Here is a 55,278-nt window from a genome sequence, read left to right as displayed (position 1 = left end):
CAGCTGACGTCCGCCATGATTCGAAACCACAATGCCATCAGCACCGAACCGTACCGCATCCCGTGCATCTTCCGGGTCGAGAATGCCCTTGATCACCATCGGCCCTTCCCAGAACTCGCGAATCCACTCCAGATCGCGCCACGAGATAGAGGGATCAAAATTGTTTGCCAGCCAGCCGATATAGTCTTCCAGCCCGGTCGGCTTGCCCAGATAAGTGGAGATGTTCCCCAGATCGTGAGGACGCCCCTGCAGCCCGACATCCAGCGCCCATTGCGGATGTGTCACCGCCTGCCAGTAGCGCCGCAGCGCCGCGTGCTGGCCGCTCATTCCGGAATGCGCGTCGCGGTAACGTGCGCCCGGCGTCGGCATATCGACGGTAAATACCAGCGTCGTGCAACCGGCGGCTTTGGCGCGCTCCAGCGCATTACGCATGAAACCGCGGTCACGCAGCACGTAAAGCTGAAACCACATTGGCCGCGAGATCTGTGGGGCCACCTCTTCGATTGGGCAGACCGAAACCGTCGACAGAGTAAAGGGAATGCCTTTGCGATCGGCTGCACGCGCTGCCTGCACCTCACCGCGGCGGGCATACATGCCGCACAGACCAACCGGTGCCAGCGCGACCGGCATTGACAGCGTTTCGTTGAAGAGTCGGGTTTCCAGACTCAGCGCCGACATGTTCTTCAGAATACGCTGGCGCAGCGCCACATCAGAAAGGTCCTCCACGTTGCGACGTAAAGTGTGCTCGGCGTAGGCGCCACCATCCAGATAGTGAAACAGGAACGGGGGCAGAATGCGTTGCGCGGCAGCGCGATAGTCACTGGCAGCGGAAATAATCATCAGTCAGATTCCTCTGGGTTTCGTGTATCGTTATCGGGCAGGCGGGTGATGCGCGCCTGGCGCGCTTCATCTTCATGCAGATTTTTCAGGGTGGCGTGGACAAATCCCAGATGCTGCATCGCCGCCTGGCGGGCCGCTTCAGCATCGCCCGCGAGGATCGCTTCAAGCAGTGCCTGATGCTGTTCCGTCAGGCGGGCAAAAATCGCAGGCTGGGTATACATGCGCTGACGGCTCTGCATCACCGACGACTGCAGCAGTTCAAAAAAGCCCCGCATGGTCTGCAGCAGCACTACGTTGTGCGACGCCTCGGCAATCGCCAGATGGAAACGGACATCCGCCTGGGCCGCGAGGTCAGGATCGTCACTCTCTTTCAGCTTCAGCGTGGCATCAAACGCGTACTGCAGCTTCTCTTTATCGGCGTCAGTAGCGCGCAGTGCCGCATGCCAGGCGGTGCTGGCTTCGATGGCGTGGCGCGCCTCCAGAATGTCATAGCGGTAGTCGGGATCGTCGTGCAGCAGCTGACGAATCGGCTCGACGATACGCTGTTCCGACCAGGGCGCCAGCTGCTGACGGATCCAGGTGCCGCCGCCGCGGCGGCTGACCAGCATTCCGCTGCTGATCAGCTGCTGTATCGCTTCCCGCAGCGAAGAGCGCGCCACCCCCAGCTCGGCAGAGAGCTGCCGCTCGGCGGGCAGGCGCATGCCCGGTTCAAGCTGATGTTCGGTAATGTAAGCGCGCAGGCGCTTTACCAGGGTGTCGGCTCCGGTCATGGGATCATCCAAGGGAAGACATAGGCCTGCAGCGTGGTAATGACCCCAACCATGCAGGTGAAAATCAGACTGTGTTTCACGGTGAAGCGGAACAGGTCCGACTCCTTACCCACCAGCCCGACCGCCGCACAGGCGATGGCGATGGACTGCGGCGAGATCATCTTCCCGGTCACGCCACCGGTGGTGTTGGCCGCCACCAGCAGCACATCGTGCACCCCGATCTGCTGCGCGGTGGTGGCCTGCAGCGCGGCGAACAGCGCATTTGATGAGGTGTCCGAGCCGGTCAGGAAGACGCCCAGCCAGCCCAGGAATGGCGAGAAGAAGGTAAAGGCGTGGCCGGTATGTGCCAGCGCCAGTGCCAGCGTGGCCGACAGGCCGGAGTAGTTAGAGATAAACGCAAAGGCCAGCACCATGCCAATGGAGTAGATAGGCAGCGCCAGCTCTTTCAGCGTCTCCCCGAAGGTCTGCAGGGCCGCCCTGGGCTTCATGCGCAGGAAGATCATCGCCATGACCGCCGCAATCAGGATGGCAGTGCCGGTGGCGGAAACCAGATCCAGTTTATAGATCGCCGGATAGGGGGTGGCGCTGCTGACGACGGGTGGCATCCGCGCGACCAGCTCATTCAGCATCGGCACCGGCACCGCCAGCACCCAGTCATAAAGCGCGCCACCTTTGGCAAACAGCGCCTTAAAGGGTGGAATGCTCCAGAGCGTGACGGTGGCGGTCAGAAACAGGAACGGCATCCAGGCGCGGATCACCTCTCCTGGCCGGTACTTCTTTACCGGCTGCAGGGCCGCATCCGGCTTCGCCCCGGCGTCTGCGAAGCGAAAAATGCGCACCGGCTTCCAGACCCGCAGGAACAGCGTCAACGAAATCAGCGAGGCGAGCGACGAGATAATGTCAGGCAGTTCCGGGCCGAGGAAGTTAGAGCTGAGGAACTGGGCGATAGCGAAGGAGCCGCCGGCGACCATCACCGCAGGCCAGGTCTCTTTCACGCCGCGCCAGCCATCCATAATTGCCATAATCCAGAACAGCACAATCAGGGTCAGCAGCGGCAGCTGCCGTCCGGCCATCTGGCCGATGGCAAAACTGTCCAGTCCGGTGACCTGTCCCGCCACAATAATCGGGATGCCCATCGCGCCAAAGGCGACCGGCGCGGTGTTCACAATCAGGCAGAGACCGGCGGCGTAAAGTGGATTAAAACCGAGCCCCACCAGCAGCGCGGCGGTAATCGCTACTGGCGCACCAAAGCCTGCGGCTCCTTCCAGAAAGGCACCAAACGAGAAGCCGACAATCAGCATCTGCAGACGCTGATCGGGGGTAATCGACAGGATAGAGGCGCGGATAATATCGAACTGGCCGGTTTTCACTGAGATCTTGTAGACGAAGACCGCCGCGATAATTATCCAGGCAATCGGCCACAGCCCATAGAGAAAGCCATACACGACGGCGGCCAGCGCCTGTGCCGCAGGCATCTGATAGAGAAACAACGCCACCAGCAGCGCCAGCACCACAGTCGTGGTGGCGGCCAGGTAGCCTTTCATTTTGAGTTTAATCAGCGCAAAGAAGAAAAAGAGAATCGGGATCAGCGCGATCAGGCTTGAGAGCCAGATATTACCCAGCGGATCGTAGTTTTGTTGCCAGATCTGCATGCCATTATCTCCAGAGGAAAAGAGGTCACGTGGAACGCAGCAGCAGACGCTGCGTGCCCTGGCTCCGGCAGATTGGTCAGACCAAACAGCATCTCCGGAACCTATGGCAACAGATAGTTAATGTAATGTTAAACCTTAGCAACAGAAGTCGCGTCTATTTTCTGGTTGTGTGAACCAGAGAAAAATATCGTCGTGATTGGTCCGACCAAAATCAGCGATTCACCTCCGGAAAGGCGGGCTGATAGCTGTGTGGATGGAATCGCAGATTCAGCGCAATCAGCAGCAGTGTCACCACCGCCTGCAGCAACCAGATGCTGGAGAAGGCGCCGGTGAGCGCATGAAGCTGTCCGGCAATAAAGGGCATGCTGCCCGCGATAATAAACCCGACACCCTGCATAAACGCCACCAGCCGCGCGCCCGCCTGCGGCTGTTCCAGATGATCCAGCGCCAGGACCAGGGCCAGCGGAAACGCGCCGCCCAATCCGAAACCTGCCACACCCGCCCAGAGCCAGGGCGCAAGCTGCGGTGCAAACAGAAAGCCCAGCATCCCACCGAATTGCATCGCCAGCGTGAGCAGCAGCAGCGGACGGCGATCGCGTCCGCGTACCAGCAGGGGCAGCAGCAACGCGCCGCTGACCTGACAGCCAATCATCATGCCGAGCAAAGATCCGCCCGCCTGGGCGCTCCAGCCGAGCTGATGGTAAAAATCGGGTAGCCAGGCCACGCAGATAGCATAGCCGCCATTGACCAGACCAAAGCTCAGCGCCAGCGTCCAGGCCCGGGTTTTTCGCCACAGTTTTGGCAACGTCGCGGCCTCTGTCCGGGTAACCGGCGCAGAAGGGATGAACAGCCAGAGCAGGATCGCCAGCATCACCGGCACCGCCCAGCTGCTCAGCGCACCCTGCCAGCCAAGCTGGCCATTCAGCCACGGAGAGATGGCCGCCCCTATGCCGCCGCCGCCCATGAGCGCAGCGGCCCAGAGTCCGGTGATACTGGCACTGCGACGGTCAAAACGCTGGCGAATCAATCCTGGCATCGCCATCTGTACGATGCCTATTCCTGCCCCACCCGGCACGGTGCTCAGTACCAGCCCGCGCCCGTCACCCACTAACCCACGACTGAACAGCGCCAGCAGCAGCAGTACTAACCCGCCCGATAGCAGTTTACGCACGCTGATGTGCTGCATCAGCGGCGCGCTGACCAGCGCCACCACGCCCATCATCATCATCGGCAGCGCAGGCAGCAGCGAGGCCGCCAGGGGTGACAGGCCGATGCTCTGCCGCAGCTGATCCAGCAGCGGACTGACCGAAGTCATCAGTGGTCGCATATTCAGGCCGGCCAGCACCAGCGCCGCCAGTAGTAAATTTTTCTCTCTGTTCATCTGAAGTCCACACCGTTTAACCTTGCCAGCCTGACAGCAGCCGCTACTATCTGGAAATGAAATATTACTCTGCCAGGTAGTGGAAAAATGAATCGTCAGCCTATGTTTACGCCACAGCAGCTGCTCAGCTTTGTAGCGGTGTGTGAAACTGCCAGTTTTACCCGCGCGGCCGATCGGGTCCATCTCTCTCAATCCACCGTCAGCCAGCAGGTGCGACGCCTGGAGGAGATGGTCGGTAAAGCACTGCTGGTGCGCTCCTCGCATCAGGTGCAACTGACCGAAGAGGGCGAGAAGCTGCTGGGCTATGCCCGCCGGATTATTGCCCTGAATGGTGAGGCACATGACGTGCTGAGTGACCAGTGGCGCGACGGTGTCCTGCGCCTGGGCGTGCCGGAGGATTTCGCCGCGCCGACCGCTGACCTGCTGGCGAACTTCAGCCGCGCTCATCCGCAGCTGCGACTGGATGTCATGAGCGGAATGAATGTGGAACTGCGCCGCGTCTGGCAGCGGGAAGAGCTGGACATCATGCTGATCAAGCAGCCCTACGGTGAGCGGCCGCTGGCGTCGCGTCCCGAGCCGCTGCTGTGGCTTGATAGCGCAGCCTGGCCCTGCTTTGAGCAGACGCCGGTGCCGCTGGTGCTGTTTCCGCAGCAGGGGCTCTACCGCGATGAGGTCTGTCAGACACTCGACGCCCTGGGACGCAGCTGGCGCATTGGCTACAGCAGTGCCAGTCTGGCTGCGCTGGCTGCGGCCAGTGCGCAGGGGCTGGGCCTGACCTTACTGCCCGCCAGCTGTCGTCTGCCGCAGCATCGGGTGCTGGGTAGTGAACAGGGACTGCCGGTTATCGACACTTTCGAACTCGCCCTCTTCTGCCGTCATCCCCAGGATCCGCTGCAGCGCGAGCTGGCAGAGTCGCTGGCGGCGTTCGGGCAGCTGCGCTGGCAGTGAAAGATCGAATAGCCGTCAGTGAAAAATAGCGCAGCAGAGTTAATCCGCTTTTGTCAGATTAAAACCTTATTCACTCTGCAGGAGCCTCTGATGCCAATGACCTCTTCACGCAGCCGCCGCGATTTTATTGGACAAAGCGTTCGCTGGACCGCCGCTGGCGGCGTGCTGGCAGCCGGTCTCGGCCAGGCCGCCACCGCCTCCTCGTCGCCCGCCACCAGGTCCGATCGACCTGCCGTTCTGCCCCGTCAGGACCACTATCTGCTGCGCAACGTGCGGCTGGAGGAGGGCTTTATCCGCGAGGATGATGAGATTGTGGCGACCCGGACCGGGCTTTACGACATCAGCGTGCACAATGGCAACATTGACCAGCTGACTGCCGCAGGCCAGGGCAATCGTTCGCTGCCCGCCTGGGATGCGCAGAATGCGCTGCTGCTGCCGGCAACCCGGGATATGCACATCCATCTGGATAAGACGTTCTATGGCGGTCCGTGGCAGGCGCCGCGTCCGCGTCAGGGCAAAACAATTATGGATATGATCGCACGCGAACAGGTGCTGATCCCGCAACTGCTGCCCCATTCTCAGGCGCGCGCCGAAGCCCTGATCGCCCTGCTGCACGCCAAAGGAACCACCCGCGCCCGCAGCCATTGCAACATCGACCCGGTCAGCGGCCTGCAGAGCCTGGAACATCTGCAGGCTGCCCTGGCGCGCCACCCCGATTTTCCCTGCGAGATTGTGGCGTTTCCACAGCACGGTCTGCTGCACTCTCAGGTCGACGGGCTGATGCGCGAGGCGATGCAGCATGGTGTCGGGTATGTCGGCGGGCTGGACCCGACTAACGTCGACGGCGCAATGGAGAAGTCGCTGGATGCGATGTTTCAGATTGCGCTCGACTACCAGCGCGGCGTCGACATCCATCTGCATGAAACCTCTGCGGCGGGCGTGGCGGCGATTCACTACATGATTGATACCGTCGCGAAAAATCCGCAGCTGAAAGGCAGAGTCACACTGAGCCACGGTTTTGCTCTGGCGACCCTGGAGGGCGCTGCGCTGGATAAGATGATTGAGGGGCTGGCGGAGCAGCAGTTTAGCGTCGCCTCAACGCTGCCCATCGGCAGACTCACGATGCCGATTCCGCAACTGCAGGCGGCCGGGGTGAAGGTGATGACCGGCACCGACAGCGTAATCGACCACTGGTCGCCTTTTGGTACCGGCAGCATGCTGGAAAAGGCGAATCTTTATGCCCAGCTCTATCGCGGATCGGATGAATTCTCGCTGTCGCGGGCGCTGGCCATCGCAACCGACGACGTGCTGCCGCTGTCGGCGCAGGGAGAAAGGCAGTGGCCCGTGCCGGGTGATGAGGCGAGCATGATGCTGGTCTCTGCCAGCTGTTCAGCCGAAGCCGTGGCGCGCATTTCGCCGGTCGTCGCGACCTTCTCGCGGGGTAAACCAGTCTTTGCGCTGACCCCGGCCTGAGACGCCGCAAACGGCCACTGCCCGTAACGTGAGGGGAGCCGCCACCTGTCTCACAGCGGCAATCCCGCCCTTTGCTCCGGCCCTGCTCCAACGGCTCCGCCACCTGCCCCACAGCGGCAATCTCACACCAGACTCCGGACCTGCCGCAACCCAGCACAACGTTTCCGCCGCCAGAAACAGCAGAGCCTCCCGACAGGAGGCTCTGCATTTACCTGAGCGCGACGCGGATTACGCGCTTTTGGCCCATTTATCTTTCGACATCAATTCCATTGCCAGCGCATATAAGCGACGATCTTCCTGATCACAGGGCTCATCTTCCGCGTAACAGCCGATCATGGAGGCGATCTTATCCGCAGATAAACTTTCTCCATGAACATGCAATGTCAGTACGGCGCGGCCTACTATTTTAAGCACATTCTCATGTGGTCCCTGGATGCTATTACTCAATGAAAATACCCTCTACCGGTCGTTGTACCAGGAATATGGCGCGCTAAATATAAAGCAATTAGCTCAGGAATTTTATCGGCACCAGCAGTGATATTTTTTAATGATTAATTCTATTACTGGAGGTCAGGTTGGGGATTTATCTGATTTACAATAAAATAAATATTCAAAAACGGCGACTTATAAAGCAATAAATGGCCTTAAATCAGATCGGATGTTAGTCTGCTCTCCTTCCCTCGCTGCAATTGATAAAAATAAACCACCTTTTTTCTGTAAAGTTCAGTCAATTCTTACTCCAGAAGCTGATGATAGTTTCACCACTCTTACCATCGACGTTCCCGTTGCCGTCAGGCGTGCTTTCTGCCAGACTTGCGGCGCAATAATGCCCGATACTTTCAGCCTCAGAGGCCGCGCCCGTGACCGCTTTTTCTACCCTCAATTCGCTTCCCGACAGCCAGCTCAATAACCTGCGCGAGATGGGCTATACCAGCATGACGCCCGTGCAGGCGGCTACGCTGCCTGCCATCCTGCAGGGACGCGACGTGCGCGCGCAGGCGAAAACCGGCAGCGGTAAAACGGCTGCCTTTGGTATTGGTCTGCTGCACCATATCGACAGTACCCGCTTTCATACTCAGGCACTGATTCTCTGTCCGACCCGTGAACTGGCAGATCAGGTGGGCAATGTGCTGCGCCAGCTGGCACGTTACATTGGCAACATCAAGATTCTGACCCTCTGTGGCGGACAGCCGATGAGCGCGCAGCGTGATTCGCTGGTCCATCCGCCGCATATTGTGGTCGGCACGCCAGGTCGCATCCTCGACCATCTTCATCGTGAAAACCTTAAGCTGGATCAGCTCAACACCCTGGTGCTGGATGAGGCGGATCGCATGCTTGAAATGGGTTTCCTGAATGACATGGAAACGATCATCAAAGCGACCCCTGACTCGCGCCAGACACTCCTCTTCTCTGCCACCTGGCCCGACGCGATATCAACTATCAGCACCCGTTTCCAGCGTGAGGCGCTGAGCGTGGTCACGGAAGATGTCAGCGAACTGCCTCACATCGACCAGCAATTTTTTGAAGCCAGCCACAATGAAAAGCTGGGGCTGCTCATCGCCCTGCTGGGCGACCAGCAACCCGCTTCCTGCGTTGTCTTCTGTAACACTAAACGTGAATGTGACGACGTTGCCGCCGCGCTTAATGCGCGCGATATCAGTGCCCTGCCACTGCATGGTGATCTGGAGCAGCGCGATCGCGAACGTGTCCTGATCCGCTTCGCTAACGGCAGCGGTCGCGTGCTGGTGGCGACCGATGTTGCCGCGCGCGGGCTCGACATCAAATCCCTGGCGATGGTCGTCAACTATCAGCTCGCCTGGGACCCGGAAGTTCACCTGCACCGCATTGGCCGTACGGCTCGCGCGGGCGAGCATGGCGTTGCGGTCAGCCTGGTCGCCGCTGACGAAATGGCACGCGCGCATGCGCTGGAAGATTTCCTGCAGCAGAAGCTGCCGTGGGTATCAGCCAGCACGCTGAAAAAGGGCAGCAACACGCCACTGCCTGCCGCAATGATGACGCTCTGTATTGATGGTGGCCGCAAAGCCAAGATTCGTCCGGGGGATATTCTGGGTGCGCTGACAGGTGAAGCCGGTTTTCGCGCTGAGCAGATAGGGAAAATCGTGCTGACGCCCACTCACGCCTATGTGGCGATTGAGGCAAACCAGGCCAAAGCGGCGCTGGTGAAGCTCAAACAGGGCAAAATCAAAGGCAAAACCTGCCGGGCGGTTCTGCTGAAGGATTAAGAAAAACGGGCGAGGATTCTCCTCGCCCGTTCGGTTATGGCTCGTCGATCTGCGTCACATGCAGCGTGGTGTTATTACCTTTTCCATGCACCTTGCCGCTCACGCGTACTTTATCTTCGGCGGTGTACGTTTTGCCCCCAAAGGTCTTTTTCGCAGCAATGATCGGCACTGTTCCGGTGTTGTCACGGAACTGATACCGTTCGCCCTGCTCTTTCTTCACGATATACCCTTCCAGCGTTACATAGCCACCCTGACGGAAATCGCGGATCTGATTGATGTGCGTCTGCCCGGTATCTTCTGAACCTTTATAGCCTGCATCCTCCTTGTGCTGCGGAGGTGGCGTCTCACCGGCTTTGAATCCACCCTCTTCGGCCATGACTCCTGCACTCATCATCACCAGCAATGACGCTAAAATCACTTTTTTCATTTCACACTCCTTTATTGAAAGGTGTCCATGCTGAACCTTCAGCATTAAGCCTGGCACAATAATGGGCGTCCGTTTTATTTCACCCTCTTCTTCTCACTTTTTTCCGTTTGCTGCCGATAACCTGTTCACACCCTATTTCACCAGCTGCGTTAATGCAGAGGCAACCATGGATAATTTTCAGAAAGAGATCGATGAAAGAGCGAATCTCGCATTATCAAACAAGTTTGAACTGCTGCTGTTTCGCTTAGGTTCCGATCAGCTGAAAGGCAAGTCGGAACTCTTTGGCATTAACGTCTTTAAACTGCGTGAAATCGTTCCAATGCCCGCCATCACCAAAGCGGCAGGGATGCGCTCGCCGCTGCTGGGTATGGCGAGCATCCGGGGTCAGTTTATCCCGGTCATCGACCTGCCTGCTGTGGCAGGTTGTGTCCCGGAAACCGGCCTTAACCTGCTGCTGGTGACCGAATATGCGCGTAACACGCAGGCGTTTGCGGTGGAGTCGGTTGAGAACATCGTGCGTCTCGACTGGAGCCAGGTTCACACTGCGGAAGCCGGTATCGGCGGTCGCAACATCACCAGCATCGCCTGTCTGGACAGTGATAAGCAGAGCAACGAGCTGGCAATGGTGCTGGATGTTGAGCAGATCCTGTATGACATTATTCCGTCCGTGCGTGGCGTAGAACCTGAAGCGGCCCGGCCACGCGCCTTCCCCTATCGCCCGGGTGCGGTGGCCATCGTGGCGGAAGACTCTAAAGTGGCGCGTCAGCTGCTGGAACAGGGCCTGAAAAGCATGGGCATTCCGGCCCTGATGTTTAATACCGGTCTGGAAGCCTGGGAAAAAATCAAACTGATGAATCAGGAAGCACAGGCCGCCGGCGAATCGATTCGCGATAAAATTGCGCTGGTGCTGACCGATCTGGAGATGCCGGAGATGGACGGCTTCACGCTGACCCGCAACATCAAGCGCGATCAAACGCTTAAAACGCTGCCCGTCGTCATTCACTCTTCTCTTTCTGGCAGCGCCAATGAAGACCACGTACGCAAAGTCGGTGCCGACGGCTATGTGGCGAAGTTTGAGTTAAATGAGCTGTCAGATGTCATTTTCAACGTTCTTGACGCAACACGCCAGGCCTGAGGCGGGCCTCTCTGAAAGCCCGTGACGCTTTTATCATTCGCCAGCGGAAGCGCTGGCCTGACCAGGAATCCACTATGCACATCGAAACGCTAACTGATACACCGTCCCGTCAGAACGTGCTGCGCGGTCGTCTGCGCCAGCTGGCCTGGATTACGGCGATTGCCCTGAGTCTGGTTTTCTGGGTAGGCCTCTATTTCTTAATTTTCTGAACCCATTCAGGTTTGTCAGGATCGGGCTGTCAGCACTAATGCTGACAGCCCTTTTTTTTGCCCCTCTGATTTGCCTTTAGGCTGTCAGATAACCTTTTCTGATGTTCTATTTCGCTATTTTATTTACGCACCGTTATTACTTAAAAATTATTAAAGGTACAACTGCACGCTCCGATAACTGTATGCGCGAGATCACCTTTTTGCCTGCGGCGGTGACGACTGACATCACCAGGGCACTGCGCACAACAGCATGCGTGCTGATTGTCGCTAACAAATTGATTAATAATAAAGCGGGGATGAGAATATGTTCAGCATCAGGAATATGAAGGTAGGAATGCGGCTCGCTGCAGCCTTCGGTATTATTGTGACGTTACTGATAGTGATTGGCGTGACATCGATCACCAGGATTAACAACATTAATACGGCAATCGCATCGATCGTTGACGATCGTTATGTAAAAGTGCGACTGGCATTTGATGTGCGCGATGGCGTCAACGATCAGATCAAATACCTGCGCGGCATCGTGATCGACACCACACGTCCGGAAATGAACGTAAAGCGTTATGGTCAGCTGGATGAAGCTACGCAGCGTACCAATGCGGCGATGAAAAAGATCGAAGATATTCAGGTCACGCCAATCGGCAAGAAAAAGATCGCTAACCTGCTGGCATCATCTCTGGCTTTTGAGAAAGTAAAAGCAGAGCTGATTACGCTGGTTAAGGCAGGCGATTTTGATGCGGCCAGCGTCTATGTGCTGAAATCAATGACTGCCACTCAGAATAAGTTTCTTCAGGATGCGGTAAATTTCGCTAACTCCCAGGATTCGCAGCTGCGTAGTGAAGGTCAGGGTATTGTGGAAAATGGCCAGTCAGCCATTTTTATCACGCTGCTCTTCTCCGGTCTGGCAATTCTGGCCTCTGTTCTGCTCGGCTATCTGCTGACCCGCTCGATTGTCCGTCCGCTGGTAACTGCTGTTGATGTCGCGGAGCGCGTTGCGGCAGGCGATCTCAGTTCGCAGATCAAAATTACCTCACGCGATGAAACCGGCGTGCTGATGCAGGCGCTACAGCGGATGAACGACAATCTGCTATCAATTGTGACCGAAGTGCGCACCGGCTCCGATACTATCGCCGTCGCATCGAATCAGATTTCCAGCGGTAACCTTGATCTCTCGACACGCACCGAACAGCAGGCCAGTTCGCTGGAAGAAACTGCCTCAGCAATGGAGCAGATGACCTCCACGGTGAAACATAACGCCGATAACGCACGTGAAGCCAACCAGCTGGTTTCCACCACGTCGACTGTCGCACGAGAAGGCGGGGTCGTCATGGAGCAGGTGATTGAAAAAATGGAAGCGATTGCCCTCTCCTCACGGAAAATTGTCGATATCATCAGCGTTATCGACTCTATCGCTTTCCAGACAAACATTCTCTCCCTGAACGCGGCAGTCGAAGCCGCACGCGCAGGCGAACAGGGTCGCGGCTTTGCGGTGGTCGCCAGTGAAGTGCGTAATCTGGCCCAGCGTTCGGCCTCTGCGGCAAAAGAGATCAAAGTGCTGATTGAAGATTCTGTCGCGAAGGTTGATGAAGGCAGCAAACTGGTGACCCATGCAGGTTCGACCATCGGCGACGTGGTGAACAGCGTGCAGAGCGTGGCAAATATCATGAGCGAGATCACTATCGCCAGCAGCGAACAGAGCAGCGGCATCAATGAAATTAACCAGGCGATTACGCAGATGGAAGCGGTGACACAACAGAACGCCGCGCTGGTTCAGGAAGCCTCCGCGGCTTCGCAGGCGTTACAGGACCAGGCTGAGCGCATGGCACAGGCTATGAGTGTGTTCAATACCGGCAAGCTCTCACTGCAATCCGCACAGCTTTAAGGGCATAACGGCCTGCTGCGGCAGGCCGGTTTCCTGATGATGCTGACATAGCGGCGTGACAGTAGCGGAGACAGGCGGCTTTAACGCGAAAGCGAAACCAGCCAGCAGGCGTGCCGTTGAGGTTTGAGGTTTGAGGTTTGAGGTTTGAGGTTTGAGGTTTGAGGTTTGAGGTTTGAGAATAATAACGGCAGAGACAAAAAAGGCTGCCAGAGGCAGCCTTTCATTACTGTAAATGCAACAACGCTATAAAACTCACAAGCCGTTATCAGAGTGCGCGAATCGCGCCCTGAGTTGCAATCCTCGTTGCGTTCACCTGAACAACAACAGATTTGCAGAAAATGCATTTCGCTCCATGCGGGTTGGCTCTTGTCACATCAAAATGTGATGTACGAAACTGTGAGCCATTACAGTGAGGACACTTAAAAGTAATTTTCAGTCCTTAGAGACCAACAACGTTCGCAGCAGCTGGGCCTTTGGCGCCATTTTCTACTGTGAATTCAACTTGCTGACCTTCGTCTAATGAACGGAAATCGGTGCCCTGGATTGCAGAGAAGTGTACGAATACATCTTTGCTGCCGTCCTGAGGAGAGATGAAACCGAAGCCTTTCTCTGCGTTAAACCATTTAACGGTACCGCGAATTTTGTTAGACATGCTTAAATCCTTAATTATCGAGCCTTCCGGCGTAATGGCCTGAGAACAGAGTTTAATCAGAACGTAAGAGAAGACTCAAAAAGAAGGGATGTCTCGCGACAAACTTAGAGATGAGAACTGCTTTGGTTACTTAGCTTTGATAGTGTCTGTTAATCAAACCGACGATTCATTAAGCCACACTTCGCCTGGCGACGCAACCCGCATTTAAAATTAAACCCAGTCCTGTCTGAACGCGTTGCTGGCACTGATTCTGCTCCTGCTCTATCGGCTGTGCGGCGGCACAGGCAAAACGTTTACCGAGAGGCTGCGTCATTCAGCTCCCGAACAGGATGATTCGCTCTCCGGCCTTATTGAAAAGAACAGGGTTGAGTCCGGTCAGCATCGACCAATCGTCTCGCTGATCCTGATGGGAACGGGTCTTCTGGTTCTTCTCTATTCTGGCAGGTAAATCAGGGTGACAGATGACGCCGGATAGCCTCTGCCCGACTATGCTCTTCAGCCTCAGGATTTCAGCCGCTATGCCGACATCTCCCTGCGTCGCCCAATCCGGGAATACGCGCCCGGCAGTCAGTTGCTGATACGCCAGACCTGACGGTTTCCGGATAAAATCCCCCGCATAATGTAGCATTACCGCACTCACGGACACCGGTTTCTTGCCAGGATGGCCTCCCTGAATCTTTTTTCATGATATCCCCTTACTCATCGCGCTGTGTCTGCTGCACCGGGCAGAACAGGATGAGCGTTGAGGTCGCCTGTCAGCTCAGACACGCCCGGTCAGATCAAAAAAAGGGCGAGGCCGGGGCCTCGCCCAAAAGATGCCGATCATCAATCGTAGTAAGGGACCTTGCGGTCAACGCCGTTGATATTGATCAGCACAAAACCGGTCGGCGCGGTTTTATTGGTCGGTGTACCCGCTGCGGTGGCCAGCGTGACAACCCCTTTTTCATTCGCACCGACACCTGCCAGCCCGTTGTGCATGCCGAAGCGTGCAGCCGGTTTCAGGTTACTGAGTTTAGTGACGTCCGTGACCACCGACATGTCAGCCTGGAACAGCGAGCAGGAACCGGTATCGAAGCGCGTCGGACCGGTGGTTTTCAGGTTGAACATGGTTTCGCCGCTGTTGGCTTTCAGCTTGACCCACACAACGGCATAGGTGGTGCCTACCCGGCCATAGCGGATATCCAGCACGGAAGGCTGCCCCATGTGGTAAGCATCGGCCCAGACTGTCTCCAGTCGCTGCAGGTTGATCAGGGTTTTACCGGTGCCGGGCACATTGACCGGTGAACCGGCGGTCCCTGACGGCGTGGTGGCATCCGCTTTCCCGATCAGCTCCATCACCCACTGCTGATTAGGCGCCGGGAAATAGAGCTGCCCCAGCCGATACCAGTTATCAGTATCGGTGTTGTTGACCACCTTGTAGCCGCTGTAATAGCCGGCGCGCAGCGAACCGGTCAGGAAACTGCCGTAGTTCTCATCCCGACGATAGCCATATTCAAAGGTGGATAACCATTTGTTTCCGGCCACGTCATTGGTGATTTTTGCGCCCGCCTGCAGGTTAATCTGGCGCATCACTACACGGGCATTGTTGAGATTGAGCGGCGTGCCGCAATCTTCAATGTTGAGCGTATCGATGGTCCAGCCGCCGTCCGACAGATCGCCCGGGTTGGTGGTGTGCTCAATCCAGACGTTGCGGATGATCCCCTGAGTTACGCGCGGCATATAGAGCGTGGCGTCGCCATAGCCCGACTGGAAGTTAGCATTGCATAACTCAATGGCCGTTGAGTGGTCCCAGTTTCCCTTTGGTGTGCCTGACCAGCCAACATCAAATACCCGGGAAAAGGTGCTTGAGCTATAAATCTGATCAAACTTACTGTCGAGCGTATCCTGCAGCTTAAAGACGGTTCCGCCGGTGCTTTGCGCCTTAAAGCAGAAGATATTGACGATCTGGCCGCCAACGATCGTGTTTTCAAAGAACGGCTGAATGTTACTGCACTGCTCTGGTGTGACGGTGACTTTGGCAGTGGTGTCGACGGTACCGGCGTTAGCTTGTCCGTGCCAGCAGATGCCTTTGATGACGATCCGGCGCGCATTCACCTTAAATACCGTATTCGCGCTTTTATCAGAGATAATGGTGGTACGCGGCGACGATCCGAGATTGCTATCGTCTCCCTGAATACCAAAAAACGCCGTCTCCGTATCGCTGAGATCGATGGGTGAAATCAGGAAGCGGCCACCAGGAAAACGCACCGGCAGCGATTTCACATAGGTGTTGTAGGTCTGTGTCCATGCCAGCATCCGCTTAAAGGCATCGGTATCATCGGTAACGCCATCCCCTTTCGCACCAAAGTGCAGGATATTCACTTCAGTGGGATCGTTGATGGTACGCTTCCAGTAAAAACCGTTACCTATTGCCACCGTACCGCCATCATCTTTCAGCGGGGTGGTGCTGAGGAATCCGACAAAGTCAGCGCCACCGCGGAAGCTGGAATCTTTGTCGTAATAGCGTTTCAGGCTTGCGACTTCACCTGATTTTGACGGGACAGTGGTACGCAGTTCAGCAAACGAGTTAACTTCGATCATAGAATCCTCCTCAGGATCATTGAGAGATTGCGCCGGTTATCAGCGCACTACTTCGCCGCGGCCGGATGGCCGCAAAGGGTGTCCCACATGTCGTTGTGGGTGTTGATGGCGCGCACCGTCCGGATGTCCATCTTTTGCGCGTCATCGCCGTAGGTATAAAGAGGGGAAAAAAGCACACAGGCAGAGTCGGTGATCGCCACCGGCTCAGGGTTTGTGGAATTTCGACTGCTGCAGCTTGTCGCGAGCAGCAGCGTCATCAAGGCTGTTATTGTCGGTCGCCACACGGTTAGCCTCCTCGCGATGCTGTTGTTGCTGTTGTGCCACCGCAGTGATGCGGGACGCCTCCTGACGCGCGTTATCGACGTCAGATCGTGCTTTTTGCTGCACTTTGCCGACTTTTTTGCCGCCAAAGTAGGTGGCACCCAGCGCCGCGATAACAGCCGCCAGCGCCGCCAGCCAGTGCCAGCCGCCGCCCAGCAGAGAGGTAATCAGCGTCATGGTTTTGCGCCTCCGGATTGATCTTTCGCGTTGAGCAGATTTTTCTGGCGGACAAACTGGGCAATGACCCCCATTGCCACCATGAATGCACCTACCAGCCCCAGGTAGTTGTGCGGCAGAATCGCTTTCACGTCCTCCGGCAGAACGCTCCAGGCATCGACGGCCGCAGCAGGAAAGGACTGTGCCCAGGCGCTGAGCACGGAGCCGAGCGACGCCAGCCAGACAGACCAGGTTTTAAACAGGAGACGGGCATGAGAGACAAACTGCAGAGTGGTGAAACGCTGCAGGAGCAGCAGAATGATGATCGCCGTCAGCACGGCGACGAGGAACATGAGCCATCTCATAGCAACCCCCTGTAAACCGCATAGGTTCCGCTACGCATCATCTCCGCATGACGTCTGGCGCGCCCCGGCGTCTGACGCGCCCAGAGACTGTTCATCATCGCGTCGGCCGCCTCATTGAACTGCTCTGAGACGATGGCGCTGAGCATGTTTTTGAACTGCAGCACCCCTTCGACGCCAAGCTGGTAGGCCATACTGAGCAGCACGTCAGTCCGGGCGTCATTGCACTTCGCCAGCGCATTACGTAGCGGTTCCCTGCCCTGCAATTCCTGAATTTTGTTTTCAAGAATGCACTGCTTCCAGGCGTCACCGACCCGCCGGGGAACGCGAAAAACGTAGTTACTCAGCGACGCGCCTTTCGGTCCGATGCGGATACCACCCGCCACGGTGGGATAGCCCAGCGTGTCGAGATAAGGCGTCTCCACATACCCCTCTTCAAAATTCAGTACTGCGATAATCTGGCTCATAGCACCTCCTCAATAACGAATAAATTGCATACCGCCATGTGAAAAAAATACATAAAGCCTGCTGATCATTACCTTGCGTGACGCAGCAGAATGCCCTGCTGACCATCCAGCAAAACTGAACAGTATTTCAACAGATTGCATCCAGTGAGTGCTGGAGAACGCAGAGCATTGACCGGAACGGAAATCGCCTTTTTCTTTGTCTGTCAGCCCACGGCGTAGAGATGCACGTGCGGCAGACAGCAGTTGTCGAAACTGGGGGTTTCCTGGCTGGTAACACGGGGAGCGGTGATTGCGCGATCAACGCGCGGGGTGACCTGACGCTGACAGATTTGCTCTGCACGTCGCAGGGATAGTGTTTCAGTTGGGAAGTTCAGTGCCTGGTCGATGCTCTGTTTCAGGCTGCTGAGAGGTTGGCGCCGCCGATGGCGACGAGTACGTGCGTTGCCCACAAAAACGCTTTTGCCATAGTGAATTATCGCCATAACTCCTCCTGTGAATGAGTCTTTGGCGATGGGGTGGCAGGCGCGAGCTTTCGGTGATCCGAACGGGCCCGGATGTCGTTTATCGCGGTCGCACGCCTGCCGCCCGGCTGCGTAAGCAGCCAGGTGGAAAGTAAGCGAAGGGAAATAACGGCATCTGACGACGCTGCATTTTGCGCATCCACCCCATCCCAAAGTTCACTGACTTTTGGGTGGTATGATTCGCGCTTGTGCAGCGCCTCAATTGTTTAAGAGCGGCTCATCCCTGAAAGAACTGCTTCGTTCGTCCATGCTCAAATTATTAACAGGTTCTTATGCATTATCAAACACTGTTGGTTAATTTTTTATTTACCGCTGGTTAAATTTATGAATTTAAGCCGATTATTTTTTTGCAGCCCTCCTGAAGAAAGCAGCAAAAGGTGGCTTAGCCGAGGATTTGATAGTGACGTGCCTGGCTCATAATGACTTTGGCCAGCACCTTCAGGCTGGTCACGTCCTCATGATTAAGATACCAGGTTTCATAACGTTTATTATCTGAAATTACAGCAATTTTCTTATGCTGAAGCTGTAAGCGTTTGAGGTAGAGCTGCTCGTCGAGCGTAAAAATATAGATGCCATCGCCGTCAAACATCCGCACGCTGATGTCCACAAACAGCTGATCGCGGGGCGCAAAGGTGTCCGCCATGGAGTCGCTGTTGATTGCGATAAGCCGGATGTTCTCCGCCGGTCGGCCGTTGAACAGCACGCGCGCCTCATCCAGACCATACTCAATGGCCTGGATCGTCTCTACAAACTCATCGCGCGCAGGCAGGCCTGCCGCGCTGCGCTGTCCGATGTCGAGACTGTCGACCCGAAACACACTTTTATGGGCAGTGAACGAATTCAGCGTGACCGGCTCTGCGGGCTGATCCATCCCGTACTGCAGCCACTCGACCCTGACACCCAGCAGCTGGCTGAGCGCCAGCAGATTGCCGCCATCGGGGACGGACTGCGCATTAAACCACTTCCACACTCCTGGCGTTGATATCTTACAGCCTTGCTGCTGCAGGGCCCTGGCAACCTGTTTGTTCCGTCCATGTCCGACAATGCCGGCACTCTCACAGGCCGCTATCAGCCTGGCAGTGAAAGCCTGTCTTGTACTTTCTTTTTTAACCATTAGTTAATAATCAGCCATAGAAGAGATACTGGATGTTATTTTCATTATTGCTACCAGTTCATTTTATATTACCGCTCATTTACTACCTAACCGCTTTATCAAGCATTTCTGATTATCATTATCCGCTTCCGCTTGTCACTGAACAAAAAATATCGCCTCAGGCCGCTTACAGCCTGGGCTTTCAGGAATGTTCCGTAAGAAATTGCGTGAAATTCAGCCAGCATAGCGGATAGCGACAACGACGCCAGAGCAAAAAGAGATCTGATCCACAAAAAACTCCATTTTAAACTGGACCGGAAAAAATGCGCTAAAAAAACGGGAGCCTGTAAAAGACTCCCGTTTTGTTAAAAATTAGTGTGGTCAGGACCGGAGGGTGTCGTCCCCCCAGGCTATCCATTTGTAGGTGGTCAGCGCCTCCAGCCCCATCGGTCCGCGGGCATGCAGCTTCTGTGTGCTGACGGCGACTTCTGCGCCCAGCCCGAACTGACCGCCATCGGTAAAGCGGGTGCTGGCGTTCACATAGACTGCAGACGAATCGACCTGACGGACAAAGCGCGCGGCATTGCGGGTGTTACGGGTCAGAATGGCATCGGAGTGCTGCGTACCGTGTGTGCGAATATGATCGATCGCGTCGTCCATATTCGCCACCAGCCTGACGTTGAGATCCAGTGACAGCCACTCATCGTTGTACTGCTCAGGCTTCACCAGCGTGACGGCGGCTGGCCCCTGCTGCAGCTGCGCCAGCACATTGCTGTCGGCGTGCAACGCGATCCCTTCCTGCGCCATACGCGCACTGAAGGCGGGCAGAAAGCGATCGGCCATTGCCTGATCCACCAGCAACGTCTCCAGTGAGTTACAGGCGCTGGGGCGCTGTTTTTTCGCGTTAACGATCAGATCAAGTGCCGGTTCGACCGGCATCGTCTCATCGATATAGATATGGCAGACACCGATGCCGCCGGTGATCACCGGAATGGTCGACTTTTCCCGGCACAGCTTATGCAGACCCGCTCCGCCGCGCGGGATTAGCATGTCAACATAGCGATCCAGCTTCAGCAACTGATTCACCAGCTCACGATCAGGGTTCTCGATCGCCTGGATAATGGCAGCCGGCAAACCGTGCTGCTGCAGCGCGTTCTGGATGACCCGCACCGTGGCCGCATTGGTGCGCCATGTCTCTTTACCACCGCGCAGAATAGCGGCATTACCGGTTTTAAGGCACAGGCTGGCGACATCAATCGTAACGTTAGGACGTGCCTCGTAAATCACCGCAACCACTCCCAGCGGCACACGACGACGTTCAATCCGCAGTCCGCTGTCGAGCAGCCCACCATCAATCAGCTGTCCGACGGGATCGGCCAGCTGGCAGACCTGACGAACATCGCTGGCGATGCTACTGAGACGCTGCGGGTTGAGCGTCAGCCGGTCCAGCAGCGCCGCGCTCATGCCATTCTGACGCGCATCGGCCAAATCCAGTTCATTCGCCGCCAGAATATCTGCGCTCTCCGCTTCCAGGCGGTCGGCAATACTCATCAGCACCTGATTCTTCTCAGTGGTTGACAGATCGGCCACAGTATAAGCTGCGGCACGTGCCGCTTTTCCCATCTCTTCAAGCATTGTCTGCTCCTTAACTGACGATCATGTCGTCGCGGTGAACCGCCACCGGGCCATATTCATAGCCCAGAATTTCACTGATCTGCTGGCTGTGATGACCGGCAATCATCCGCATGGCATCACTGTTGTAGCGTGAAACGCCATGGGCAATATCACGCCCCTGCAGGCTGCGGATACGGATCACCTCCCCGCGCGAGAAGTTCCCCTGAATCGCCCGGATGCCTTTTGGCAGCAGTGAGCTGCCGCGTTCAATAATGGCTGCCAGTGCCCCATCATCGACGGTAAGTTCACCCGCTGGTGGCGCGCCAAAAATCCAGCGTTTGCGATTCTCCAGCGGCGACTGCTGCGCATGAAAACGCGTACCGACCGGTCTGCCGTCGATCACATCGCTGATTACACCGCTGCGACTGCCGGAGGCGATGATGACGTCGATACCTGCGCGGCAGGCCACATCAGCCGCCTGAAGCTTGGTGGACATGCCGCCGGTGCCCAGCCCGGACACGCTGTCACCCGCCAGAGCGCGCAACGCATCATCGATAATATGGACATCGCTGATTAACTCAGCATCGGGATTGTTTCGCGGATCGGCGGTAAACAGCCCCTGCTGATCGGTCAGCAGCAGCAGCTTGTCAGCCCCGCCGAGCATCGCGGCCAGCGCAGAAAGGTTGTCGTTATCGCCAACTTTGATCTCTGCAGTAGCGACGGCATCGTTCTCATTAATGACCGGTACAATGTGGTTATCCAGCAGCGCACGCAGTGTATCGCGAGCGTTCAGGAAGCGTTCGCGATCTTCCATGTCGGCCCGGGTCAGCAGCATCTGACCAATATGAATGCCGTAGATGGAAAAGAGCTGTTCCCACAGCTGAATCAGACGGCTCTGCCCCACCGCAGCCAGCAGCTGCTTTGAGGCGATGGTCGGTGGCAGTTCGGGGTAACCCAGATGCTCGCGTCCGGCGGCCATCGCGCCAGACGTCACGATCACAATGCGGTGGCCTGCGGCGTGCTGCTGCGCACACTGACGAACCAGTTCCACCATGTGCGCCCGATTCAACCGGCGGGAGCCGCCGGTAAGAACGCTGGTACCCAACTTGACCACTAAGGTCTGACTGCCACTCATATTTCCTGCCGTAGTGAAAAATTTTTACGAAAAGACGTTTTAACAGGAGTCGATACGGAAGCCAACAGCCAGCGGGGAAAAGCACGAAATTACGCGGACAAGGCAGTAGACCAAAAGTTCGGCATTAACAAGAAATCCGGAAAAGTGTCATAAAAAGTTCATCAGCGACGGGTAAAAAGTCGGTGCTTTACAAAAACTTTCATTTTTTTACGGCGTTCACATTGGGATTGATAGCAAATGAAGAAAAGCACACTGGCCCTGATCCTCTCCACACTGACGCTGGCTTCTGCCGCGCAGGCTGCCGAAATCTATAACAAAGACGGCAACAAGCTGGACTTATACGGCAAAGTGAAGGCGGAGCATTACATCAGCGATAATGCCAGCGCAAACGGGGACAAGTCCTATACCCGCATCGGCTTCAAGGGCCAGACACAGATTAACGACCTGATGTCCGGGTATGGTCAGTGGGAATATCAGTACAACGTCAATAACTCCGAAGGCAGCGATGCGAACAACGGCAACAAAACCCGTCTTGGTTTTGCCGGTCTGAAATTCGCTCAGTATGGTTCGGTAGATTATGGCCGCAACTACGGTGTGCTGTATGACGTGGAAGCCTGGACCGACGTCTTCCCTGAGTTTGGTGGCGACGGAACGGCCCGTTCCGATAACTTTATGACGCAGCGCGCGACTGGTGTGGCGACCTACCGCAACAACAACTTCTTTGGTCTGGTCGATGGCCTGAAATTTGCGTTGCAGTATCAGGGCAAAAACGACGCCTCCAGCGCTAACAGCCGTACCGACATCAACCGCCAGAACGGCGACGGCTACGGGGCCTCTCTGGGCTATGCGCTGGGCGATTCCGGCGTGAGCCTGATGAGTGCCATCACCTCCTCTGACCGCACTACCCAGCAGCAGGCGCGCGCCTATGGCCGTGGTGACCGTGCGGATTCATGGGGTGCTGGCGTGAAGTATGATGCCAACAGCGTTTACCTGGCCGCGATTTACACCGACACCCGCAACATGACGCCAATCAGTGGCACCAACCGCAACACCGGTGCGGCCGTTTCAGGCGCAGCTAACAAAGCGCAGAACATTGAGCTGGTCGCGCAGTATCAGTTTGATTTCGGCCTGCGCCCTTCAATCGGTTATGTGCAGACCAAAGGCAAAGATATCGAAAACGGTATCGGCGATGCGGATCTGGTGAAATATATCGACGTAGGCGCAACCTACTACTTCAATAAAAATATGTCCGCCTTCGTGGATTACAAAATCAACCAGCTGGATGATGACAACGCACTGTCGCTCAACAATGACGACGTGGTGGCGATGGGTGTGACTTACCAGTTCTGATTTCAGGCGTCTGCCTGCGGGCAGGCCCGACCGGACAGGCATAAAAAAGGGCGAGTTGTTTAACTCGCCCTTTTAACGCTAAACACCCAATCAGGCGCTCAGCTTTACTGGTTTCTCATCGAAATCGCTGGCCGGGATCAGGTCCAGGTCCAGCTCCTTCAGCATGGCTTTCAGGCGGGTATGGAAATTCCGTAACGTCTCTTCCACGCGCGCCACATTCTCTTTGCCCTTGATCGTGGCTACCGACCAGTCGCCCTCTTTATCAAACAGACCGATGTGATAGACATAGGTAAAGTGATCAGCCTGCGCTTCCAGCTCCATCCACCAGCCCCAGAACTCACGTAGTTCAGGTGCCGGTTTCACATTGACACAGGCAGCCAGGCAGTCAAAAAAGAACCGGGTTTCGCCACATTTTCCCTCGCGAATATAAGGGCCCAGTTCCGTAAAGCGTTTAAGCAGGCGACTGCGGGGGTGACCACTTGGTAACGTCATGCTGATTCTCCGTAGATTTGACCGCTATACAGCCTTGTTTTTCCGGGCTATCTGGTTACGTCATGGCGTGGAACAGACAGCCCGGAACAATTTCGCTACTAGTTGTAGCAAACAGTGTAAATTTTGCCAGTTACCTTTTTAGACGCTTCTCCAGCCAGTCGCAAATTTCATTCAGCGCCCTGTCGAAACTGGCTATCATCGGCTTCACCGGAATCTGCAGCGCTTTGCCATCTGATGAGGAGTTCGCAATCAGCCTGCTCTCCTCTTCCGGGCTGAAGAGATCATTCTGCCAGTAGCCCGACAGCATCGGCGTCGGCGTGCGGCGGCCCAGCAATCCCTGGGTTTTCAGCGAATAGCGATTCAGTTCGGTGCGCAGCGCGCTGTCGGAGGCGGTGGCCATGCCAAGCCGGCTCGCCAGCATATCCATATACATATCCGGAATCGCATCCTGCAGTGATCGCTGCGTCAGCAGAGCATTTACAATCGGGCCCAGGCAGGCGACGCCGCGCAGCCGCTGCGGCTCCAGGTAAGCCAGCCGCACAGCCACGTTGGCGCCGAAGCGATAGCCAAACGCCGCCACCCGCTGGTGGTCAATCCACGGCACGTTTTGCAGATCGCGCAGAACCTGCTGATGGAGAAAACTGGTGTCCTGATTCAGCGTCCACTTCACCGAGTTGCCCACCGAAGGCATATCGATGGTCAGCATCGCGATACCGCGCGGTGCAAGGTAGTCGTGGAAAAGACGGTAGTGATCGCTCTGCAGGGAGTCGAGTGCGCCGCAGAACAGCACGGTGGGATAAGGCGCGTCCACCCCCGACGGCATGTGCAGAAAGCCGCTGACCGGGCTGCCATTCGGAATGGCAAACGTCAGGATTTTCAGTTCGCCGGGCAGCCGCTGCGTCGCCTCTTCATAGGCACGATTCGCCAGCGTCTGCGCCTGATCGGCCAGCTCATCCCCTTTAATATAAGGATAGGCGGCGACGCTGTAGAGATGTGCCGCATGCAGCCAGTTGTGCCCCGCCTCACTATCGTCACTGGCCTCCAGCGCCTTCTGCTGCCAGATCCCTGCCTGTCTGCACCATTCGAAAGGCCAGTTGCCGCCACGAAAACCGATCACCGTGTCGAGCAGTGCTTCATCGGTGTGTTCAGCCCGGCTGGTAGCGATACGCGCCAGCACTTCGCTGATCTCCTGCGGCGTCAGGCCGCGCCATGCCCACATCAGTTTGTTGAGCATGCGATACCAGCCACGCTGGCTGTCACCCTCCAGGGCGGTGTGGACATCCGGGGTAGCGTGATGCTGGCGGCGAACCAGGGAAGAGGTTTCAGGATGTTTGAAGCGCGGCCTGAACAGCTCCTCGCTGAGATTTTTGCTGGACATACTCACTTCTCCTGCATCAGAACGGCAATGGCTAAGTGTACTGTACGGCTATTCAGCGTGCGAGGCGCAGAAAGCACAACGCCCGGAAAACCGGGCGTTGTCTGATGTATATCAATCAGTTTTTAACAATCGGCGGGATGTAGACCACGCCCATATCCCACGGCTGCTCGATCCAGGTATCCTGCGGAATATCCACGATGTAATCGTCAACCAGTGCGCGTCCGGCCGGTTTAGCGAAAATAGTGCAGAAACGGGCTTTCGGGTACATCTCGCGGATCGCCTGCGCGGTGCCGCCGGTGTCCACAAGGTCATCAATCACGATAAACCCTTCGCCGTCGCCTTCTGCGCGCTTCAGCACTTTCATTTCGCGCTGATGATCGTGGTCATAGCTGGAGATGCAGACGGTATCAACGTAACGGATACCCAGTTCACGCGCCAGCAGCGAAGCCGGTACCAGACCGCCGCGGCTCACCGCGATAATGCCTTTCCACTGTTCAACAGGCAGAAGACGCTGGGCCAGTTTACGGGCATGAATCTGCAGCATGTCCCAGGTAACGACGTATTTTTCGCTCATAGAATAGAAATCCCAGCCAACCGAAGTGGCTTAAAAATGTGCAACGGGGAAAAGGTTGCGCGAGATTATAAGGAGTTGACGCACTAAAAACCAGCACCCGCGCGCTGGTTGCGGCTTTTTAGCGCGCCGGAGAGCGCACCCGGGGAAAAACAGTGATATTCTCGGGCCTGGCTCGTCAGATTTTCTGACGGCGATTTTTCACTGGAAACTCGCGATGTCCGGCCCCGCCGGTACACGGATACAGGAGACCTGTCGTGTCTGAATTGTCTCAACTCTCTCCACAGCCGCTGTGGGATATTTTCGCTAAGATCTGCTCTATTCCTCACCCTTCCTTTCACGAAGAAGCGCTGGCTAACTACATTATGGGCTGGGCGAAAGAGCAGGGCTTCTGGTGTGAGCGCGATCAGGTCGGCAACATCCTGATCCGCAAACCTGCTACTCCGGGCATGGAAAAGCGCACCCCGGTTGCGCTGCAGGCGCATCTGGATATGGTGCCGCAGAAAAATAACGATACCGTTCATGACTTCACTAAAGATCCGATTCAGCCCTGGATTGATGGCGAGTGGGTCAAAGCGCGCGGCACCACCCTGGGCGCGGACAACGGCATCGGCATGGCATCGGCGCTGGCGGTACTGGCAGACAGCAGCCTGACGCATGGCCCGCTGGAAGTGCTGCTGACCATGACCGAAGAAACCGGCATGGATGGCGCATTCGGTCTTCAGCCTGACTGGCTGCAGGCTGAAATCCTGATCAACACCGACTCAGAAGAGGAAGGTGAGATCTATATGGGCTGCGCGGGCGGTATCGACTTTGTCTCCTCCCTGCCGCTGAACCGTGAGGCCGTGCCTGCTGAGTTCCAGACCCTGAAGCTGACGCTGAAAGGATTGCGTGGCGGTCATTCGGGTGCCGATATTCACATGGGTCTTGGCAACGCCAACAAGCTGCTGGCGCGCTTCCTGGCAGCTCACGCGGCTGAACTGGATCTGCGTCTGCTGGCCTTTAATGGCGGTACGCTGCGCAACGCTATTCCGCGTGAAGCCTTTGCAACCGTGGCAGTCGAAAGCCATAAAGCGGATGCGCTGAAATCAGCAGCCGCACAGTTCCTGAGCGCCATTAAAAATGAGCACGGCATCAAAGAGCCGAACATCGCGCTGGTCAGTGAGCCGGTCGCGCATCAGGGTAATGCCCTGAACCGAGACAGCCGCGATCGCTTCCTGAACCTGCTGAACAGTACGCCAAATGGCGTAATTCGTAATTCAGACGTGGCAAAAGGCGTGGTCGAAACCTCACTGAATATCGGCGTGGTCACGATGGAAGATGACCACGCGGAGATCAACTGCCTGATTCGTTCGCTGATCGACACGGGCCGCGACTATGTGGTGCAGATGCTGACCTCGTTAGGCCAGCTGGCCGGTGCGCAGACCAAAGCAAAGGGCGGCTACCCAGGCTGGCAGCCGGATGCGGACTCCGCCATCATGGCGCTAACCCGCGAGACCTATATTGCCCTGTTCGACAAAACGCCGAACATTCAGGTGATCCATGCCGGTCTGGAGTGTGGTCTGTTCAAGAAGCCTTATCCGAATATGGATATGGTGTCGATTGGGCCGACCATTACCGGCCCACACTCGCCGGATGAGCAGGTTCACATCGAAAGCGTGGGCCTCTACTGGAAGCTGCTGACCACCCTGCTGAACGTGGTGCCGGAAAAGTAACCCTGCCATAAAAAACCAGGCTCTGGCCTGATGCCGGTCATCTGCGTGACCGGCACTTTTTCTGAACGGTGATGCTAAGCTGCTCACCCTGCTCGTGCCATGGTCCTCTTCCGTCACAGCCTGTTAATCCATTTTGTTTATGACTTCGCCTGGGATCTTTACATCATTAAGGCTGAATGAACCGGACCTGCAGAATAAACAGGCGCAAATCGCAAAGCGCTCATGCAATTAACGCTAAACTTCTACTGCATCTGACGCAGACATTTTTCTTTTCAGACTAACAAAAATATTAACTTATAATAAAAATAAAAGATGAATGTTATTCAGGTTCATTTATTTTATCTATTTTTAACATCTCTTCCCTCTTTGCATTATCTTGTGCATCCAGCTTACTGACGTATCATCTGCAGGTTCATCGTCGAGAATAAGAGGAAAAAATTACGACAATGCGATATGTGGCACATTCCGCCCTGTGATCAGGATGGTATATTTTTGCGGGAACGCTAACGGAAAAGAATACAAGGAGTGTATTATCATGGGCGCATTACAGTTTCCCTGCACAATATTTACCACCCGGAAGGTGATGGACGACTACAATGCTGATGATATGCGCTATGGCGACCTGACTGAGGCAGAGTTAAAATCCCGATACCAGCTGGATTACATTTCGGATCGGGTTGATCCCTGGAACCTGACTCTGCGTTCATCACTGGATCGCCCTCAATCCCTTTATTGCTGTAATCTGCGAGGTCAGGGACGAACGCTTTCCCGCCAGCAGTGTGCTGAAATGCTCTTTGATGAGTTTCGATCGTTATCCCGCATGTTTTCCCTGAGCGGCCCATATCGTCATCTGATTAAAAAAATGATCACGCACATGCAGAATAACAGCGGTAAGCCCTTCCGTGATATGGCGCTTGACAGGGCCTTAGAAAACCATATTGTCAGTGACGAAAGTGAAAATAGCACTCGCTTATTACTTAAAAAACATTTTATAAAAAGTATAGACTGGCAGAACAAAAGATACCCATTGGTAAGGGAAGATTTACGGCAAAGTATTATAAGGGGAAGGCTACCAAAGTTTGACAGGTTTCAGGATAATTATAACGGCATGGGGATTACCGTCCATGATATCTTCTCAGCGCATATCACCATAAAGTCAATGCATATTGATAACAATCATTACCGGGCAACAGTGCATTATAAAGTACAGGATCACTTTGGTCTCGATAGTACTGACATACTAAAAGAAAAATTCAGCCAGTTTCATTTTTTTCGCATCTGGTTTGTTCTTCAGAGAGGCATTCAATTTGGTTTTAAGCCGTTTATGACCAATATGGAAGCAACCATAGAAATAAACGGGAAACATAATGAAAAATAGTCTGAAAATAATCATTCTGATACTCTTTTTGTCTGCCTGCGTGGTGTTGGGCTATATACTCTGGCTTTCACTTCGTCCTGTTAAAATCGTCAGCGTTCATGGGACTGGAAATTTCAGTGACGTTTTAGTGCAGAGCTTTCCGATTACCGATCGTGCAAAGATTGACTGGTGGTTAAAAAATAAAGACGCCCTGAAACAAAAATATGACATTCCTAAACCAGCATCTTACGGTAATTATACGGTAAGTATCTGGCTGTTTGGCGAAGGTTACAAAGAAGACGATGGCTATGACCGACTCTGTTTTTCAGACATGGCGCCCCCCCTGAACTGCATCGAAAAGGACAGAGTTTTTATCATCAGCTACAGTAAAAACAGTGGCCTTACATTTACCGTTGAAGATGGTGAATACAGGATGAAAGATAGCGGTGAAATAATAAAGGAAAAGCGTTAAGCAAATGCCCGGACAGGATCGCAGACAGCCATTAAACTGGCTGTCTGCCAGCAATAACGTTCAATTTAACGTAGTTAAGTATAAAAAACAAAAAGCGTCCTGAGATAAACAGGTTTGCGCATCTGCACATCTGTTGCAGGGAGGCGCATCGCCCCTCCCCTTTCAACTCTCCCAATGTCTGGCCGTGAAAAGGCAGCTGAAAGGCTATAGTCTTCAACGCTACTGCATGCGGAGGCGATGATTTTCAGCGTTATGCCAGAATGCTTCCAGCGACAGAGTGGTCAGACTTTAGCCAGACCGCTCATATCCATACTTCCTACAGGGTCATTTTCCAGTTCATTGTAGCTATCACGCGCACTGGTACCCGGCCCTTAAGTCACCGATACCCAGCTCTGACCTGATTTCGTGGCCGTGAATTTTTCTCAGCATAATTCGCTACTTTTTCCGCCCTTCTCCCCGTTATTCCGCCACATTCCCGCGCTTCGCTGGTTATAGCCGCCATTATGTCCAGATGTCTGGATGGCTAATAAGATTTCGTGCTAGCTTATGCGCTTTCGGCTGTTGCTGACCTTTAACGTTCAGGAAAAAATGCGCCCAGTAAATCCAGAGGAGAGTAATGACATGCCAGGGTTAAACTGCCTTGAGATGCGTAACATCTCCATCGCTTTTGGCGGGTTTACCGCGCTATCGTCGGTGGATTTCCGCAGTGAAGGTCATTCAGTCCATGCCCTGACCGGCGCGAACGGCGCAGGGAAATCCACGCTGATGGCGATCCTGTCCGGCGCGCACAGCCACTACAGCGGCGAGATCCTGCTGGATGGCGAGCCGGTTTCTATCCGTTCGCCCCGTGAAGCTAAACAGCGGGGGATCCACCTGGTTCAGCAGGAAGTGGATGTGGCACTGGTGCCACAGCTCAGCGTGGCGGAAAACATTCTGCTGGATCGGCTGGCCGAACCTGGCCACCGCTATCACTGGGGAGAGATCCGCCGTCAGGCGCAGGCGCTGCTGGCGCAGCTCGACGTGACGCTGGACGTTAACCGGCTGGTCGGGCGCTGCACGCTGGCTGAAAAACAGCAAATCCTGCTGGCGCGGGCGCTTTCCCACCACTGCCGCTTCCTGATTCTGGATGAACCCACCGCCCCGCTGGATCAGCACGAGAGCGAACGGCTGTTTGCCGTGGTGCGTCGTCTGCAGCGCAGCGGCATCGGCGTGGTCTTTATCTCTCACCGCATCCATGAGCTGAAGGCGATCTGCGACCAGCTAACGGTGCTGCGTGATGGTCGCCTGGTGGAAACCGGTCCGATGGCCGCGCTCAGTGGTGAGCAGATCGTCGAAAAGATGCTGGGACATCAGCTCACCGATATCTTCCCGCCCCGCCGGCCACAAGAGGCGCAGCCGCTGCTGCTGGCGGTCGAAGGATTGCACGATGATCAGCTGCTGCAGGCTATCTCGCTGCGGCTGCACAAGGGCGAGATCCTCGGCATCGCGGGCCTGGCCGGTGCCGGTAAAACCGAACTCTGCAAGGCGCTGTTCGGCGCCAGTAAAAGCCGCATCAGTCGGGGTGAGCTGCATGGTGAGCCGTGGCAGCCCCGATCCCCGCACGACTCGGTCAGCCGTCGTATGGCGCTGGTGCCGGAGGAGCGACGTAAAGAGGGGATCTTCATTGATGAGTCAGTCGCGATGAACCTCAGCGTCAGCGCGGACGACAGTTTTTCACGCTGGAGCCTGTTTGGTCATCGCCAGGCGTGGCGCTGGGCGGAGGAGATTATTCGCCAGCTGCAGGTGCGTACCACCGGCCCGGCTCAGACCCTGCGCCGTCTTTCCGGCGGCAATCAGCAGAAGGTGGCGATTGGCAAATGGCTGCGCAATAACGCGGACGTGCTGATTTTTGACGAGCCGACCAAGGGCGTCGATATCAAAGCGAAAACCGAACTCTTCACCCTGATTGATAACCTGGCGCGGGAAGGCAAAGGCATTATCTACGCGTCGGGTGAATTTTCTGAACTGGTCGGCTTGTGCGACCGGATTTGCGTGCTCTGGGACGGACGTATTGTGGCTGAGCTGGCTGCACAGGACGTCACCGAAGAGACGCTTTTGCTCTATTCCACCGGAGGAACCCCTGCGTGAGCAGCAAAGAAACCCATCTGAATCTGACCGCCACGCCGTGGCGTCACCAGCTGTTCGACTTCCTTTATAAGTGGGGAATGTTGCTGACGGTGGTGATCCTGATCGCCGCCTTTGGCCTGGCTTCCGACAGCTTCCTGGAGCCGAATAACATCATCAATATCCTGCGCTCAATTGCCATCGTGACGGTGATCGCAATCGGCGTTTCGATCTCGCTGACCGTGGGCGGCTTTGATCTCTCAGTCGGCTCGACCGCCTCGCTGGCCAATGCGCTGGTGATCTCGCTTTTTGTCTGGTACGGCTTTGGTACCACCAGCGCGATCCTGATCACCCTGGCGCTCTGTACCCTGGTCGGGCTGTTCAATGCCTTTCTGATTGTGATCCTGCGTATCCCCGACATGCTGGCGACGCTGGCCACCCTGTTTGTCATTCAGGGTGTAGCGATGACCTACAGTTTTGGCGGTTCAATCACCGAGAACATGGTGCTGCCGAGCGGCGATATGGCTGAAGGCACCATTCCGGCAGCCTTTGGCCTGCTCGGTCAGGTGCCGACCATCGTGATCATTATGCTGGTGGTCACTGTCGCGGCGCAGCTGGCGCTGTCGCTGACCAAACATGGCCGCCGGATGTATGCGCTGGGTGGCAATCCGGAAGCGGCGCGCCTGTCGGGCATCCGCACCACCCGCTACCGGGTACTGGCGTATGTGATCGCCTCGCTGCTGGCGGGTCTGGGCGGCATCCTGCTCGCCTCACGCATCGGCTCTTCGCAGGTCAACGCCGGAAGCGGCTACCTGATGGATGCGGTCGCGGCGGCGTGGATCGGCTTCTCGCTGGCCGGTTCCGGCAAGCCGAATGCGCTCGGCACGCTGGTTGGCGCGGTGATCCTCGGCGTGCTGCAGAACGGGCTGGTGATGCTTTCCGTGCCCTACTATGCCATGGACATTATTAAAGGACTGGTGCTGGCCCTGGCGCTGGCGATCACCTATATCCAGCGCCGCTGAGGCGCGTTTACCGGAGTTAAGAACCATGCAAAAAATCACACTCTCGCTGCTGGCCCTGAGCCTGCTGAACGCCAGCGCCGCTTTTGCGGACACCGTGACGCCGGTGCCTGCGGCTATCGCCAGCCATAATGGCCCGATTCGTATCGCCGTGATCCGCAACCTCGGCTCCGATGACAATACCACTCAGTTTGTGGCCGGCGCGATCCAGCAGGGCCGCCAGCTGGGCTTTAAGGTCAGTACCTTCCTGAGCAACGGCGATGATGCGCGTTTCCAGGATTTCGTGAATCAGGCGATTAGCCAGAAGTATGACGGTATCGTGCTGTCACATGGTAAGGCGCCCTACGCCAGCGGTCTGGTGAAACGGATTGCCGACGCGGGCATTAAGCTGTCGGTGTTCGATACGCCGGTAGACAACCCGGTTCCGGGCGTCACCGTGACCGCCCAGGACGACGCCTCGCTGGCGCAGCTGTCGCTGGGCCAGCTCATCGGTGACTTCCACGGCAAGGCGAAGATCGTCAAACTGTGGGTCGCCGGCTTCCCGCCAATGGAACGCCGTCAGGTGGTGTATGAAAAACTGCTGAAAGAGAATCCGGGCATCCACCAGCTTGAGTCGATCGGTGCGGTTTCGACCGACGTTCAGGGTGACACGGCGAATAAGATCGGCGCGATTCTGGCGAAGTATCCGAAAGGTCAGATCGACGCTATCTGGGGGGCCTGGGATGCCTTCAGCCAGGGGGCGTATAAAGCGTTGCAGGAGAATGGCCGCACTGAGATCAAGCTCTACAGCATCGACGTCTCTAACCAGGATCTGCAGCTGATGCGCGAGAAAAACAGCCCATGGGTGCAGACGGTAGCGGTCGATCCAAAAACCATCGGTGCGGTCAACATGCGCCTGGTCGCGAAGAAGATTGCCGGTGAAGAGACGCCAGCGACATACCAGTTCAAAGCCGCGTCGATTTCGCAGCAGCAACTGAGCAGCCAGCCGGGCGCGGTGAATGTCGCGTCGCTGAACAAAATCATTCCGGGCTGGGGCAATAATCAGGACTTCGTCGCGCCGTGGTTTGCAACTCTGGCAGCGAAAAACAGCAAATAAAAGGGGACCGTTACAGCCCCAGTAACAGCTGACGCTCAAGCTGGGGATCGACCATCGTCACATGTAGCCCGACCAGCCGCACGCCACGCCCGGCACGACGCTCATCCCAGGCCTTGCGGGCGATGGCTATCATGTCCTCTTTATTCAGTACGGGCCAGATATGCTCCTGGGTCGTCTGCTGAAAGTCACTGAATTTCAGTTTGACGCCCTGACGCGCCACCTGCTTATCAGGTCGGATTTGCGTCAGACGGCGATCCAGCTCGGCATAAAGAAAATCGATAATCTCCAGGCAGGCCGGCCAGTCGCTGATATCCTCCGCCAGGGTCCGCTCAACGCCCAGTGATTTACGCTCGCGCTCCACGATCACGCCCCGCTCATCAATGCCGTGGCTGCGCTCCCACAGCACCCGGCCAAACTTACCAAAGCGTTTCAGCAGCAGCGCCAGATCCGCTTTCTGCACGTCACCGCAGGTCATCAGCCCCATCTCCTCCAGCTTTTTGGCAGACACTTTGCCGACGCCGGGAATCTTTACCAGCGGCAGGGTCAGCAGAAAATCCGCCATTTCAGGCGGCGTGATCACATACTGGCCGTCCGGCTTGTTGAGGTCTGAGGCGATCTTTGCCAGAAATTTAATCGGGGCGATTCCGGCTGAGGCGGTGAGTCCGGTTTCACGGAAAATGGTGGCGCGGATTGCCTGCGCCATCAGCGTTGCGGAGCCGTGACAGTGCGGGCTGTCGGTCACATCCAGATAGGCTTCATCCAGCGAAAGCGGTTCAATCAGCGGGGTATAGCGGGTAAAGATATCGCGGATCTGCGCAGAGGCTTCTTTATAGGCGTCAAAGCGGCCCGGCAGCAGACGCAGATGAGGGCAGAGTTTAAGCGCCATGCCGGTGGGCATCGCGCTGCGTACGCCAAATTTGCGGGCCGGATAGTTGGCGGTGCTGATTACGCCGCGGCGTTCGCGGCTGCCACCGATGGCGATCGGGATATCGCGCAGCTGGGGATTATCACGCATCTCCACCGCGGCATAGAAGCAGTCCATATCGACATGAATGATTTTACGCATACCCCCTCCGGCACTGGATAAGTATACAGTCGGCGGAACTAACTGCAATCTCTGTTACGTTAAGGATTAACGTTTACAAATTTCTGGCCGATTATCTGCCCGTAATTCGCGAATTTGGCGGGGAGCGTCTTGCTAAAAAAACAGACAATGTTTAATGTTGCGCTGCGGTAGCGGACAGTTCCGATAATGCAAGCAGAGACGCACAATTTGCGTCATGTTCTCTTCACCTCAAGGTACACACAGCATGGGCAAAATCGCACTCCTGTTTGCGATGATTTTACTGCCAGCCCTCAGCATGGCAATGACTCCCGAACCCGTTCAGACGGCGGCACCGGTCAGTAAAGAATTAAAGAAACAGTTACTTGGCACGCCGGTTTATATCCAGATCTTCAAGGAAGAACGCACACTCGAACTTTACGGCAAAATTGGTAACGAATACCGCCTGCTGGATACCTACCGCATCTGTAATTTTTCAGGTGGCCTCGGCCCGAAACGCCGCGAAGGTGATTTCAAAAGCCCGGAAGGTTTTTACAACGTGAAGCTGAATCAGCTGAAGCCGGACAGCCGCTTTTATCGCGCGATCAACATCGGCTTTCCCAATCAGTATGACCGGAATCAGGGCTACAGCGGCAACTACCTGATGATTCATGGCGACTGTAAGTCAATTGGCTGCTATGCCATGACCAACGCCTATATGGATGAGATTTTTACGTATGTGAATGCCGCGCTGCGTAACGGTCAGCAGGATATCAGCATCAGTATTTATCCGTTCCGGATGACTGACAGCAATATGCAGCGTCACCGCTACTCCACCTACGCCAGTTTCTGGCAGCAGCTGCAGCCGGGATACGCTTACTTTGCGAAGTATCACCAGCCGCCGGTAGTGAACGTCGCCAGCGGAAAATATGTGATGAACAGCAGCCCGGCACCGGTTTTAGCCAGTCCCGAAGCCGCTTCACGCTCATTCCTGGCGCTCTCCAAGACAGAATAAGGCCCATTCACCTGGCGCAATCCGCTGCCAGGTTTCATTGGCCGTCAGCGGCTGCGTCGCAATCACTGTCACCACGTCATGCGGCGTGGTGTGCTGCTGAAAATCGACCTCCACATCCTGATCCAGCAGCTGCGCCCGGCCAAAGGGTGCACGTCGGGTGATCCAGAAGAGGTTAGTCGAGCAAAAAGCCATCAGATAACGGCCATCTGACAGCAGCATGTTAAACACCCCTTTTTGCCGCAACGTTCCCGCCAGCTCCCCGATAAAACGAAACACTGCAGGCCAGTTGCCCGGCGTGCGCGGATAGCGCATGGCCAGCTGATGCAGGATCCAGCAGAATGCCTTTTCACTGTCCGTTTCGCCGACCGGCCGGAAAGTGCCGGTTTCCAGCTGGCGATAGCCTTTGAGCTGGCCGTTGTGCGCATAGGTCCAGTTGCGGCCCCACAGCTCGCGGGTAAACGGATGCGTATTCTCCAGCGATACCTGACCCCGGTTCGCCTGGCGGATGTGTGCCACCACCGAGTGCGATTTAATGGGGTACTCCTGCACCAGACGCGCAATCGGCGAGTTAAAGCTCGGCAGCGGATCTTTAAACGTACGGCAGCCTTTATCTTCATAGAAGGTAATGCCCCAGCCATCTTTGTGAGGCCCGGTTCCACCGCCACGCTGAACCAGTCCGGTAAAGCTGAAACAGATATCCGTGGGAACATTGGCGCTCATCCCGAGCAATTCGCACATAGCCACCGCCTTAGATTAAGCCGCCTCCCGTAAGCGGGAGGCCAGCGCAATTACTTCACCATCTCTTTTTCGATCAACAGCATCAGGATATGGATCACTTTAATGTGGATCTCCTGAATGCGATCGGCATAACCAAAGTGTGGCACCCGGATTTCAATGTCGGCACTGCCCGCCATCTTACCGCCATCTTTACCGGTCAGGGTGATCACTTTCATCCCCTGCGCACGCGCTGCCTCAATCGCCCTGATGATGTTGGCGGAGTTGCCAGAGGTGGAAAGGCCCAGCAGCACATCGCCTGGCCGCCCTACCGCTTCGACGTAGCGTGAAAAGACATAGTCGTAACCGAAATCATTACTGACGCATGAGAGATGGCTGACATCAGAAATGGCGATGGCCGGATAACCAGGACGGTTTTCACGGTAACGGCCGGTCAGCTCTTCAGCGAAATGCATCGCATCGCAATGTGAGCCGCCATTACCGCAGGAAAGCACCTTGCCGCCTGCTTTGAAGCTGTCAGCCAGCAGCACCGCAGCACGCTGGATCGCATGGATATTGGCATCGTCACTGAGGAATTTGTTCAGCGTATCAGCAGCTTCATTAAGCTCAGCGCGGATGATGTCCTGGTACATAGGGGTGTCCTTTTGTAGGAGAGGTTAATCGCAGCAAGTTTAACGGAATGGTCCGTCAGCGCAAAGCGTCATGCCTGGCCGTGGCGGCGATTCTGACCGCAGCCGCTGATGAAAAAACGCACAGAGCAAGGATTTTGTGAGGCAGGTTGTAATTGCGATGTAAACAAATTGATAAATAGCGCCATCTGCTTTAAACCTCTCTTTATAACAGGTCAGACCTCTTACTACTTGGAGCGGTTCACTATGATGGTTGTTTCGATACTTGCTACGGTGGCGCTGATTGGCGCCCTGTTCTATCACCGCCTGTCGTTACGGCTCAGCAGCGCGATCCTGCTGCTCTGGACCGCCGCAATGGCTGTCGCTCACCTCTGGACGCCATGGCTGCTGCTGCCGCTGGCGATCATTCTGCTGCCGTTTAACCTGCCGTCACTGCGTCGCAGCCTGTTTTCAGCGCCGATCTTCCAGCGTTTCCAAAAGGTGATGCCACCCATGTCGCGCACCGAGAAAGAGGCGATCGATGCGGGCACCACCTGGTGGGAAGGCGATCTGTTCCAGGGCAAACCGGACTGGCAGAAGCTGCACAATTATCCGCAGCCGCGTCTGACCGCTGAGGAGCAGGCGTTTCTCGACGGCCCGGTTGAGGAAGCGTGCCGCATGGCCAACGATTTCCAGATCACCCATGAGCTGGCCGATATGCCGCCGGAACTCTGGGCCTATCTGAAAGAGCATCGTTTCTTCGCGATGATCATCAAGAAAGAGTATGGCGGACTCGATTTCTCCGCCTATGCGCAGGCCTGCGTGCTGCAAAAACTGGCGGGGGTGTCCGGCATTCTGGCGATCACCGTGGGCGTACCTAACTCACTCGGCCCGGGCGAACTGCTGCAGCATTACGGCACTGAAGAGCAGAAAAATCACTACTTACCGCGCCTGGCGCGCGGCGATGAGATCCCCTGTTTTGCGCTGACCAGCCCGGAAGCGGGTTCAGATGCCGGGGCAATCCCTGATACCGGCGTGGTCTGCATGGGTGAATGGCAGGGTAAACAGGTGCTGGGTATGCGCCTGACCTGGAACAAACGCTATATTACGCTGGCACCGATCGCGACCGTACTGGGCCTGGCCTTCAAACTCTCTGATCCGGAACATCTGCTCAGCGACAACGAAAATCCGGGCATTACCTGTGCGCTGATCCCGACGAATACGCCGGGCGTGGAGATTGGTCATCGCCACTTTCCACTGAACGTACCTTTCCAGAACGGTCCGACGCGCGGCAAAGATATCTTTGTGCCGATTGACTATATTATCGGTGGACCGGAAATGGCCGGTCAGGGCTGGCGGATGCTGGTGGAGTGTCTGTCGGTGGGTCGCGGCATTACACTGCCGTCAAACTCAACCGGCAGCCTGAAAACGGTGGCGCTGGCAACCGGGGCCTATGCTCACATCCGCCGTCAGTTCCGTCTTTCTATCGGCAAGATGGAAGGAATCGAGGAGCCGCTGGCGCGCATCGCCGGAAACGCTTATGTGATGGACGCCGCGGCCACGCTGATTACCGCCGGGATTATGCAGGGTGAAAAACCGGCGGTGCTGTCGGCGATTGTGAAATATCACTGCACCCATCGCGGTCAGCGCGCCATTATCGACGCCATGGATATTGCCGGGGGCAAAGGCATCATGCTTGGCAACAGCAACTTCCTGGCTCGCGCCTATCAGGGTGCGCCTATCGCTATCACGGTGGAAGGCGCAAATATTCTGACCCGCAGCATGATCATCTTCGGTCAGGGTGCTATCCGCTGTCACCCCTATGTTCTGCAGGAGATGGCGGCGGCCGCCAGCAATGACGTTAACGCCTTTGATCGGGCGCTGTTCAGTCATATCGGCCATGTTGGCAGCAGCGCCATGCGCAGTCTGTGGCTGGGGATCACCGCCGGCCGGACCAGCGCCAGCCCGACCCGCGACAGCACCCGCCGTTACTATCAGCACCTGAACCGCATCAGCGCGAACCTGGCGTTGCTCTCTGATGTATCAATGGCCGTGCTGGGCGGCAGCCTTAAGCGGCGTGAGCGTATCTCGGCGCGTCTGGGTGATGTGCTGAGTCAGCTCTATCTCGCTTCAGCGACCCTGAAACGCTATGACGATGAGGGCCGTCACGAAGCCGATCTGCCGCTGGTGCACTGGGGCGTACAGGATGCGCTGCATCAGGCTGAAGAGGCGATGGACGATCTGCTGCGTAACTTCCCGAACCGACTGGTGGCAGGCGCGCTGCGGATGACCCTGTTCGCGGGCGGACACCACTGCCCTGCGCCGTCTGACCGTCTGGATCATCAGCTGGCGAAAATGCTGCAGCAGCCCTCCGCGACCCGCAGCCGCCTGGGCCGTGGCATGTACCTGACGCCGGGTGAAAATAACCCTGCCGGTCAGCTGGAACAGGCGCTGCAGGATGTGATGGCCGCCGAGGTGATTCATGACCGGCTGTGCAAACAGACGAAACAGCATCTCTCCTTTACCCGGCTGGATGCGCTGGCGAAACGCGGGCTGGAGCAGGGCTGGATCGATGCGCAGGAGGCTGAGATTCTGCAGCGTGCCGAAGTGAGCCGTCTGCGGTCGATCAACGTCGATGAGTTTGAGCCGGACGCACTGGCGGTGCCGGTGCCGGAGAAAGCGCCTCAGCCTGCCTCACGGACCAGCGAGGCGGCGTAGCTTCCGGAGCCGATGTGATGTCGGCTCCGGGTACTGAACGTAAAGCGATGAGCGTTTTGCTTTACCCGAAAGCCGACATCCTGTCGGCTTTTTTTATCCCGCCTGACGGATGCGGGCAATCAGCGCATCCGCATCGTCTACATGATCCGCCGCCAGAATCAGCGTGCGGCCCAGGTTAATCGCATTGCGGATGCAGTCAGTACGCATCGCCGGATCGGCGATCAGCTTCATATCCGCAACGTGTGACATCCCCACCGTGCGGCGAATCAGTTCAGTTCCGCAGTAACCTATCGTGTCGGTCCACACTTTTCGCAGAAACGCTTCCGCGTAGCCCGGGTAAGCCAGTGCCTGATCGCGGGTTTTCTCTGCCGCCAGCGCAAGGAAACGTGAGGCAAACGTCGTCCAGAGGGTGTGTATATCGCTGAGGCGCTGTTCGCGTGCATCGGCCGCCTCGCGCGGCGCCAGCAGCCCCGGCAGGCCGCAGTAGTTAATCAGCAGGTTTCCGATAGCGGTGCCGACATCAAAACCGATGGGGCCAAAATAGCCAAATTCCGCATCAATCGCCTTGAGGCTGCCATCCGCTACAAAAATCGAGCCGCTGTGGATATCCCCGTGCAACAGCGCTTCGGCGTGCGCAAAGAAGCGATGTTTCAGACCGCCCACGGCAATGCGCAGTGCATCGTCGGTGCGCAGAGTGGCCACCAGCGATTCCAGCGCGGCGGGATAACTGTTGCGCTCATGGTTGGTGTAGGGATCGTTAAAGAAAAGATCCTCGGTGATTTCGCACATTTCCGGATTGATGAAACGCGCTACTTCCGCTTTTTTCTGGTGCGGATGCAGAACGAAATCGGAGGTATGGAACAGAGTGTCTGCCAGATAAACGCCTAACTGTCGGGCCGCTTCCGGGTAGTGAGCGCCCTTCACCAGTTCACCGCGCCAGATGCGATGGCTGGAGAGATCCTCCATCACCATCACCGCCAGGTCCGCATCGTAATGCGTAATCTGCACCGTGTGCTGCGGGCAATGTTTGTAGTGCTCGACCAGCGTCTGAGCTTCGAGCCGGGCCCGATCCAGCGTCAGCGGCCATGACTCGCCAACGCAGCGCACATAGGGTAACGCCTGCTTGACCACCACCCGGCTGATGCCCTGATCGTCATAGATCTTAAACACCAGATTGAGGTTGCCATCACCAATCTCTTCTGCCCGGCTCAGTGCAGCAGGATTGTCCACACCGCTAAATTGCCGGGCATAGTCCACAGCATCAGCAGCAGTAAAGGTATGGTATTGCGACATTGCCTGTTCCTCATCAGTCGAAGGGGGATGACCGGGTATAATAAGCCGTTCAGACGTCTATACATCCGTTCAGCATGTTGGCACAATACCTCTCATTAACGCAACATGGATTTCACCCACAATGCAGACACTTAAAACTACCAGTTTACAGGTTCGTGACAATCAGCTCTGGATCCTTGACCAGCAGGCGCTGCCGCAGCAAAAAAACTGGCTGCCCGCGCACAGTGTGCCGCAGTTGATTGAACATATTCATGCGTTGCGGGTGCGTGGTGCGCCGCTGATCGGCCTTTCCGCCTCGCTGCTGCTGGCGCTGCTGGCTGGCCAGGGTTCGGCACGCACTGAACTGACGCAGGCGCTGGAGACGTTGCGCGCTGCCCGCCCTACCGCAGTCAATCTGATGAACAATCTGGATCGGATGAAAGTGGCGCTGGCGCAGCCGGATTTTGCGTCCGCGCTGGCGAATGAGGCCTGGCGGCTGGTACAGGAAGATAAACAGCTGTGTGACGCCATCGCTGAGGCGGGCTGTACGCTGGTGAAACCCGACAGCCAGCTCCTGACCCACTGTAATACCGGCGGACTGGCCACGGCAGGTGTCGGCACCGCACTGGGCGTCATCGCACGGGCGCATCAGCAGGGTCGGGTGAAAAATGTCTGGGTGGATGAGACCCGCCCGCTGCTTCAGGGAGGACGGCTGACGGCCTGGGAGCTGGGTGAACTGGAGGTGCCCTACACCCTGATTGCCGACGCCATGGCCGCCAGCCTGATGGCACGCGGCGAGGTGGATGCGGTCTGGGTCGGCGCGGACCGCATTGCCGCCAATGGCGATGTAGCGAACAAAATCGGCACCTACAGCCTAGCGGTACTGGCCCACTATCATCAGATTCCGTTCTACGTCGCGGCTCCGCATACCACGCTGGATCGCCACTGTCCTGATGGCGTGGCGATTCCGATCGAGCAGCGTGCTGCCAGCGAAGTCACAGGCGTTGCCGGCAGCTTTGGCAGCGTTCAGTGGGCACCTGAGGCGGCGAAGGTCTTTAATCCGGCGTTCGATGTCACGCCTGCCGCCCTGATCAGCGGCTGGATACTGGACACCGGCGTGGTGACACCCGATCAGGTGCGGGACGGCTTCTTTCAGCCACGTTAAAGCTCTCTGAGGCGCGGGCCAGGCTGCCCGACGCCTCAATCGCAGGCTGATCGGTTACGCCAGACGCGGATAGGCATCCGCGATCCTGTCGCCGGTAAAGTTCGCTACCCAGCCTTCCTGATTATCGAAAATACGGATCGCGGTGAAGTGCGGTGACGACCCCATGTCAAACCAGTGGGGCGTGCCCGCTGGCACCGAGATCAGATCGTTCTTTTCACACAGGATCTGCAGGATCTCGCCATCCAGATGCAGACAGAAGAGTCCGGCCCCCTCGACAAAGAAGCGTACCTCATCTTCGCCGTGCGTATGCTCGTTGAGAAATTTCTCGCGCAGCACGGTTTTCTGCGGATTGTCGGCGCGCATGCTGATGACATCCCAGCTTTGATAGCCCTTCTCTGCCACCAGCCGATCGATGGCGTGCTGATAAGCCCTGATAACGGTGTCGGCGTCCGGGTTATCACCCAGATCACGATCTGCTTCCCAGCGTTCAAAACGAACGCCTTTGGTGTTCAGGCGATCGCGAATCGCCTCTGCATCGGTACTGTGCCACACTGGCTGCGCGGCATCACGATCGGTAAAAATAGTCAGTGCACTCATCCTGAATCGACTCCGGGTTAATCTGGGAAAAATCAGTGACCTGACGATGGCGGCTTTCTGGATCCACCTCGCCACGCAGGAGTTGCCGCGTCTGCCAGCCCGCCTCTGCGGCCGCATCCAGCTCCTGATGAATATCGGAGAGAAACAGCAGCTGCTCCGCTGGCCGGCCAATCTCAGCGGCAATCGCACGATAGGCGGCGACCTCACGCTTGGCCCCGACGTGCGTGTCAAAATAGCCGCTGAACAGGCCAGTAATATCACCTTCGTCGCTGTAGCCAAATAACAATTTCTGCGCCGCCACCGAGCCGGAGGAATATACATAGAGTTCAATGCCCTGCGCCTTCCAGCCGCGCAGCGCAGGCACGACGTCAGGATAGAGATGACCGGTAAAACGGCCGTTAAGATAGCCGTCGCGCCAGATCATACCCTGCAGAGCTTTCAGGCCGGTAGATTTGCGATCCTGATCCATGAAATCCAGCAGGATCGCCGTCACCGCCGCCAGATCGGCCGCTGGCTGATCGGCTTCATCACGCACCGACTGCAGTGCCGCAGCAACCTCAGGCTGATCGGCATGGTCGCGCACGAACGCGGGCAGATGCTGACGCGCAAAGGGGAACAGGATGTTATGTACAAAGCGGATATCGCTGGTGGTGCCTTCAATATCGGTGACAATAGCGTGAATCATGCTCTCTCCAGCAGGCGACGTTGACGTTCGCATTCAAATAAAAATTCCAGACCTTCCAGATGACGGCGTGCTTCGCTGACGTCCCGGCCCCAGCAGGTTAAGCCGTGGCCGCGCAGCAGAAAGCCATAGCGCAGCGGAAACCGGGCGGCATAATCCTCAATGTCGGACGCCAGCGCCACGATATCCTGACTGTTGTCGAACACCGGGATCGCCACGGTATCCAGATGCGTCTGCTGTCCGCTTAACGATTTTTGCATCTCATAGCCATGCAGCAACAGCGCCGCCCCCTGCTCCACCTGTGACAGCACGGTCGAATTGACCGTGTGGGTGTGCAGCACCGCGCCCGCCTCGGGAAAGAGGCGATAGATCATCGTGTGCAGGCCGGTTTCGGCTGACGGCTTACGGCCCGACAGTGACTGGCTGGTGGCGATATCGACCTCGATGAAATCATCCCGCGTCAGCGTGCCTTTGTCTTTGCCCGATTCACTCAGCAGGCAGACATGCGCATCGCGACGCACGGACATATTCCCGCCGGTGGCCGGCGCCCAGCCTTTCGCCCCAATCCAGTGACAGGCAGCAACCAGCTGATCTAACGGAAGAGTCTGCGACATAATGTTTCCTTGCGGTGAAATGTAATACCGGGTGACGTAACTAAGGGTAAAAGCGAAAAAAGTACCCACCGTTGTGGTCAGGTTTTTAGCCTGAGCATCCCGCTTTCAACTCATCTTCTCCGGGTCCTGTCAGATGATCCGCATCTCAGCAAGGCGGCAAGTGTGCGCATCCCCGGAAGCTGACATCAGTCAGTGACCGGGGTAAGCACGCGTAGCCAACACCGCTGAAGTGCGGAGCATGACGCATTTAGCCGTCTAAGCGTCTTGATTGCCAAATACTACCATCCTGTTTATAGTGGCACAAACCCCGGGTGACACCGCATCACACTTCGCGCTTAAGGCCTGACACCATGACGCAGCACAATCTGATACCCGAAAGTAAGCTTCCTTTACTCGGCACCACGATTTTCAGCCAGATGAGTGCGCTGGCTCAGCAGCACAACGCCATCAACCTCTCGCAGGGCTTTCCTGATTTCAGCGGTCCCGACTATCTGCAGCAGCGGCTGGCGTTTCACGTCAGCCAGGGCGCGAACCAGTATGCGCCGATGACCGGTGTGCTGCCGTTACGTGAGGCGATTGCTGAGAAAACCGCGCTGCTCTATGACTACCGGCCCGATGCTGAGACAGAGGTGACGGTGACGGCGGGTGCCACCGAGGCGCTCTATGCAGCGATTACCGCGCTGGTGCGGCCGGGCGATGAGGTGATCTGCTTTGATCCCAGCTACGACAGCTATGCGCCTGCGGTCGCGCTGTCGGGCGGTATCATGAAACGCATTGCGCTGCAGCCGCCCGCCTTCCGTGTCGACTGGACGGCCTTTGCTGAATTGCTGAGTGATAAAACCCGGCTGGTGATCCTGAACACGCCGCACAATCCGTCAGCCACCGTCTGGCAGCAGCAGGATTTCGCCGCGCTGTGGCAGGCGATTGCCGCCCGGCCGGTTTACGTACTGAGCGACGAGGTCTATGAGCATATCTGCTTCGATGAAGCGGGCCACGCCAGCGTGCTGGCCCATCCTGAACTGCGTCAGCGGGCCGTCGCAGTCTCCTCGTTTGGCAAGACTTTCCATGTAACCGGCTGGAAAGTGGGTTACTGCGTTGCGCCTGCGGCGATCAGCGCTGAGCTGCGCAAGGTGCATCAGTATCTGACCTTCTCGGTGAATACCCCGGCGCAGCTGGCGATTGCGGATATGCTGCGTGAACATCCGGAACATTATCATACGCTGCCAGCGTTTTATCGCGACCGCCGCGACCGGCTGGCAACGGCGCTGACCGCCAGCCGCTTTAAAGTTTTACCCTGCCAGGGCACCTATTTCCTGCTGGCGGATTACAGCGCCCTCTCCGACCTGGATGATGTGAGCTTCTGCCAGTGGCTGACCCGCGAAGCAGGCGTCGCGGCGATCCCGCTCTCGGTGTTCTGCGCCGAGCCTTTCCCTCATAAACTGATTCGCCTCTGTTTTGCTAAACAGCCGGCGACCCTGGATGCCGCCGCGGAGCGCTTATGTCAGCTTTGAAAATTACGCTATTGCAGGAAACACTGAGCTGGATGGATGGCGAGGCCAATCTGCGCCATTTCGATGCGCAGCTGGCCAGCCTCACCGGCCGCGATCTGATTATCCTGCCGGAGATGTTTACCACCGGCTTTGCGATGGAGGCCGCGAAAAGCTCGCTGCCCGAGGTGCAGGTGATTGAGTGGCTGCATCAGCATGCCCGGCGCACCGATGCCCTGATTGGCGGCAGCGCGGCGATCCAGACCGATCACGGCGCGGTAAACCGTTTCCTGCTGGTCGCGCCCGACGGCACGGTGCAGCAGTATGATAAGCGTCACCTGTTCCGGATGGCAGATGAGCATCATCACTATCTGCCCGGCGAAAAGCGCCAGGTGTTTGCGTGGCGCGGCTGGCGCATCCTGCCGCAGATCTGCTATGACCTTCGCTTTCCGGTCTTCTCACGCAACCGCAACGATTACGATCTGGCGCTCTACGTCGCCAACTGGCCTGCGCCACGTGCGCGGCACTGGCAGGCGCTGCTGTTAGCACGGGCCATTGAAAATCAGGCCTATGTGGCGGGCTGCAACCGCGTCGGCAGCGACGGCAATCAGCATCACTACAGCGGCGACAGCCAGATTATTTCCCCGCAGGGCGAGATCCTCAGTGAAGCGGAGCCGTATCAGCGCGCGCGGCTGGACGCCGAACTGTCGCTGGAGACGCTCAACGCCTACCGCGAGCGCTTCCCGGCCTGGCAGGATGCAGATCGCTTTTCCCTGTAAGGCCTGACGCGGCAGTCCGCGCCTCAGCTGCCGCGATAGGTTGACCAGGACCAGGGCGAGATCAGAAACGGCAGGTGGAAATGGCTGCCCGCCTCGGCAATCACGAAATCGATCTGCGCGCTGACGTAGAGCGCATCCCGACCGGCGACGGCAAAATAGTCGCCGATTTCGGCGGTTAACCGGTAGTGACCGGGCGACAGCGGTTCGGGCGTCAGATCTTTCAGCCGCCCGTCGTTGTCGGTCGCCCCCTCCGCAACCGGAAACCAGCCCTCAGGGCTGTTCTGCTCCAGGGAAATCGCGACGCCACAGGCGGGTTTGCCCAGCGCCGTGTCCAGAATGTGGGTGGTGATGGTGCTCATTGAATCGTCTCCTTCAGGCGTAACAGGGTGATTTCCCGCAGCTGCTCCAGCGTCTCCTGCTGTTCGTCAGCCTCGCTATTCTGCAACCGGCGCTGTAGCGCCGCCAGCATCTCTTCGCCACTGCGCCCTTTCGCGCGGATCAGAAACACCCGGCCAAAGCGCGCTTCATACGCCTGATTGCCCTGCTGCATCGCCTGCTGCAGGGCGTGGCCAGCCTGCTGCATCGCAGACTGCTCGCCACGCGACAGAGCCGCCTCTTTATCCGCGCCCTCTGCGCGCTCACCGATGCGGGGATGGGCCGTGAGCGCGGCCTGTAACTCAGGCTGCTGCCACTGGCGGGCCAGCGTATCGGCTACCGCCAGCAGCGCCGCTTTACTGTAAAAAGGCCGGGCGGCCACCAGCGCCTGCTGCCAGTGAGGAATGGCCACGCAGTGCCGGATGGCGGCCCGGGCCTCATCGGCGGAAAGCTGATTAAATGCGGCTAATTCCATCTTCAGCTCCGTCCGGCAATCAGCGAAACCGCCTGCAGATAAGCCTGCAGTGCAGGCGCCACATCCGCCACCGCCACCGACTCCGCCGGATGGTGGCTGATGCCGCGATGGTTACGCACAAATAGCATCCCGACTGGCCAGCGTTCGGCGATGGCGATGGCGTCGTGTCCGGCGCCGCTCGGCAGTGAAAGTGTACGCCCCTGCACCGTTTCCACCGCGTGACTCAGCGCCTGTTGCAGCGCGGAGTCACAGGCTGTGGCCCCGATGCGGTAATATTCGTTCGACTCAAAACGGAGTCCGCGCCGCAGCGCAATCGCCTCCGCCTGGGTTAACAGGCTGGAGAGCAGTGCCTCCAGCGGATTATCCTGCGGGCCGCGCACATCCAGCGACAGCGACACGTCGCCCGGGATGACGTTCACCGCGCCCGGCGCGCAGTTCAGGGTGCCGACAGTGGCCACCAGCTGGGGATCCTGCTCCCGGGTGGTCTGCTCAATAAAGACCATCCACTCTGCAGCGGCAGCCAGCGCATCTTTGCGATGGGTCATGGGCACCGTGCCCGCATGCCCTGCCTCTCCGGTAAACCGGCAGTTAAGGCGGCGCGCACCGTTGATTGCCGTGACGACGCCCAGCGCCAGGTCCGCCTGCTCCAGGCAGGGTCCCTGCTCAATATGCAATTCAAGATAGCCGACGATATCCTCAACCCGGCGTGCGGCGGCGGCGATCTGACTGCTGTCGAGACCGATATCGGCCATCGCCTGCGACACCGTGATGCCGTTGCCGTCCGGATGCGTGATCCAGCTCTGCGGCCAGCTGCCGGTAATCCCGCGACTGCCGAGCAGCGTAATGCCGAAACGGGTGCCCTCTTCGTCGCCGAAACCAATCACCTCAATGGCCAGCGGCAGCCGGCACTGATGGTCATGCAGCCACTGTACGGTTTCGATGGCGCTGAGCACGCCCAGCATCCCGTCGTAACGTCCCGCGTTGCGCACGGTGTCCAGATGTGAACCCAGCAGCAGCGCAGGCGCGCCTGCGTCAGCCGCTTCGTAACGTCCACAGATATTGCCGACCTCATCCTGCCATACCCGCATGCCCGCCGCCTGCATCCACTCACCAACGCAGGCGTTGGCACGCAGATGCTCCGGTGACAGGTAGACGCGGGTCAGTCCCTCTGCCGTTTCGCTGATCGCCGCCAGCACATCGCAGCGCGCCATCACGCGCTCTGCAGCGACCCGGGCTTCGCTGGCGCTCATCATCATGCGTGACTCCCGTAGTGATCCCACGCGGCCTGGGCGCCAGCGCCCTGCGGTGTGCGATAACCGAGGTGAGTCAGTACCGTCTCCAGCGCCGACAGGGTCTGCATCACGCAATCTTTCCGTGCGTTGTAACCCATGGTACCGATGCGCCAGACCTTGCCATGCAGCGGACCAAACGAGGTGCCGATCTCAATGCCAAAATCCTCCAGCATCAGCTTGCGCACCTGGTCGCCATTGACGCCGGACGGGATCATCACGCCCAGCACGTTATTCATTTTATGTTTCAGGTCGCCAAAGGTTTCCAGACCCATTCCCTGAATGCCTTTCAGCATCGCATCGCCATGCAGTTTGTGACGGGCGATGCCATTGTCCAGCCCCTCCTGCAGGATCAGACGGGCGCACTCGCGCGCGCCAAACAGGGCGCTGGTCGCTTCGGTATGGTGGTTAAGCCGCTCCGGCCCCCAGTAATCCATGATCATGCCGAGATCGAAATAGTTGGAGTAGATCATCTCCTCTTCGCCATCCTGATGCGCCTCCGTACGGATCCCCTGCTCCACGCATTTGCGCTTGCGGATCACCGCCTCCATCTCCGCGCTCAGGGTGATCGGCGAGGTGCCCGAGGGTCCGCCCAGACACTTCTGCATCCCTGCCGACACGGCATCCAGCCCCCAGGCATCCGTTTCCAGCGGGTTACCCGCCAGCGACGCGGTGGCATCGGTATAGAACAGCACGCCATAGCGTTTGCAGATCGCTCCCAGCTGCTCCAGCGGCTGCAGCATGGTCGTTGAGGTGTCGCCCTGTACCGTGAGCAGCAGACGCGGCCGCACTTTTTTGATCGCCTCTTCCACCTGATCGGGTGTAAAGACCTCGCCCCAGGGGACTTCAATGGTGTGAACCTCGGCGCGGCAGCGGCGAGCAATTTCGCACAGCAGATGACCGAAGCGGCCAAACACCGGCACCAGCACTCTGTCACCCGGCCGGATAGACGACAGCAGAATCGACTCAATACCGGCGCGTGAGGTGCCATCGATCAGCAGTGTCCAGCGGTTCTCCGTGCGGAATACACCGCGATAGAGCGCCATCACGTCGTTCATATAGTGGGTCATCGCCGGATCGTACTGACCCAGCAGCTGACTCGACATGGCGCGCAGCACGCGGGGATCGGCGTTAATCGGCCCCGGCCCCATCAGCAGACGCTGTGGCGGATTCAGTTGCGGGAATTTAGTCATATCCATCATCATTTCCTTTTATGAGGCTCAGAGGCGAACTGAAGAGATAAACTGTTTCAGCTCCGGCGACTGCGGCTGAGCGAACAACGTTTTGCTGTCACCCTGCTCCCAGACGCGCCCCTGATGCATAAAGACCACACGGTCGCCCACGTCGCGGGCGAAATTCATTTCATGCGTGACGAGGATCAGCGTCATCCCCTCTGCCGCCAGCTGCTCCAGGACCTTGAGGACTTCGCCAACCAGTTCGGGATCGAGCGCGGAGGTGATCTCATCACAGAGTAAAACTTTCGGCGTCATCGCCAGCGCACGGGCGATCGCCACCCGCTGCTGCTGACCGCCGGAAAGACTGCCCGGATAGTAGTTAAGCCGTTCGCCCAGCCCGACTTTTTCCAGCATCTGCGTCGCCAGCGCCCGGCATTCGGCGTCACTCTTTTTCAGCACCCGGCGCGGGGCCAGCATTACGTTCTCCAGCGCCGTCATGTGCGGGAACAGGTTGAAGTTCTGAAACACCATCCCGACCGAACGGCTGATTTCACGCGCCTGCGAATCACGATCGGTAATGGTCATCCCGCCGAGCTTGATGCTGCCCTCCTGGTAGCCCTCCAGCCCGTTCATGCAGCGCAGCAGCGTACTTTTTCCCGACCCGCTGCGACCGATGATCGAGATCACCTCGCCCATGTCGATATCCAGATCCACGCCTTTCAACACATGGTTGTCGCCGTAATATTTTTGCACCTGATTAATGGTGATGAGCGGCATTGAATTTTTTCTCCAGATACTGGCTGTAACGGGACAGCGGATAACACATCAGGAAGTAGCCCAGCGCCACCAGCCCGAAGACCTTGAACGGCTGATAGGTCACGTTGTTCAGAATGGTGCCCGCTTTAGTCAGCTCGATAAAACCGATAATCGACGCCAGCGCGGTGCCCTTGATCACCTGGACGGCAAACCCCACCGTTGGCGCGATGCCGATGCGGATTGCCTGCGGGGCAATCACCCGCCACAGCGTCTGGCCAAAATTCAGGCCAAGGCAGCGCGACGCTTCCCATTGCCCTTTCGGCAAGGCGCGGATGCTGCCGTACCAGATGTCGACCAGAAAAGCGCTGGTGTAGAAGGTCAGCGCCAGCGACGCCGCAGTCCAGGGGGCAACATCAATGCCGAACAGGCCGACACCGAAAAAGGCCAGGAACAGCTGCATCAGCAACGGCGTGCCCTGAAATAGCGCGGTGTAGCCACGAATAACGCGCGTCAGCCACTGGCGCTGCAGCAGGCGCATAAACAGCAGCGGCAGTGTCACCAGCGTGCCGCCGACAAAGGCCACCAGCGACAGTAACAGGGTCCAGCGCGCCGCCAGAAGCAGGTTGCGCAGAATGTCCCAGTCGGAAAAGGTCGTCATCATGATGGCTGCACTCCAAACCATTTACGGCCAATCGCCAGCAGCAGATGGCGCATGGCGATCGACAACGCCAGGTAGATCAGCGTGGTCACCAGATAGACCTCAAAACTTAAAAAGGTGCGCGACTGGATCAGGTTAGCGGCGAAGGTCAGCTCCTCATAGGAGACCTGCGACACCACCGACGAGCCCAGCATGACGATGATGCACTGGCTGACCAGCGCCGGATAAATACGCTGCAGCGCCGGAGGCAGCACCACCCGCAGAAAGGTCTGGCTGCGGGTTAAGCCCAGCACTCGTCCCGCTTCCCACTGCCCTTTCGGCGTCACCTGAATCCCGGCACGGATGATCTCTGTGCTGTAAGCCCCAAGGTTGATCAGCATCGCCAGCAGCGCCGCCTCACCCGCCGTCAGCTTCAGCCCCAGCGCCGGCAGACCAAACACGATAAAGAACAGCTGCACGACAAACGGCGTATTGCGGATCAGCTCGACATAGACGCCCCAGAGGCGGCTCATCCAGCCCGGTTTGCCGCTGCGGAGCGCCGCGCCCGCAATCCCAATCGCCACGCCGCCGGTCGTCGCCAGCAGCGTGAGCTGAATGGTGACCCAGAGGCCGGAAAGCAGCTCCGGCCAGTAAGGCCACAGGGCGGGAAAGTTAAGTTGCCCGGTCATGAATCGTTCCTCAGGCGCCGAGGTTCGCAGGCAGCGGCGCTTTCAGCCACGCTTCAGAAAGTTTATTCAGGGTGCCATCTTTAATGCCCTGCTCAATCAGTTCATTCACTTTCGCTTTTAGCGCAGGCTGATCTTTCTTCAGGCCGATAAAGCAGGGTGAATCTTTCAGCATAAACTGCGCGACGGGCGCTTTGGCCGGATTCTGACGCGCAATCGCGGCGACCACGAGGTTGCCGGTGGCGACATACTGCACCTGACCGGAGAGATACGCGGACAGCGTGGTGTTGTTATCTTCATAACGTTTCACCTGCGCATCTTTCGGTGCCACGTCGCTCAGTACCATATCTTCCACCGCCCCGCGCGTGACGCCAATCGACTTGCCGCCGAGGGCTGCTGCCGTCTTAATTTCATCGCCTTTTGGCCCGAAGACGCCCAGGAAGAACGGCGCATAGGCACGGGTAAAGTCGATCACTTTTTCGCGCTCGGCATTTTTACCCATGCTGGAGATCACCAGATCAACCTTGTCGGTCTGCAGGTAAGGCACGCGGTTGGCACTGCTGACCGGCACCAGCTGCAACTTAAGTTTCATCTGCTTTGCCAGGTATTTCGCCATATCGATGTCATACCCCTGCGGCTGCAAATCGGTGCCGACCGAACCAAATGGCGGAAAATCCTGCGGTACGGCAACGCGGATGACGCCGCGCTTCTGGATATCCTGCAGTTGATCGGCCAGTGCGCTTCCCGCCTGAGCCATCAGTAATGCCGCTGCAGCAACCGCTATCAAATCTTTTTTCATTATGCACCCCGGTGAGATTAACGTGAAACAAAAGATTCTTTGAACTGGAATCTGCAACTAATGTGCCAACCCGGCCTGTCAGAAAAAAAGCGATAAACCGGGCGACTCAGGGAGGAATCCGGGCGTAATCAGGGCAATTACGCCACAGCGGGGATGAACTGAAATGGGGCAAAGCACCAGAATGGTGCCTGTTAACGGTGCTCCAGCTCGTCAAATTGCTGATAAAGGTCCGCGATTTGATGAATACGCTGACGTCCCTGGGCCAGGGTTTCATGCAGCAGCGCATTTGCCAGCAGATTGACCAGGCTCATGGCGGCGCTGTAGCTGTCGAAGGCGGAGACGCTGTCCAGCGGCGTACAGAGCTGCCAGCGCGCCAGCGCCATCACCGTCTGCGCCTGCGGCTCACATAGCACCAGCACCGGCACCGCGGCGGCCTGTAACTGTTGCATCAGTGGCCGGATGATGCGGGGACGACGACGAAAGGCTACCACCACCACCATATCCTCCGGGGTGATATCCACCAGTTCCTCAGCCAGCGTCTGGCCCGGCTGCGGCAGGATAAAGACCTGCGAACGCGCCTGCACCAGCTGCTGGCGCAGGTGCAACGCCACCGGATAGGCGTTGCGCATGCCGATGATAAAGACACGCTTCGCCTGCGCCATCTGCCCGACCACCTCACTGAACTGCCGGGCATCCAGGCTGTTGACCCACTGCGTCAGGTTAGCCATCTCCTGTTTGTAATGACGTGCCAGCAGCGTGTTGCCCTGCACGGCATCACGGTTATCCGTGAGTGGCATACCGCTCTGACGCAGAATGCGCAACTCATCGCGCATGTCCTTATATTTTTCATAGCCCAGACGCTTAAACAGCCGACTGACCGTGGCTTTCGACACGCCGCTAAGCCGTGCCAGCTCGGCGCTGTTGTAGCTGATCAGATCGTCGAAGTGATCAAAAACGAAGTCGGCAATACGCTGCTCCTGCGGCGAAAGCTGGGGATAGTGACTTCTGAGTCGTTCATCAAGCTGTTTCATAACCCGTCCTGTAACTTTTGTTTCAGCAGAAGCTAGCACAATTTACGCCAGGTTAATCGCCGCAATCCTCGTTCGGGATGAAAACTGGAACAGCTCTTGCTTCATCAGGGATTCTGTTACCCGAAGAACGAGTGAAAGATGATTCAGAGCAATATGGCCCCGCAGGGGATGGCGGTGACCCCGCACCATCTGGCGAGTGAAAGTGCGCTGGCGGTGCTGCGTGATGGCGGTAACGCCATTGAGGCGATGGTAGCGGCGGCGGCGACCATCGCCGTGGTCTATCCGCATATGAACGGACTTGGCGGTGACGGCTTCTGGCTGATTCTGCCGCCCAACGGGGAGCCTGTGGCTATCGACGCCAGCGGCGCAGCCGGTGCGCTGGCTCACTGCGACTTCTATGCAGATCATCCGACGATCCCCCATCGCGGGCCGAAAGCGGCGCTGACCGTCGCCGGTACGGTCAGTGGCTGGCAGGAGGCGCTGGCGATCTCTGCAGAGATGGGCAGCCCGATGCTGCCGCTGGCGCGCCTGCTGCGGGATGCCATCCGCTACGCCGCCGACGGTATTCCGGTCACGGCGTCACAGACCGCTGCGACCACCACATTCTGCCACGAACTGCAGCATCAGCCTGGCTTCAGCGCCACTTTTATGCCCGATGGCAACGTGCCGCAGCCAGGCAGCCGTTTTACCCAGCCGGCCCTGGCGCAGACCCTTTCTCTGCTGACCGAACAGGGGCTCGACAGCTTCTATCGTGGTGAGCTGGCGCACGCTATGGCCGATGAGATGGCCACGCTGGGTATGCCAGTTACGCTGGCGGACCTTCAGCAGCATCGCGCACGCCGCACAACGCCGCTGCATCTCGCCCACAGCGAAGGTGACATCTGGAATATCACCCCGCCCACCCAGGGCATGGTATCGCTGGCAATCCTCGGCATTACCGACCGTCTGGAGATGGCCGACGCGGATGACGCACAGACGGTGCACCGTATCGTAGAGGCCACTAAAAAAGCCTTTGCGCTGCGCGATAAGCACATCACCGATCCGCGCCACGTTAAAGAAGATTTGCAGGCGCTGCTCGACAGTGATCACCTTGCCACACTGGCCAGCCAGATTGCGGATGGTGACGCCGCCGCCTGGGGCCAGGGACGCGGCCCGGGCGACACCGTCTGGATGGGCGTCATGGACAGCAGCGGGCTGGCTGTTTCCTTTATTCAGAGCATTTACCACGAGTTTGGCAGCGGTGTGGTGCTGCCTGGCACGGGCATCATCTGGCAGAACCGGGGCGCTGCATTCAGCCTCGACCCGGATCATCTGCTGGCGCTGGCGCCCGGCAAGCAGCCGTTTCATACCCTGAATCCCGCCGCCGCGCGGCTGAAAGATGGCCGTACGCTGGTGTATGGCGCGATGGGCGGCGACGGGCAGCCGCAGACCCAGGCGGCGATTTTTACCCGCCATGTGATTCAGGGTCTGCCGCTTCAGCAGGCGGTAAGTGCGCCGCGCTGGCTGCTGGGCCGCACCTGGGGGCAGTCGTCCGACTCGCTGAAACTGGAAGGCCGCTTTGACGCCGAAACCGTTTCGCGGCTGCGTCAGTGGGGACATGAGGTGGAGCTGCTGCCGGACTTCAGCGAATCCGTGGGCCATGCCGGTGCCATCGTGCGGCACAGCAACGGTATGTTCGAAGGCGCCAGCGATCCGCGCAGCAACGGCAGCGCCGCCGGTTTTTAACAGGAGCACATCATGAATCAACACGACTGGGCCGGCTACATCGGCTATATGGAGCAGATCCTGCAGCTGGAACTGGATGAGGCCCGGCGCGCTGAGCTGCTGATCCAGCTTTCGCGCATTGCGGAGATGGCGGCGCCGCTGATGGCGTTTCCGCTGGATGACCGGCTTGAAGTCGCAGGAGTCTATCAGGCATGAACTTAAG

At 57.4% G+C, this 55,278-nt stretch carries 58 protein-coding genes (2 of these 58 only partly in view); 21 read left to right on the top strand and 37 right to left on the bottom strand.

From position 1 onward, the window contains the following. The 4 genes from lldD to ACLHDD_RS01280 all read right to left on the bottom strand — a co-directional run. Window positions 1–840 carry the 5' portion of an FMN-dependent L-lactate dehydrogenase LldD gene (lldD, locus tag ACLHDD_RS01295; RefSeq protein ID WP_427102620.1) on the bottom strand. 348 nt of this gene lie to the left of the window's left edge, so the window shows 840 of its 1,188 coding nt (coding positions 1–840); the start codon lies at window positions 838–840; its stop codon lies beyond the left edge, outside the window. Beyond that, window positions 840–1,610 (bottom strand): transcriptional regulator LldR, encoded by a 771-nt coding sequence (gene lldR / locus ACLHDD_RS01290; RefSeq protein WP_427102619.1) that lies wholly within the window; start codon window positions 1,608–1,610, stop codon window positions 840–842. Before lldR ends, lldD begins: the two co-directional genes overlap by 1 nt. Further along, window positions 1,607–3,262 carry an L-lactate permease gene (gene lldP, locus ACLHDD_RS01285; RefSeq protein WP_427102618.1) on the bottom strand — a complete coding sequence of 552 codons (1,656 nt, stop codon included), beginning with the start codon at window positions 3,260–3,262 and terminating at the stop codon, window positions 1,607–1,609. Before lldP ends, lldR begins: the two co-directional genes overlap by 4 nt. Before the next feature lie 211 nt (window positions 3,263–3,473). Continuing rightward, window positions 3,474–4,643: a cyanate transporter gene (locus ACLHDD_RS01280; RefSeq protein ID WP_427102617.1), complete on the bottom strand. Its 1,170-nt coding sequence runs from the start codon at window positions 4,641–4,643 to the stop codon at window positions 3,474–3,476. A gap of 87 nt (window positions 4,644–4,730) precedes the next feature. On the opposite strand from ACLHDD_RS01280, the gene ACLHDD_RS01275 reads away from it, so the two are divergent. Beyond that, window positions 4,731–5,591: a LysR family transcriptional regulator gene (locus ACLHDD_RS01275; RefSeq protein ID WP_427102616.1), complete on the top strand. Its 861-nt coding sequence runs from the start codon at window positions 4,731–4,733 to the stop codon at window positions 5,589–5,591. A gap of 90 nt (window positions 5,592–5,681) precedes the next feature. Continuing rightward, window positions 5,682–7,064: an amidohydrolase gene (locus tag ACLHDD_RS01270; RefSeq protein ID WP_427102615.1), complete on the top strand. Its 1,383-nt coding sequence runs from the start codon at window positions 5,682–5,684 to the stop codon at window positions 7,062–7,064. 228 nt (window positions 7,065–7,292) lie between these two features. On the opposite strand, the gene ACLHDD_RS01265 is transcribed toward ACLHDD_RS01270, so the two are convergent. Next, a complete protein-coding gene (locus ACLHDD_RS01265) occupies window positions 7,293–7,511 on the bottom strand; it encodes a hypothetical protein (protein WP_111140909.1) in 219 nt (72 codons plus the stop codon). A 413-nt stretch (window positions 7,512–7,924) separates the two neighbouring features. Here ACLHDD_RS01265 and dbpA point away from each other — a divergent pair, with 413 nt between their 5' ends. After that, the gene (gene dbpA / locus ACLHDD_RS01260; protein ID WP_427102614.1) at window positions 7,925–9,307 is read left to right on the top strand and encodes an ATP-dependent RNA helicase DbpA; all 1,383 of its coding nucleotides are present in this window, start codon (window positions 7,925–7,927) and stop codon (window positions 9,305–9,307) included. 34 nt (window positions 9,308–9,341) lie between these two features. Here dbpA and ACLHDD_RS01255 read toward each other — a convergent pair whose 3' ends face one another. Then, complete coding sequence (locus ACLHDD_RS01255; RefSeq protein ID WP_427102613.1) at window positions 9,342–9,734, bottom strand: YgiW/YdeI family stress tolerance OB fold protein; 393 nt, start codon at window positions 9,732–9,734, stop codon at window positions 9,342–9,344. Between the two features lie 166 nt (window positions 9,735–9,900). Between ACLHDD_RS01255 and ACLHDD_RS01250 the strand changes: the two genes are divergently transcribed. From ACLHDD_RS01250 to ACLHDD_RS01240, 3 genes are all read left to right on the top strand, one after another. After that, window positions 9,901–10,869 (top strand): chemotaxis protein, encoded by a 969-nt coding sequence (locus ACLHDD_RS01250; RefSeq protein WP_427102612.1) that lies wholly within the window; start codon window positions 9,901–9,903, stop codon window positions 10,867–10,869. Between the two features lie 74 nt (window positions 10,870–10,943). Further along, window positions 10,944–11,078 carry a hypothetical protein gene (locus tag ACLHDD_RS01245; RefSeq protein WP_427102611.1) on the top strand — a complete coding sequence of 45 codons (135 nt, stop codon included), beginning with the start codon at window positions 10,944–10,946 and terminating at the stop codon, window positions 11,076–11,078. Window positions 11,079–11,382: 304 nt separating this feature from the next. After that, window positions 11,383–12,960: a methyl-accepting chemotaxis protein gene (locus tag ACLHDD_RS01240; protein ID WP_427102610.1), complete on the top strand. Its 1,578-nt coding sequence runs from the start codon at window positions 11,383–11,385 to the stop codon at window positions 12,958–12,960. A 265-nt stretch (window positions 12,961–13,225) separates the two neighbouring features. Here ACLHDD_RS01240 and ACLHDD_RS01235 read toward each other — a convergent pair whose 3' ends face one another. The 12 genes from ACLHDD_RS01235 to proB all read right to left on the bottom strand — a co-directional run bounded on the left by ACLHDD_RS01235 (window position 13,226) and on the right by proB (window position 21,861). Beyond that, window positions 13,226–13,396: a cold-shock protein gene (locus ACLHDD_RS01235; protein ID WP_427105149.1), complete on the bottom strand. Its 171-nt coding sequence runs from the start codon at window positions 13,394–13,396 to the stop codon at window positions 13,226–13,228. 3 nt (window positions 13,397–13,399) lie between these two features. Next, window positions 13,400–13,612 (bottom strand): transcription antiterminator/RNA stability regulator CspE, encoded by a 213-nt coding sequence (gene cspE / locus ACLHDD_RS01230; RefSeq protein WP_009091867.1) that lies wholly within the window; start codon window positions 13,610–13,612, stop codon window positions 13,400–13,402. A gap of 313 nt (window positions 13,613–13,925) precedes the next feature. Beyond that, window positions 13,926–14,240 (bottom strand): hypothetical protein, encoded by a 315-nt coding sequence (locus tag ACLHDD_RS01225; RefSeq protein WP_427102609.1) that lies wholly within the window; start codon window positions 14,238–14,240, stop codon window positions 13,926–13,928. Between the two features lie 197 nt (window positions 14,241–14,437). After that, the gene (locus ACLHDD_RS01220; RefSeq protein WP_427102608.1) at window positions 14,438–16,192 is read right to left on the bottom strand and encodes a glycosyl hydrolase family 28-related protein; all 1,755 of its coding nucleotides are present in this window, start codon (window positions 16,190–16,192) and stop codon (window positions 14,438–14,440) included. Window positions 16,193–16,239: 47 nt separating this feature from the next. Next, window positions 16,240–16,392, bottom strand: coding sequence for a hypothetical protein (locus ACLHDD_RS01215; protein WP_158527498.1), 153 nt, complete (start codon window positions 16,390–16,392; stop codon window positions 16,240–16,242). Between the two features lie 4 nt (window positions 16,393–16,396). Further along, window positions 16,397–16,690 carry a hypothetical protein gene (locus tag ACLHDD_RS01210; protein WP_427102607.1) on the bottom strand — a complete coding sequence of 98 codons (294 nt, stop codon included), beginning with the start codon at window positions 16,688–16,690 and terminating at the stop codon, window positions 16,397–16,399. After that, window positions 16,687–17,034, bottom strand: a complete 348-nt coding sequence (locus tag ACLHDD_RS01205) for a hypothetical protein (RefSeq protein WP_427102606.1) — start codon at window positions 17,032–17,034, stop codon at window positions 16,687–16,689. The genes ACLHDD_RS01210 and ACLHDD_RS01205 overlap by 4 nt, the downstream gene beginning before the upstream one ends. Beyond that, entirely contained in the window at window positions 17,031–17,498 is a 468-nt protein-coding gene (locus tag ACLHDD_RS01200; RefSeq protein ID WP_427102605.1) for a glycoside hydrolase family protein, read from the bottom strand. Before ACLHDD_RS01200 ends, ACLHDD_RS01205 begins: the two co-directional genes overlap by 4 nt. Window positions 17,499–17,701: 203 nt before the next feature. Beyond that, complete coding sequence (locus ACLHDD_RS01195; protein ID WP_427102604.1) at window positions 17,702–17,980, bottom strand: hypothetical protein; 279 nt, start codon at window positions 17,978–17,980, stop codon at window positions 17,702–17,704. Between the two features lie 421 nt (window positions 17,981–18,401). Next, window positions 18,402–19,133 carry a S24 family peptidase gene (locus tag ACLHDD_RS01190; protein WP_427102603.1) on the bottom strand — a complete coding sequence of 244 codons (732 nt, stop codon included), beginning with the start codon at window positions 19,131–19,133 and terminating at the stop codon, window positions 18,402–18,404. A 360-nt stretch (window positions 19,134–19,493) separates the two neighbouring features. Beyond that, window positions 19,494–20,747, bottom strand: a complete 1,254-nt coding sequence (gene proA, locus ACLHDD_RS01185) for a glutamate-5-semialdehyde dehydrogenase (RefSeq protein ID WP_427102602.1) — start codon at window positions 20,745–20,747, stop codon at window positions 19,494–19,496. Window positions 20,748–20,757: 10 nt separating this feature from the next. After that, window positions 20,758–21,861, bottom strand: coding sequence for a glutamate 5-kinase (proB, locus tag ACLHDD_RS01180; protein ID WP_427102601.1), 1,104 nt, complete (start codon window positions 21,859–21,861; stop codon window positions 20,758–20,760). A 237-nt stretch (window positions 21,862–22,098) separates the two neighbouring features. Here proB and ompC point away from each other — a divergent pair, with 237 nt between their 5' ends. Further along, window positions 22,099–23,211, top strand: coding sequence for a porin OmpC (ompC, locus tag ACLHDD_RS01175; protein ID WP_427102600.1), 1,113 nt, complete (start codon window positions 22,099–22,101; stop codon window positions 23,209–23,211). A 90-nt stretch (window positions 23,212–23,301) separates the two neighbouring features. Here the strand turns inward: ompC and crl are convergent, their stop codons facing one another. The 3 genes from crl to gpt form a co-directional block, all read right to left on the bottom strand. Continuing rightward, window positions 23,302–23,703, bottom strand: a complete 402-nt coding sequence (crl, locus tag ACLHDD_RS01170) for a sigma factor-binding protein Crl (RefSeq protein WP_427102599.1) — start codon at window positions 23,701–23,703, stop codon at window positions 23,302–23,304. 130 nt (window positions 23,704–23,833) lie between these two features. After that, on the bottom strand, window positions 23,834–25,081 hold the full coding sequence (gene frsA, locus ACLHDD_RS01165) for an esterase FrsA (RefSeq protein WP_427102598.1): 1,248 nt from the start codon (window positions 25,079–25,081) through the stop codon (window positions 23,834–23,836). Between the two features lie 115 nt (window positions 25,082–25,196). Beyond that, window positions 25,197–25,655, bottom strand: coding sequence for a xanthine phosphoribosyltransferase (gpt, locus tag ACLHDD_RS01160; protein ID WP_111142236.1), 459 nt, complete (start codon window positions 25,653–25,655; stop codon window positions 25,197–25,199). A gap of 254 nt (window positions 25,656–25,909) precedes the next feature. Between gpt and pepD the strand changes: the two genes are divergently transcribed. The 6 genes from pepD to ACLHDD_RS01130 all read left to right on the top strand — a co-directional run bounded on the left by pepD (window position 25,910) and on the right by ACLHDD_RS01130 (window position 33,414). Further along, window positions 25,910–27,367, top strand: coding sequence for a beta-Ala-His dipeptidase (gene pepD / locus ACLHDD_RS01155; protein WP_427102597.1), 1,458 nt, complete (start codon window positions 25,910–25,912; stop codon window positions 27,365–27,367). Window positions 27,368–27,902: 535 nt separating this feature from the next. Beyond that, window positions 27,903–28,745 (top strand): YPO3983 family protein, encoded by an 843-nt coding sequence (locus tag ACLHDD_RS01150; RefSeq protein ID WP_427102596.1) that lies wholly within the window; start codon window positions 27,903–27,905, stop codon window positions 28,743–28,745. After that, the gene (locus ACLHDD_RS01145) at window positions 28,735–29,196 is read left to right on the top strand and encodes a DUF943 family protein (RefSeq protein ID WP_427102595.1); all 462 of its coding nucleotides are present in this window, start codon (window positions 28,735–28,737) and stop codon (window positions 29,194–29,196) included. Before ACLHDD_RS01150 ends, ACLHDD_RS01145 begins: the two co-directional genes overlap by 11 nt. Before the next feature lie 621 nt (window positions 29,197–29,817). Beyond that, the gene (locus ACLHDD_RS01140) at window positions 29,818–31,323 is read left to right on the top strand and encodes a sugar ABC transporter ATP-binding protein (RefSeq protein WP_427102594.1); all 1,506 of its coding nucleotides are present in this window, start codon (window positions 29,818–29,820) and stop codon (window positions 31,321–31,323) included. Then, window positions 31,320–32,321, top strand: a complete 1,002-nt coding sequence (locus ACLHDD_RS01135) for an ABC transporter permease (protein ID WP_128086047.1) — start codon at window positions 31,320–31,322, stop codon at window positions 32,319–32,321. The genes ACLHDD_RS01140 and ACLHDD_RS01135 overlap by 4 nt, the downstream gene beginning before the upstream one ends. A 25-nt stretch (window positions 32,322–32,346) precedes the next feature. Next, complete coding sequence (locus ACLHDD_RS01130; protein ID WP_427102593.1) at window positions 32,347–33,414, top strand: sugar ABC transporter substrate-binding protein; 1,068 nt, start codon at window positions 32,347–32,349, stop codon at window positions 33,412–33,414. A gap of 10 nt (window positions 33,415–33,424) precedes the next feature. On the opposite strand, the gene dinB is transcribed toward ACLHDD_RS01130, so the two are convergent. Next, window positions 33,425–34,480: a DNA polymerase IV gene (dinB, locus tag ACLHDD_RS01125; protein WP_427102592.1), complete on the bottom strand. Its 1,056-nt coding sequence runs from the start codon at window positions 34,478–34,480 to the stop codon at window positions 33,425–33,427. Window positions 34,481–34,724: 244 nt separating this feature from the next. Between dinB and dpaA the strand changes: the two genes are divergently transcribed. Continuing rightward, window positions 34,725–35,471: a peptidoglycan meso-diaminopimelic acid protein amidase gene (gene dpaA, locus ACLHDD_RS01120; protein ID WP_313654237.1), complete on the top strand. Its 747-nt coding sequence runs from the start codon at window positions 34,725–34,727 to the stop codon at window positions 35,469–35,471. Here the strand turns inward: dpaA and ACLHDD_RS01115 are convergent. Both ACLHDD_RS01115 and lpcA read right to left on the bottom strand, forming a co-directional pair. Continuing rightward, window positions 35,442–36,209 carry a class II glutamine amidotransferase gene (locus ACLHDD_RS01115; RefSeq protein ID WP_427102591.1) on the bottom strand — a complete coding sequence of 256 codons (768 nt, stop codon included), beginning with the start codon at window positions 36,207–36,209 and terminating at the stop codon, window positions 35,442–35,444. The genes dpaA and ACLHDD_RS01115 overlap by 30 nt on opposite strands. Before the next feature lie 50 nt (window positions 36,210–36,259). Beyond that, window positions 36,260–36,838 carry a D-sedoheptulose 7-phosphate isomerase gene (gene lpcA / locus ACLHDD_RS01110; protein ID WP_427102590.1) on the bottom strand — a complete coding sequence of 193 codons (579 nt, stop codon included), beginning with the start codon at window positions 36,836–36,838 and terminating at the stop codon, window positions 36,260–36,262. Between the two features lie 243 nt (window positions 36,839–37,081). Between lpcA and fadE the strand changes: the two genes are divergently transcribed. Beyond that, on the top strand, window positions 37,082–39,532 hold the full coding sequence (gene fadE / locus ACLHDD_RS01105) for an acyl-CoA dehydrogenase FadE (protein ID WP_427102589.1): 2,451 nt from the start codon (window positions 37,082–37,084) through the stop codon (window positions 39,530–39,532). Between the two features lie 93 nt (window positions 39,533–39,625). On the opposite strand, the gene mtnK is transcribed toward fadE, so the two are convergent. Next, complete coding sequence (mtnK, locus tag ACLHDD_RS01100; protein ID WP_427102588.1) at window positions 39,626–40,825, bottom strand: S-methyl-5-thioribose kinase; 1,200 nt, start codon at window positions 40,823–40,825, stop codon at window positions 39,626–39,628. A gap of 121 nt (window positions 40,826–40,946) precedes the next feature. Here mtnK and mtnA point away from each other — a divergent pair, with 121 nt between their 5' ends. Beyond that, the gene (gene mtnA / locus ACLHDD_RS01095; protein WP_427102587.1) at window positions 40,947–41,969 is read left to right on the top strand and encodes an S-methyl-5-thioribose-1-phosphate isomerase; all 1,023 of its coding nucleotides are present in this window, start codon (window positions 40,947–40,949) and stop codon (window positions 41,967–41,969) included. Window positions 41,970–42,023: 54 nt separating this feature from the next. Here the strand turns inward: mtnA and ACLHDD_RS01090 are convergent, their stop codons facing one another. From ACLHDD_RS01090 to ACLHDD_RS01080, 3 genes are read right to left on the bottom strand one after another with little or no spacing between them, the layout of a single operon-like run. Further along, the gene (locus ACLHDD_RS01090) at window positions 42,024–42,566 is read right to left on the bottom strand and encodes a 1,2-dihydroxy-3-keto-5-methylthiopentene dioxygenase (RefSeq protein ID WP_427102586.1); all 543 of its coding nucleotides are present in this window, start codon (window positions 42,564–42,566) and stop codon (window positions 42,024–42,026) included. Continuing rightward, a complete protein-coding gene (mtnC, locus tag ACLHDD_RS01085) occupies window positions 42,535–43,251 on the bottom strand; it encodes an acireductone synthase (protein ID WP_427102585.1) in 717 nt (238 codons plus the stop codon). The genes ACLHDD_RS01090 and mtnC overlap by 32 nt, the downstream gene beginning before the upstream one ends. After that, window positions 43,248–43,862, bottom strand: coding sequence for a methylthioribulose 1-phosphate dehydratase (locus ACLHDD_RS01080; RefSeq protein ID WP_427102584.1), 615 nt, complete (start codon window positions 43,860–43,862; stop codon window positions 43,248–43,250). Before ACLHDD_RS01080 ends, mtnC begins: the two co-directional genes overlap by 4 nt. Before the next feature lie 350 nt (window positions 43,863–44,212). Here ACLHDD_RS01080 and ACLHDD_RS01075 point away from each other — a divergent pair, with 350 nt between their 5' ends. After that, window positions 44,213–45,373, top strand: coding sequence for a pyridoxal phosphate-dependent aminotransferase (locus ACLHDD_RS01075; RefSeq protein ID WP_427102583.1), 1,161 nt, complete (start codon window positions 44,213–44,215; stop codon window positions 45,371–45,373). Continuing rightward, window positions 45,361–46,128, top strand: a complete 768-nt coding sequence (locus ACLHDD_RS01070) for an amidohydrolase (RefSeq protein ID WP_427102582.1) — start codon at window positions 45,361–45,363, stop codon at window positions 46,126–46,128. Before ACLHDD_RS01075 ends, ACLHDD_RS01070 begins: the two co-directional genes overlap by 13 nt. Window positions 46,129–46,151: 23 nt before the next feature. On the opposite strand, the gene uraH is transcribed toward ACLHDD_RS01070, so the two are convergent. The 9 genes from uraH to hpxU all read right to left on the bottom strand — a co-directional run bounded on the left by uraH (window position 46,152) and on the right by hpxU (window position 53,351). Continuing rightward, entirely contained in the window at window positions 46,152–46,487 is a 336-nt protein-coding gene (gene uraH / locus ACLHDD_RS01065) for a hydroxyisourate hydrolase (RefSeq protein ID WP_427102581.1), read from the bottom strand. Further along, complete coding sequence (gene uraD, locus ACLHDD_RS01060; protein WP_427102580.1) at window positions 46,484–46,978, bottom strand: 2-oxo-4-hydroxy-4-carboxy-5-ureidoimidazoline decarboxylase; 495 nt, start codon at window positions 46,976–46,978, stop codon at window positions 46,484–46,486. The genes uraH and uraD overlap by 4 nt, the downstream gene beginning before the upstream one ends. Before the next feature lie 2 nt (window positions 46,979–46,980). Then, window positions 46,981–48,234: an allantoate amidohydrolase gene (gene hpxK / locus ACLHDD_RS01055; RefSeq protein ID WP_427102579.1), complete on the bottom strand. Its 1,254-nt coding sequence runs from the start codon at window positions 48,232–48,234 to the stop codon at window positions 46,981–46,983. Further along, a complete protein-coding gene (locus ACLHDD_RS01050; protein WP_427102578.1) occupies window positions 48,231–49,466 on the bottom strand; it encodes a pyridoxal-phosphate-dependent aminotransferase family protein in 1,236 nt (411 codons plus the stop codon). The genes hpxK and ACLHDD_RS01050 overlap by 4 nt, the downstream gene beginning before the upstream one ends. A gap of 21 nt (window positions 49,467–49,487) precedes the next feature. Further along, window positions 49,488–50,219 (bottom strand): amino acid ABC transporter ATP-binding protein, encoded by a 732-nt coding sequence (locus ACLHDD_RS01045; RefSeq protein ID WP_128086601.1) that lies wholly within the window; start codon window positions 50,217–50,219, stop codon window positions 49,488–49,490. Further along, window positions 50,200–50,856 carry an amino acid ABC transporter permease gene (locus ACLHDD_RS01040; protein WP_427105148.1) on the bottom strand — a complete coding sequence of 219 codons (657 nt, stop codon included), beginning with the start codon at window positions 50,854–50,856 and terminating at the stop codon, window positions 50,200–50,202. The genes ACLHDD_RS01045 and ACLHDD_RS01040 overlap by 20 nt, the downstream gene beginning before the upstream one ends. Continuing rightward, the gene (locus ACLHDD_RS01035; protein WP_427102577.1) at window positions 50,856–51,524 is read right to left on the bottom strand and encodes an amino acid ABC transporter permease; all 669 of its coding nucleotides are present in this window, start codon (window positions 51,522–51,524) and stop codon (window positions 50,856–50,858) included. Before ACLHDD_RS01035 ends, ACLHDD_RS01040 begins: the two co-directional genes overlap by 1 nt. A 10-nt stretch (window positions 51,525–51,534) precedes the next feature. Further along, window positions 51,535–52,320 carry a transporter substrate-binding domain-containing protein gene (locus tag ACLHDD_RS01030; RefSeq protein ID WP_427102576.1) on the bottom strand — a complete coding sequence of 262 codons (786 nt, stop codon included), beginning with the start codon at window positions 52,318–52,320 and terminating at the stop codon, window positions 51,535–51,537. 191 nt (window positions 52,321–52,511) lie between these two features. Beyond that, entirely contained in the window at window positions 52,512–53,351 is an 840-nt protein-coding gene (gene hpxU / locus ACLHDD_RS01025; RefSeq protein WP_427102575.1) for a MurR/RpiR family transcriptional regulator HpxU, read from the bottom strand. A gap of 138 nt (window positions 53,352–53,489) precedes the next feature. Between hpxU and ACLHDD_RS01020 the strand changes: the two genes are divergently transcribed. The 3 genes in view from ACLHDD_RS01020 to ACLHDD_RS01010 are tightly spaced (at most 12 nt apart) and all read left to right on the top strand, a layout consistent with a single transcriptional unit that may run on beyond the window. Further along, window positions 53,490–55,076 carry a gamma-glutamyltransferase family protein gene (locus ACLHDD_RS01020; RefSeq protein WP_427102574.1) on the top strand — a complete coding sequence of 529 codons (1,587 nt, stop codon included), beginning with the start codon at window positions 53,490–53,492 and terminating at the stop codon, window positions 55,074–55,076. A 12-nt stretch (window positions 55,077–55,088) separates the two neighbouring features. Continuing rightward, window positions 55,089–55,271, top strand: a complete 183-nt coding sequence (gene hpxX / locus ACLHDD_RS01015; RefSeq protein WP_427102573.1) for an oxalurate catabolism protein HpxX — start codon at window positions 55,089–55,091, stop codon at window positions 55,269–55,271. Then, window positions 55,268–55,278 carry the 5' portion of an AtzE family amidohydrolase gene (locus ACLHDD_RS01010; protein WP_427102572.1) on the top strand. The gene runs 1,387 nt beyond the window's last position, so only the first 11 of its 1,398 coding nucleotides appear in the window; its start codon is at window positions 55,268–55,270; its stop codon lies beyond the right edge, outside the window. The genes hpxX and ACLHDD_RS01010 overlap by 4 nt, the downstream gene beginning before the upstream one ends.

Source organism: Pantoea sp. NSTU24 (assembly GCF_050157905.1).
Lineage (GTDB): Bacteria > Pseudomonadota > Gammaproteobacteria > Enterobacterales > Enterobacteriaceae > Pantoea.
Note: the sequence above shows the minus strand (reverse complement) of the source record. Positions and strands in the feature narration are given on the sequence as shown.

What these genes read in the sequence shown, in the direction of transcription:
- ACLHDD_RS01195 (WP_427102604.1), bottom strand. Translation starts at nt 17,980, where the DNA reads ATGGCGATAATTCACTATGGCAAAAGCGTTTTTGTGGGCAACGCACGT.
- ACLHDD_RS01225 (WP_427102609.1), bottom strand. Translation starts at nt 14,240, where the DNA reads ATGCTACATTATGCGGGGGATTTTATCCGGAAACCGTCAGGTCTGGCG.
- ACLHDD_RS01145 (WP_427102595.1), top strand. Translation starts at nt 28,735, where the DNA reads ATGAAAAATAGTCTGAAAATAATCATTCTGATACTCTTTTTGTCTGCC.
- crl (WP_427102599.1), bottom strand. Translation starts at nt 23,703, where the DNA reads ATGACGTTACCAAGTGGTCACCCCCGCAGTCGCCTGCTTAAACGCTTT.
- uraD (WP_427102580.1), bottom strand. Translation starts at nt 46,978, where the DNA reads ATGGAATTAGCCGCATTTAATCAGCTTTCCGCCGATGAGGCCCGGGCC.
- proB (WP_427102601.1), bottom strand. Translation starts at nt 21,861, where the DNA reads ATGAGTGGCAGTCAGACCTTAGTGGTCAAGTTGGGTACCAGCGTTCTT.
- ACLHDD_RS01150 (WP_427102596.1), top strand. Translation starts at nt 27,903, where the DNA reads ATGGGCGCATTACAGTTTCCCTGCACAATATTTACCACCCGGAAGGTG.
- ACLHDD_RS01210 (WP_427102607.1), bottom strand. Translation starts at nt 16,690, where the DNA reads ATGACGCTGATTACCTCTCTGCTGGGCGGCGGCTGGCACTGGCTGGCG.
- ACLHDD_RS01040 (WP_427105148.1), bottom strand. Translation starts at nt 50,856, where the DNA reads ATGACGACCTTTTCCGACTGGGACATTCTGCGCAACCTGCTTCTGGCG.
- ACLHDD_RS01240 (WP_427102610.1), top strand. Translation starts at nt 11,383, where the DNA reads ATGTTCAGCATCAGGAATATGAAGGTAGGAATGCGGCTCGCTGCAGCC.
- ACLHDD_RS01045 (WP_128086601.1), bottom strand. Translation starts at nt 50,219, where the DNA reads ATGCCGCTCATCACCATTAATCAGGTGCAAAAATATTACGGCGACAAC.
- ACLHDD_RS01080 (WP_427102584.1), bottom strand. Translation starts at nt 43,862, where the DNA reads ATGTCGCAGACTCTTCCGTTAGATCAGCTGGTTGCTGCCTGTCACTGG.
- ACLHDD_RS01250 (WP_427102612.1), top strand. Translation starts at nt 9,901, where the DNA reads ATGGATAATTTTCAGAAAGAGATCGATGAAAGAGCGAATCTCGCATTA.
- ACLHDD_RS01140 (WP_427102594.1), top strand. Translation starts at nt 29,818, where the DNA reads ATGCCAGGGTTAAACTGCCTTGAGATGCGTAACATCTCCATCGCTTTT.
- lldP (WP_427102618.1), bottom strand. Translation starts at nt 3,262, where the DNA reads ATGCAGATCTGGCAACAAAACTACGATCCGCTGGGTAATATCTGGCTC.
- uraH (WP_427102581.1), bottom strand. Translation starts at nt 46,487, where the DNA reads ATGAGCACCATCACCACCCACATTCTGGACACGGCGCTGGGCAAACCC.
- ompC (WP_427102600.1), top strand. Translation starts at nt 22,099, where the DNA reads ATGAAGAAAAGCACACTGGCCCTGATCCTCTCCACACTGACGCTGGCT.
- ACLHDD_RS01035 (WP_427102577.1), bottom strand. Translation starts at nt 51,524, where the DNA reads ATGACCGGGCAACTTAACTTTCCCGCCCTGTGGCCTTACTGGCCGGAG.
- mtnC (WP_427102585.1), bottom strand. Translation starts at nt 43,251, where the DNA reads ATGATTCACGCTATTGTCACCGATATTGAAGGCACCACCAGCGATATC.
- ACLHDD_RS01255 (WP_427102613.1), bottom strand. Translation starts at nt 9,734, where the DNA reads ATGAAAAAAGTGATTTTAGCGTCATTGCTGGTGATGATGAGTGCAGGA.
- mtnA (WP_427102587.1), top strand. Translation starts at nt 40,947, where the DNA reads ATGCAGACACTTAAAACTACCAGTTTACAGGTTCGTGACAATCAGCTC.
- lpcA (WP_427102590.1), bottom strand. Translation starts at nt 36,838, where the DNA reads ATGTACCAGGACATCATCCGCGCTGAGCTTAATGAAGCTGCTGATACG.
- dpaA (WP_313654237.1), top strand. Translation starts at nt 34,725, where the DNA reads ATGGGCAAAATCGCACTCCTGTTTGCGATGATTTTACTGCCAGCCCTC.
- ACLHDD_RS01280 (WP_427102617.1), bottom strand. Translation starts at nt 4,643, where the DNA reads ATGAACAGAGAGAAAAATTTACTACTGGCGGCGCTGGTGCTGGCCGGC.
- proA (WP_427102602.1), bottom strand. Translation starts at nt 20,747, where the DNA reads ATGCTTGAAGAGATGGGAAAAGCGGCACGTGCCGCAGCTTATACTGTG.
- ACLHDD_RS01130 (WP_427102593.1), top strand. Translation starts at nt 32,347, where the DNA reads ATGCAAAAAATCACACTCTCGCTGCTGGCCCTGAGCCTGCTGAACGCC.
- ACLHDD_RS01070 (WP_427102582.1), top strand. Translation starts at nt 45,361, where the DNA reads ATGTCAGCTTTGAAAATTACGCTATTGCAGGAAACACTGAGCTGGATG.
- hpxX (WP_427102573.1), top strand. Translation starts at nt 55,089, where the DNA reads ATGAATCAACACGACTGGGCCGGCTACATCGGCTATATGGAGCAGATC.
- ACLHDD_RS01020 (WP_427102574.1), top strand. Translation starts at nt 53,490, where the DNA reads ATGATTCAGAGCAATATGGCCCCGCAGGGGATGGCGGTGACCCCGCAC.
- ACLHDD_RS01200 (WP_427102605.1), bottom strand. Translation starts at nt 17,498, where the DNA reads ATGAGCCAGATTATCGCAGTACTGAATTTTGAAGAGGGGTATGTGGAG.
- lldR (WP_427102619.1), bottom strand. Translation starts at nt 1,610, where the DNA reads ATGACCGGAGCCGACACCCTGGTAAAGCGCCTGCGCGCTTACATTACC.
- ACLHDD_RS01275 (WP_427102616.1), top strand. Translation starts at nt 4,731, where the DNA reads ATGAATCGTCAGCCTATGTTTACGCCACAGCAGCTGCTCAGCTTTGTA.
- ACLHDD_RS01220 (WP_427102608.1), bottom strand. Translation starts at nt 16,192, where the DNA reads ATGATCGAAGTTAACTCGTTTGCTGAACTGCGTACCACTGTCCCGTCA.
- ACLHDD_RS01270 (WP_427102615.1), top strand. Translation starts at nt 5,682, where the DNA reads ATGCCAATGACCTCTTCACGCAGCCGCCGCGATTTTATTGGACAAAGC.
- gpt (WP_111142236.1), bottom strand. Translation starts at nt 25,655, where the DNA reads ATGAGCGAAAAATACGTCGTTACCTGGGACATGCTGCAGATTCATGCC.
- ACLHDD_RS01030 (WP_427102576.1), bottom strand. Translation starts at nt 52,320, where the DNA reads ATGAAAAAAGATTTGATAGCGGTTGCTGCAGCGGCATTACTGATGGCT.
- fadE (WP_427102589.1), top strand. Translation starts at nt 37,082, where the DNA reads ATGATGGTTGTTTCGATACTTGCTACGGTGGCGCTGATTGGCGCCCTG.
- ACLHDD_RS01050 (WP_427102578.1), bottom strand. Translation starts at nt 49,466, where the DNA reads ATGGATATGACTAAATTCCCGCAACTGAATCCGCCACAGCGTCTGCTG.
- ACLHDD_RS01205 (WP_427102606.1), bottom strand. Translation starts at nt 17,034, where the DNA reads ATGAGATGGCTCATGTTCCTCGTCGCCGTGCTGACGGCGATCATCATT.
- frsA (WP_427102598.1), bottom strand. Translation starts at nt 25,081, where the DNA reads ATGTCCAGCAAAAATCTCAGCGAGGAGCTGTTCAGGCCGCGCTTCAAA.
- hpxU (WP_427102575.1), bottom strand. Translation starts at nt 53,351, where the DNA reads ATGAAACAGCTTGATGAACGACTCAGAAGTCACTATCCCCAGCTTTCG.
- hpxK (WP_427102579.1), bottom strand. Translation starts at nt 48,234, where the DNA reads ATGATGATGAGCGCCAGCGAAGCCCGGGTCGCTGCAGAGCGCGTGATG.
- ACLHDD_RS01115 (WP_427102591.1), bottom strand. Translation starts at nt 36,209, where the DNA reads ATGTGCGAATTGCTCGGGATGAGCGCCAATGTTCCCACGGATATCTGT.
- mtnK (WP_427102588.1), bottom strand. Translation starts at nt 40,825, where the DNA reads ATGTCGCAATACCATACCTTTACTGCTGCTGATGCTGTGGACTATGCC.
- cspE (WP_009091867.1), bottom strand. Translation starts at nt 13,612, where the DNA reads ATGTCTAACAAAATTCGCGGTACCGTTAAATGGTTTAACGCAGAGAAA.
- ACLHDD_RS01190 (WP_427102603.1), bottom strand. Translation starts at nt 19,133, where the DNA reads ATGGTTAAAAAAGAAAGTACAAGACAGGCTTTCACTGCCAGGCTGATA.
- ACLHDD_RS01090 (WP_427102586.1), bottom strand. Translation starts at nt 42,566, where the DNA reads ATGAGTGCACTGACTATTTTTACCGATCGTGATGCCGCGCAGCCAGTG.
- dinB (WP_427102592.1), bottom strand. Translation starts at nt 34,480, where the DNA reads ATGCGTAAAATCATTCATGTCGATATGGACTGCTTCTATGCCGCGGTG.
- ACLHDD_RS01245 (WP_427102611.1), top strand. Translation starts at nt 10,944, where the DNA reads ATGCACATCGAAACGCTAACTGATACACCGTCCCGTCAGAACGTGCTG.
- ACLHDD_RS01075 (WP_427102583.1), top strand. Translation starts at nt 44,213, where the DNA reads ATGACGCAGCACAATCTGATACCCGAAAGTAAGCTTCCTTTACTCGGC.